The organism is Martinezella rhizogenes, from assembly GCF_007002745.1.
Classification (GTDB): Bacteria; Pseudomonadota; Alphaproteobacteria; order Rhizobiales; family Rhizobiaceae; genus Agrobacterium; species Agrobacterium cucumeris.
In genome coordinates, this window is record NZ_SGNY01000001.1 from 113436 (window position 1) to 170086 (window position 56651).

Annotated in this window: 57 protein-coding genes and 1 pseudogene (2 of these 58 cut by a window edge); 30 read left to right on the plus strand and 28 right to left on the minus strand. The window is 60.2% G+C overall.

Features of this window, described 5'->3' with window-relative positions:
- On the plus strand, positions 1-1036 hold the 3' portion of the coding sequence (locus EXN68_RS00555; protein WP_142839216.1) for a winged helix-turn-helix domain-containing protein. The gene continues 161 nt to the left of window position 1, outside the view; the window shows 1036 of its 1197 coding nt (coding positions 162-1197); its start codon lies beyond the left edge, outside the window; its stop codon occupies positions 1034-1036.
- A gap of 264 nt (positions 1037-1300) precedes the next feature.
- Here EXN68_RS00555 and ribB read toward each other — a convergent pair whose 3' ends face one another.
- The 3 genes from ribB to EXN68_RS27535 form a co-directional block, all read right to left on the minus strand.
- A complete protein-coding gene (gene ribB / locus EXN68_RS00560; protein ID WP_065115034.1) occupies positions 1301-2401 on the minus strand; it encodes a 3,4-dihydroxy-2-butanone-4-phosphate synthase in 1101 nt (366 codons plus the stop codon).
- Between the two features lie 91 nt (positions 2402-2492).
- Positions 2493-3587, minus strand: a complete 1095-nt coding sequence (aroC, locus tag EXN68_RS00565; RefSeq protein WP_142839217.1) for a chorismate synthase — start codon at positions 3585-3587, stop codon at positions 2493-2495.
- Between the two features lie 5 nt (positions 3588-3592).
- Positions 3593-3982: a hypothetical protein gene (locus tag EXN68_RS27535; RefSeq protein WP_193559486.1), complete on the minus strand. Its 390-nt coding sequence runs from the start codon at positions 3980-3982 to the stop codon at positions 3593-3595.
- A 40-nt stretch (positions 3983-4022) separates the two neighbouring features.
- Here EXN68_RS27535 and EXN68_RS00570 point away from each other — a divergent pair, with 40 nt between their 5' ends.
- Positions 4023-4283 carry a DUF1344 domain-containing protein gene (locus EXN68_RS00570; RefSeq protein WP_006309807.1) on the plus strand — a complete coding sequence of 87 codons (261 nt, stop codon included), beginning with the start codon at positions 4023-4025 and terminating at the stop codon, positions 4281-4283.
- 257 nt (positions 4284-4540) lie between these two features.
- On the opposite strand, the gene EXN68_RS00575 is transcribed toward EXN68_RS00570, so the two are convergent.
- The 4 genes from EXN68_RS00575 to EXN68_RS00590 all read right to left on the minus strand — a co-directional run bounded on the left by EXN68_RS00575 (position 4541) and on the right by EXN68_RS00590 (position 7890).
- Positions 4541-5134, minus strand: a complete 594-nt coding sequence (locus EXN68_RS00575; RefSeq protein WP_142839218.1) for a histidine phosphatase family protein — start codon at positions 5132-5134, stop codon at positions 4541-4543.
- 32 nt (positions 5135-5166) lie between these two features.
- Positions 5167-5985 (minus strand): enoyl-ACP reductase FabI, encoded by an 819-nt coding sequence (gene fabI, locus EXN68_RS00580; protein WP_142839219.1) that lies wholly within the window; start codon positions 5983-5985, stop codon positions 5167-5169.
- Positions 5986-6116: 131 nt separating this feature from the next.
- Complete coding sequence (locus EXN68_RS00585) at positions 6117-7232, minus strand: DnaJ C-terminal domain-containing protein (RefSeq protein WP_142839220.1); 1116 nt, start codon at positions 7230-7232, stop codon at positions 6117-6119.
- Between the two features lie 208 nt (positions 7233-7440).
- A complete protein-coding gene (locus EXN68_RS00590; protein ID WP_142839910.1) occupies positions 7441-7890 on the minus strand; it encodes an RT0821/Lpp0805 family surface protein in 450 nt (149 codons plus the stop codon).
- 56 nt (positions 7891-7946) lie between these two features.
- On the opposite strand from EXN68_RS00590, the gene pdxH reads away from it, so the two are divergent.
- Positions 7947-8567, plus strand: coding sequence for a pyridoxamine 5'-phosphate oxidase (gene pdxH / locus EXN68_RS00595; protein ID WP_142839221.1), 621 nt, complete (start codon positions 7947-7949; stop codon positions 8565-8567).
- A 30-nt stretch (positions 8568-8597) separates the two neighbouring features.
- Here the strand turns inward: pdxH and EXN68_RS00600 are convergent, their stop codons facing one another.
- Complete coding sequence (locus tag EXN68_RS00600) at positions 8598-9377, minus strand: sulfite exporter TauE/SafE family protein (RefSeq protein WP_161991142.1); 780 nt, start codon at positions 9375-9377, stop codon at positions 8598-8600.
- 151 nt (positions 9378-9528) lie between these two features.
- Between EXN68_RS00600 and EXN68_RS00605 the strand changes: the two genes are divergently transcribed.
- Complete coding sequence (locus EXN68_RS00605; protein ID WP_142839222.1) at positions 9529-9834, plus strand: pyrophosphohydrolase domain-containing protein; 306 nt, start codon at positions 9529-9531, stop codon at positions 9832-9834.
- On the opposite strand, the gene EXN68_RS00610 is transcribed toward EXN68_RS00605, so the two are convergent.
- The 5 genes from EXN68_RS00610 to EXN68_RS00630 form a co-directional block, all read right to left on the minus strand.
- Positions 9818-10267, minus strand: coding sequence for a hypothetical protein (locus EXN68_RS00610; protein ID WP_237681343.1), 450 nt, complete (start codon positions 10265-10267; stop codon positions 9818-9820). The two genes, EXN68_RS00605 and EXN68_RS00610, sit on opposite strands and share 17 nt — an antisense overlap.
- Before the next feature lie 128 nt (positions 10268-10395).
- On the minus strand, positions 10396-11070 hold the full coding sequence (locus EXN68_RS00615; protein WP_142839223.1) for an HAD family hydrolase: 675 nt from the start codon (positions 11068-11070) through the stop codon (positions 10396-10398).
- A 4-nt stretch (positions 11071-11074) separates the two neighbouring features.
- Positions 11075-11512: a bleomycin resistance protein gene (locus tag EXN68_RS00620; protein ID WP_110757604.1), complete on the minus strand. Its 438-nt coding sequence runs from the start codon at positions 11510-11512 to the stop codon at positions 11075-11077.
- 328 nt (positions 11513-11840) lie between these two features.
- Complete coding sequence (gene tldD / locus EXN68_RS00625) at positions 11841-13256, minus strand: metalloprotease TldD (RefSeq protein WP_142839224.1); 1416 nt, start codon at positions 13254-13256, stop codon at positions 11841-11843.
- Between the two features lie 83 nt (positions 13257-13339).
- Positions 13340-13864 (minus strand): invasion associated locus B family protein, encoded by a 525-nt coding sequence (locus EXN68_RS00630; protein ID WP_003494243.1) that lies wholly within the window; start codon positions 13862-13864, stop codon positions 13340-13342.
- 446 nt (positions 13865-14310) lie between these two features.
- Between EXN68_RS00630 and coxB the strand changes: the two genes are divergently transcribed.
- From coxB to EXN68_RS00690, 12 genes are all read left to right on the plus strand, one after another.
- A complete protein-coding gene (coxB, locus tag EXN68_RS00635; protein ID WP_305765180.1) occupies positions 14311-15174 on the plus strand; it encodes a cytochrome c oxidase subunit II in 864 nt (287 codons plus the stop codon).
- Positions 15175-15191: 17 nt separating this feature from the next.
- Positions 15192-16901, plus strand: coding sequence for a cytochrome c oxidase subunit I (gene ctaD, locus EXN68_RS00640; RefSeq protein WP_142839226.1), 1710 nt, complete (start codon positions 15192-15194; stop codon positions 16899-16901).
- Between the two features lie 388 nt (positions 16902-17289).
- Positions 17290-18243 (plus strand): heme o synthase, encoded by a 954-nt coding sequence (locus EXN68_RS00645; RefSeq protein WP_142839227.1) that lies wholly within the window; start codon positions 17290-17292, stop codon positions 18241-18243.
- Entirely contained in the window at positions 18243-18374 is a 132-nt protein-coding gene (locus EXN68_RS28045) for a hypothetical protein (protein ID WP_003521105.1), read from the plus strand. Before EXN68_RS00645 ends, EXN68_RS28045 begins: the two co-directional genes overlap by 1 nt.
- Before the next feature lie 28 nt (positions 18375-18402).
- Positions 18403-19020, plus strand: coding sequence for a cytochrome c oxidase assembly protein (locus EXN68_RS00655; protein ID WP_142839228.1), 618 nt, complete (start codon positions 18403-18405; stop codon positions 19018-19020).
- A 58-nt stretch (positions 19021-19078) separates the two neighbouring features.
- Positions 19079-19954, plus strand: coding sequence for a cytochrome c oxidase subunit 3 (locus tag EXN68_RS00660; RefSeq protein WP_142839229.1), 876 nt, complete (start codon positions 19079-19081; stop codon positions 19952-19954).
- 349 nt (positions 19955-20303) lie between these two features.
- Positions 20304-20690, plus strand: a complete 387-nt coding sequence (locus tag EXN68_RS00665; protein ID WP_052817424.1) for a DUF983 domain-containing protein — start codon at positions 20304-20306, stop codon at positions 20688-20690.
- A 10-nt stretch (positions 20691-20700) separates the two neighbouring features.
- Entirely contained in the window at positions 20701-21435 is a 735-nt protein-coding gene (locus EXN68_RS00670) for an SURF1 family protein (RefSeq protein ID WP_142839911.1), read from the plus strand.
- Positions 21436-21511: 76 nt separating this feature from the next.
- Positions 21512-22558: a 4-hydroxy-3-methylbut-2-enyl diphosphate reductase gene (gene ispH / locus EXN68_RS00675; protein WP_142839230.1), complete on the plus strand. Its 1047-nt coding sequence runs from the start codon at positions 21512-21514 to the stop codon at positions 22556-22558.
- A 94-nt stretch (positions 22559-22652) separates the two neighbouring features.
- Entirely contained in the window at positions 22653-23621 is a 969-nt protein-coding gene (locus EXN68_RS00680; RefSeq protein ID WP_142839231.1) for a homoserine kinase, read from the plus strand.
- Positions 23618-24058, plus strand: a complete 441-nt coding sequence (rnhA, locus tag EXN68_RS00685) for a ribonuclease HI (RefSeq protein ID WP_003494262.1) — start codon at positions 23618-23620, stop codon at positions 24056-24058. The genes EXN68_RS00680 and rnhA overlap by 4 nt, the downstream gene beginning before the upstream one ends.
- Before the next feature lie 142 nt (positions 24059-24200).
- Positions 24201-24509: a Dabb family protein gene (locus EXN68_RS00690; RefSeq protein ID WP_142839232.1), complete on the plus strand. Its 309-nt coding sequence runs from the start codon at positions 24201-24203 to the stop codon at positions 24507-24509.
- Positions 24510-24620: 111 nt separating this feature from the next.
- Here EXN68_RS00690 and EXN68_RS00695 read toward each other — a convergent pair whose 3' ends face one another.
- Positions 24621-25106, minus strand: coding sequence for a peroxiredoxin (locus EXN68_RS00695; protein WP_142839233.1), 486 nt, complete (start codon positions 25104-25106; stop codon positions 24621-24623).
- 122 nt (positions 25107-25228) lie between these two features.
- On the minus strand, positions 25229-26077 hold the full coding sequence (locus EXN68_RS00700) for a protein-disulfide reductase DsbD domain-containing protein (RefSeq protein WP_142839234.1): 849 nt from the start codon (positions 26075-26077) through the stop codon (positions 25229-25231).
- Positions 26078-26238: 161 nt separating this feature from the next.
- Here EXN68_RS00700 and EXN68_RS00705 point away from each other — a divergent pair, with 161 nt between their 5' ends.
- From EXN68_RS00705 to EXN68_RS00715, 3 genes are all read left to right on the plus strand, one after another.
- The gene (locus EXN68_RS00705) at positions 26239-26844 is read left to right on the plus strand and encodes a YqgE/AlgH family protein (RefSeq protein WP_142839235.1); all 606 of its coding nucleotides are present in this window, start codon (positions 26239-26241) and stop codon (positions 26842-26844) included.
- A gap of 138 nt (positions 26845-26982) precedes the next feature.
- Positions 26983-27174, plus strand: a complete 192-nt coding sequence (locus EXN68_RS00710) for a CsbD family protein (protein ID WP_142839236.1) — start codon at positions 26983-26985, stop codon at positions 27172-27174.
- Positions 27175-27344: 170 nt separating this feature from the next.
- Entirely contained in the window at positions 27345-28451 is a 1107-nt protein-coding gene (locus EXN68_RS00715) for a zinc-binding metallopeptidase family protein (RefSeq protein ID WP_142839237.1), read from the plus strand.
- Between the two features lie 200 nt (positions 28452-28651).
- Here EXN68_RS00715 and EXN68_RS00720 read toward each other — a convergent pair whose 3' ends face one another.
- Genes EXN68_RS00720 through thrC form a run of 4 tightly spaced genes read right to left on the minus strand, consistent with a single transcriptional unit; the run spans position 28652 to position 34914 of the window.
- Positions 28652-31567: a sensor domain-containing phosphodiesterase gene (locus EXN68_RS00720; RefSeq protein WP_142839238.1), complete on the minus strand. Its 2916-nt coding sequence runs from the start codon at positions 31565-31567 to the stop codon at positions 28652-28654.
- Positions 31564-32163, minus strand: a complete 600-nt coding sequence (locus tag EXN68_RS00725) for a GNAT family N-acetyltransferase (RefSeq protein WP_142839239.1) — start codon at positions 32161-32163, stop codon at positions 31564-31566. The genes EXN68_RS00720 and EXN68_RS00725 overlap by 4 nt, the downstream gene beginning before the upstream one ends.
- A gap of 33 nt (positions 32164-32196) precedes the next feature.
- Positions 32197-33495, minus strand: coding sequence for a M16 family metallopeptidase (locus tag EXN68_RS00730; protein ID WP_142839912.1), 1299 nt, complete (start codon positions 33493-33495; stop codon positions 32197-32199).
- Between the two features lie 21 nt (positions 33496-33516).
- Entirely contained in the window at positions 33517-34914 is a 1398-nt protein-coding gene (gene thrC / locus EXN68_RS00735; protein ID WP_142839240.1) for a threonine synthase, read from the minus strand.
- 294 nt (positions 34915-35208) lie between these two features.
- Here thrC and EXN68_RS00740 point away from each other — a divergent pair, with 294 nt between their 5' ends.
- Positions 35209-35748: a PilZ domain-containing protein gene (locus EXN68_RS00740; RefSeq protein WP_161991208.1), complete on the plus strand. Its 540-nt coding sequence runs from the start codon at positions 35209-35211 to the stop codon at positions 35746-35748.
- Positions 35749-35816: 68 nt separating this feature from the next.
- On the opposite strand, the gene EXN68_RS00745 is transcribed toward EXN68_RS00740, so the two are convergent.
- From EXN68_RS00745 to EXN68_RS00755, 3 genes are all read right to left on the minus strand, one after another.
- Entirely contained in the window at positions 35817-36131 is a 315-nt protein-coding gene (locus EXN68_RS00745; RefSeq protein ID WP_142839242.1) for a BrnA antitoxin family protein, read from the minus strand.
- Positions 36110-36388, minus strand: a complete 279-nt coding sequence (locus tag EXN68_RS00750) for a BrnT family toxin (RefSeq protein WP_142839243.1) — start codon at positions 36386-36388, stop codon at positions 36110-36112. Before EXN68_RS00750 ends, EXN68_RS00745 begins: the two co-directional genes overlap by 22 nt.
- Positions 36389-36459: 71 nt before the next feature.
- Positions 36460-37149, minus strand: coding sequence for an HAD family hydrolase (locus EXN68_RS00755; protein WP_142839244.1), 690 nt, complete (start codon positions 37147-37149; stop codon positions 36460-36462).
- Positions 37150-37382: 233 nt separating this feature from the next.
- Here EXN68_RS00755 and EXN68_RS00760 point away from each other — a divergent pair, with 233 nt between their 5' ends.
- Positions 37383-38063, plus strand: a complete 681-nt coding sequence (locus EXN68_RS00760; protein ID WP_142839245.1) for a GntR family transcriptional regulator — start codon at positions 37383-37385, stop codon at positions 38061-38063.
- Positions 38064-38073: 10 nt separating this feature from the next.
- Positions 38074-38586: pseudogene (locus tag EXN68_RS00765) on the plus strand (DUF1284 domain-containing protein).
- A gap of 65 nt (positions 38587-38651) precedes the next feature.
- On the opposite strand, the gene EXN68_RS00770 reads toward EXN68_RS00765, so the two are convergent.
- The gene (locus tag EXN68_RS00770; RefSeq protein WP_142839246.1) at positions 38652-39752 is read right to left on the minus strand and encodes a hypothetical protein; all 1101 of its coding nucleotides are present in this window, start codon (positions 39750-39752) and stop codon (positions 38652-38654) included.
- A gap of 234 nt (positions 39753-39986) precedes the next feature.
- On the opposite strand from EXN68_RS00770, the gene EXN68_RS00780 reads away from it, so the two are divergent.
- The 3 genes from EXN68_RS00780 (at position 39987) to EXN68_RS00790 (ending at position 44057) form a co-directional block, all read left to right on the plus strand.
- Positions 39987-41132 (plus strand): site-specific DNA-methyltransferase, encoded by a 1146-nt coding sequence (locus EXN68_RS00780; protein ID WP_142839247.1) that lies wholly within the window; start codon positions 39987-39989, stop codon positions 41130-41132.
- A 613-nt stretch (positions 41133-41745) separates the two neighbouring features.
- Positions 41746-42258: a hypothetical protein gene (locus EXN68_RS00785; RefSeq protein ID WP_142839248.1), complete on the plus strand. Its 513-nt coding sequence runs from the start codon at positions 41746-41748 to the stop codon at positions 42256-42258.
- 284 nt (positions 42259-42542) lie between these two features.
- On the plus strand, positions 42543-44057 hold the full coding sequence (locus EXN68_RS00790; protein WP_142839249.1) for a DegQ family serine endoprotease: 1515 nt from the start codon (positions 42543-42545) through the stop codon (positions 44055-44057).
- Positions 44058-44123: 66 nt separating this feature from the next.
- Here the strand turns inward: EXN68_RS00790 and EXN68_RS00795 are convergent, their stop codons facing one another.
- Both EXN68_RS00795 and mutY read right to left on the minus strand, forming a co-directional pair.
- Entirely contained in the window at positions 44124-44735 is a 612-nt protein-coding gene (locus EXN68_RS00795; protein ID WP_065115069.1) for an HAD family hydrolase, read from the minus strand.
- 80 nt (positions 44736-44815) lie between these two features.
- Positions 44816-45925 (minus strand): A/G-specific adenine glycosylase, encoded by a 1110-nt coding sequence (gene mutY / locus EXN68_RS00800; RefSeq protein ID WP_142839913.1) that lies wholly within the window; start codon positions 45923-45925, stop codon positions 44816-44818.
- Positions 45926-46051: 126 nt separating this feature from the next.
- Between mutY and EXN68_RS00805 the strand changes: the two genes are divergently transcribed.
- The 4 genes from EXN68_RS00805 (at position 46052) to EXN68_RS00820 (ending at position 51425) form a co-directional block, all read left to right on the plus strand.
- Positions 46052-46516: a hypothetical protein gene (locus tag EXN68_RS00805; protein ID WP_142839250.1), complete on the plus strand. Its 465-nt coding sequence runs from the start codon at positions 46052-46054 to the stop codon at positions 46514-46516.
- 26 nt (positions 46517-46542) lie between these two features.
- Complete coding sequence (locus tag EXN68_RS00810; RefSeq protein ID WP_142839251.1) at positions 46543-47064, plus strand: DUF721 domain-containing protein; 522 nt, start codon at positions 46543-46545, stop codon at positions 47062-47064.
- Between the two features lie 128 nt (positions 47065-47192).
- Positions 47193-47873 carry a DsbA family protein gene (locus tag EXN68_RS00815; protein WP_142839252.1) on the plus strand — a complete coding sequence of 227 codons (681 nt, stop codon included), beginning with the start codon at positions 47193-47195 and terminating at the stop codon, positions 47871-47873.
- 84 nt (positions 47874-47957) lie between these two features.
- A complete protein-coding gene (locus EXN68_RS00820) occupies positions 47958-51425 on the plus strand; it encodes a chromosome segregation SMC family protein (RefSeq protein ID WP_142839253.1) in 3468 nt (1155 codons plus the stop codon).
- 739 nt (positions 51426-52164) lie between these two features.
- On the opposite strand, the gene EXN68_RS00825 is transcribed toward EXN68_RS00820, so the two are convergent.
- A complete protein-coding gene (locus tag EXN68_RS00825) occupies positions 52165-53142 on the minus strand; it encodes a VOC family protein (protein ID WP_142839254.1) in 978 nt (325 codons plus the stop codon).
- Positions 53143-53370: 228 nt separating this feature from the next.
- On the opposite strand from EXN68_RS00825, the gene ppdK reads away from it, so the two are divergent.
- The gene (gene ppdK, locus EXN68_RS00830; protein WP_142839255.1) at positions 53371-56097 is read left to right on the plus strand and encodes a pyruvate, phosphate dikinase; all 2727 of its coding nucleotides are present in this window, start codon (positions 53371-53373) and stop codon (positions 56095-56097) included.
- Here ppdK and EXN68_RS00835 read toward each other — a convergent pair.
- Positions 56075-56347 carry a hypothetical protein gene (locus EXN68_RS00835; RefSeq protein WP_142839256.1) on the minus strand — a complete coding sequence of 91 codons (273 nt, stop codon included), beginning with the start codon at positions 56345-56347 and terminating at the stop codon, positions 56075-56077. The two genes, ppdK and EXN68_RS00835, sit on opposite strands and share 23 nt — an antisense overlap.
- Positions 56348-56499: 152 nt before the next feature.
- On the minus strand, positions 56500-56651 hold the end of the coding sequence (locus EXN68_RS00840) for a hypothetical protein (protein ID WP_142839257.1). Its footprint extends 256 nt past the window's final position; only the last 152 of its 408 coding nucleotides appear in the window; its start codon lies beyond the right edge, outside the window; it ends in the stop codon at positions 56500-56502.

Here is a 56651-nt window from a genome sequence, read left to right on the forward strand (position 1 = left end):
CCACCACCAGATTATCTTCTCCCGCAACCAGACCTACAGGCGTGATCATCTGACCACGCTTTTGGAAAAGGACCGGGCTTTGTTCGAGCACTGGACACATGACGCTTCCATCGTGCCGACGGAATTTTATCCCTATTGGAAGCACCGCTTCCGCCGCCGCGAGCCGATCATTCAGGAGCGCTGGCGCAAATGGCACGGCGAGGGTTTCGACGCCGCTTTCGGCGAAACGCTGGAGCGCATCGCGGCAACCGGCCCGGTTTTGGCGCGGGAACTGAAGGAAGAGGGGCACCAGTCCGGCGGCTGGTGGAACTGGCATCCGTCCAAGACCGCGCTTGAATATCTCTGGCACACCGGCAAGCTGGCGATTGCCGGCCGGGTGAACTTCCAGAAGGTCTATGACCTCGCCGAACGGGTCATTCCCGGCGAGCATCACGAAACCGAGGTGGAGCATGCGGAATTCGTCGACTGGGCCTGCCGGCAGGCGCTGAAACGGCTGGGTTTCGCCACCCATGGTGAAATCGCCGCCTTTTTCGATCTCGTTACCCCGCAGGAGGCGAGGGACTGGGTCAAAAGTCATCGCGATGAACTCTGCGAGGTCTCACTTCTTGCAAGTGACGGGGACACTGCCCGCCCGTCCTATGCCTTTGCCGATTTCACCGCCGACCTGACCGACGTGCCGGAACCCTCATCCCGCGTCCGCGTCCTCAGCCCTTTCGATCCGCTGTTGCGTGACCGCAACCGCACGGAGCGGCTGTTCGGTTTTTATTACCGCATCGAGGTCTTCGTGCCGGAGCCGAAACGGCAATATGGCTATTATGTCTTCCCGCTTCTGGAGGGCGACCGCGTGATCGGTCGCATCGACATGAAGGCGGATCGCAAGCGCGGTACGCTGGATGTTCGGCGCCTGTGGCTGGAACCGGGCGTGCGTGCCTCGGCGGGCCGGCTGGAGAAGCTCGACGCGGAGCTGGCGCGGCTCGCGAAATTTACGGGGGTGGAGAGCGTGAATTATCTGGAGGGCTGGCGGGAGGAGAACTGAGGTCGATCGCTCAAGGATATTTTTGAGACGGCATCGCCCCGCATGCGAATATCGCCCCTGATGAAGCACGGCGTCGCCACCCATTTCTTCTCCCCGCCGGGGAGAAGGTGGCCCGAAGGGTCGGATGAGGGGGCACTCTCTCCGAAATCCGGCAAGGGCGCCCCCTCATCCCGCTGCCGCGGACTTCTCCCCCTCGGGGAGAAGAAACAAGGGGCACCCACTCGCTTCACAATTGCCCTGGAAAACCAAAGGCAAACCCCAAAATCAGCAGATATCCGTCGCCGAAATCTGGATGCCGAAGCCTTCAAGCCCGACATAATGACGTTCGCGGGTGGTCAGCAGCTTGATGGAGCTGATGCCGAGATCCTTGAGAATCTGCGCGCCGAGACCGATTTCCAGCCATTCGTTTTCGCGCGAACGGGCCTGGGCATGCGCTTCGTCCGGGTCACGCGCCTTGCGGCGTCCGGCCACCTGGCCGACACCGACGGAGCCTTCGCGCAGATAGACGATGACACCGCGTCCTTCCTCGGCGATCTTCTGCATATAATGCCGCACCGGCTGGCGGTCCCCGAACACGTCGTCGGCGACGTTTTCGGGGTGCAGGCGAACGGGAATGTCAATGCCATCGCGGATATCGCCGAAAATCACCGCCATGTGCTGCATCGGATCCCAGGGCAGGGAATAGGTCTGCGCCTTGGCCGGCCCGAAGGGCGTCTCGATGGTGAAGGAGGATTCCATTTCCACCAGCGTTTCCTTGCGCTGGCGATAGGCGATGAGATCGGCGACCGAAACGTGTTTCATGCCGTGTTTGTCGGCAAAATCCAGAACCTGCGGGCCGCGCATCACGCTGCCATCATCATTCACCAGCTCGCTGATGACGCCGATAGGCGGCAGACCGGCCAGACGGCAGAGATCGACCGCTGCTTCGGTATGGCCGGAGCGCATCAAGACGCCGCCCTCACGGGAAATCAGCGGGAATATATGGCCCGGTCGGGTGAAATCGGATGCGCCGACATTGGGATTGGCGAGATTGCGCACCGTGAGGGTGCGGTCATCGGCGGAAATACCCGTCGTTGTGCCGTGCTTGAAATCGACGCTGACGGTGAAGGCCGTCGTATGGGCGCTGTCATTTTCCGCCACCATGGCGTTGAGGTTCAGCCGCTTGGCCTCCTCGCGTGGCATGGGCGCGCAGACGATGCCTGACGTGTGGCGCACGATCAGCGCCATTTTTTCCGGTGTGCAGTGAACCGCTGAAATGATCAGATCGCCTTCGTTCTCGCGGTCGTCATCGTCGGTCACAACGACGATTTCACCGGCTTCGAAAGCGCGGATGGCGTCGACAACGCGTTTCTGGTCATAGGCCATGGCGATATCCCCTCACTTCAGAGCAACGGTTCGTTGCTCTTTTTGTTTCTTTAGCGGATTGTCCGAAAACCGCTTCACACTTTTCGGTCCGCTAAAGCCGGCCGGTCTGGCCGCGGTCCCTCAGATAATGGTCGGCAACGGTGCAGGCCACCATCGCCTCACCAATCGGCACGGCGCGAATGCCGACGCAGGGGTCGTGGCGGCCCTTGGTGCGCACATCGACATTGTTGCCGTCGGTATCGATCGACAGGCGCTCCGTCAGAATGGAGGAGGTGGGCTTGATGGCGAAGCGGGCGATGACAGGCTCACCGGTCGCAATACCGCCCAGAATGCCGCCGGCATGGTTGGACAGGAAAATCGGCTTGCCGTCATTGCCCATGCGCATCTGGTCGGCATTTTCTTCACCGGAAAGCTCGGCCGAGGCGAAACCTTCGCCGATCTCCACGCCCTTGACGGCGTTGATCGACATCAGGCTGGAGGTGATATCCTGATCGAGCTTGGCATAAATGGGGGCGCCGATGCCGGCCGGAACGCCTTCCGCCACCACTTCGACGACCGCGCCAATCGAGGAGCCTGCCTTGCGAATGCTGTCCAGATACTCTTCCCAGACCGGCACCATCGCGGCGTCAGGGCAGAAGAACGGGTTCTGGTCGACCTGATCCCAATCCCAGTTATCGCGGTTGATCTTGTGTTTGCCGATCTGCACCAGCGCGCCGCGCACATTGAGGCTTGGCACCACCTTGCGGGCGATCGCACCGGCGGCGACACGCGCCGCCGTCTCGCGCGCGGAAGAACGCCCGCCGCCGCGATAGTCGCGAATGCCGTATTTCAGGTCATAGGTGAAATCCGCATGGCCCGGGCGGAACCGTTTGGCGATCTCGCCATAATCCTTCGAACGCTGGTCGGTGTTTTCGATCAGCATGGAAATCGGCGTGCCCGTCGTTATCATCGTCTCGCCGTCCTCATCCAGCATCACGCCGGAGAGAACCTTGACGATGTCGTCCTCGCGCCGCTGGGTGACGAAACGGCTCTGGCCGGGTTTGCGCTTGTCCATCCAGTGCTGCACCTCGGCAAGGGTAAAGCGCAGGCCGGGCGGGCAGCCATCCACCACGCAGCCAAGTGCCGGCCCATGGCTTTCTCCCCAGGTGGTAACGCGAAAAAGATGACCGAAGCTGTTATGCGACATAGTTCTCAAAACCGGAAAACAGGGCGCCTGCGGGTAGCGCCGTTTAAAACAAGCGGATTTGTCTTAGTGTAAATCCCGACAAGGCAAAAGCCTTTCTTTCGCTGCGGCAGGATAAGTGCCGAACACGACATCGACACGCGTCTTCCCCATCCCGGCAACAGGCGCCGGGATGGGAGTGGACGGCGATTCGGGCCGGCGAGCGCGGTTTTTCGAGATGACGGAAATGTAAATGCGCCGCCGTTTTCCACGTTTATCCGCAGTTTTCCAATATTGCCGCGAAATGCGGTGTAAAAATCACTAACGGCTTGAACACGATCCCAAATCCGTTCATCAATTGGGCCGAAAATGTCATGGTTGCGGGCAATTTCCGCCACATTCGAAAGGCAATTCTTCATGCATGTAAGGTTTTCACGCAAATCCACGAAAGCTAGATCGATGCGTATGATGATTGCCGCCCTTCTGGCCACCGCCAACCTGCTGATGCCGATCAACAGCTTCGCCCAGAGCGTTGACGTGGAAGGCACGATCAGCAAGATCGATGCGAACGGGCTGAGCATTACGCTCAACGACGGCAAGACCTACCGCGTGCCGGAAGAGTTCAACTTCGAAGGTTTGAAGGCGGGCGTGAAGGTCGTGGTTTTCTACACGGAAGTGGATGGGAAACGCGTGGTCGACGATCTTCAGGTCGTTGAGTAAGGCGGCTCGGGTTTACGCATCATCATCCTAAAACCGCCATTGTGAAATGAGCGTTTGCACCTTGTTTCTTCTCCCCGCCGGGGAGAAGTCCGCGGCAGCGGGATGAGGGGGCAAGCTCTCCGAAATCCGGCAACGTCACCCCCTCATCTGACCCTTCGGGCCATCTTCTCCCCGGCGGGGAGAAGAAATATGCGGCACCGTCCTGCGAATATACAAGCGTCTCAAAGACGCCGCCGAGGGCTATTCCCGGTGATCCCTCACGACACCCACTCCGCACTGTTCCCGTCGATCTCGACCTTCAAAATCCGGTCCTGCGGGATTTGCGTGCGTGACGCCTCATCCTTGTCCATGCCTGACACCAGCCGGAAGATCGAGCGGATGACGCCGCCGTGGCAGACGCAGACTGTCGGCCTGTCCACGGAGGAGAGCCATGCGCCGATGCGCCAGGAGAGGATTTCGTAGCTTTCGGCATCCTGGCCGGGGGGAATGAAATCCCACTTGTTGGCCTTGCGCGCCTTCACCCGGTCGGGAAACTCTTTTTTGAGTTCCGGCAGGGTCTGCCCCTCCCAGTCGCCGAAGGAAACTTCGATCAGGCGGTCGTCGGTGCGGTAGGCAAGGGGGTCGAGACCCATCGCGCCGCGCATCAGTTCCATGGTTTCGCGCGTGCGCCCAAGCGGGCTTGCCACATAGTCGAAATCCGTGGCCCGCTCGCCGAGCAAATGGGCGAGCAGCCTGCCATTGCCGACCGCCTGCTGGCGGCCGAAATCGTTGAGCGGAATGTCTTTCTGGCCCTGAAGCCGGCGTATCGCATTCCAGTCCGTTTGTCCGTGCCGGATCACATAGACGAGCAAGGCGATACCCCTGTTTCAAGCATTCCTGATGGTTAGTCCTTCACCACCGAAATGTCAGGCGCATCCACCGCCTTCATACCGATGGTGTGATAACCGGAATCGACATGGTGGATTTCACCGGTCACCGCGGTCGAAAGATCGGACAGCAGGTAAAGCGCCGATTTGCCGACTTCCTCGATGGAAACGGTGCGCTTCAGCGGCGCATTATATTCGTTCCACTTGAGAATATAACGGAAGTCGCCGATGCCGGAAGCGGCAAGCGTCTTGATCGGGCCGGCGGAAACGGCGTTGACGCGGATGCCGCGATTGCCGAGATCGACGGCGAGATAACGCACGCTGGCCTCAAGTGCGGCCTTGGCCACACCCATGACGTTGTAGTTCGGCATGACCTTCTCGGCACCGTAATAGGTGAGCGTAATGATCGAGCCGCCATCATTCATGATAGGCTCCGCACGCTTGGCGACAGCGGCCAGCGAAAACACGGAAATATCCATGGTGCGGTTGAAATTGTCGCGGCTTGTGTCGAGGTAACGACCCGTCAGCTCGTCCTTGTCGGAAAACGCAATGGCGTGCACGACGAAGTCGATCTTGCCCCAGTGCTTTTCCAGCGACGCAAAAACATCATCGATCGTCCCGAGGTCCGTCACGTCACAGTGGCCAGCCATGAAGGCGCCAAGTTCCTGTGCGAGCGGCTCGACACGCTTCTTCAGCGCGTCACCCTGCCATGTGAGTGCGAGTTCCGCACCTGCATCCGCGCAGGCCTTTGCAATGCCCCAAGCGATTGAACGATTATTGGCGACGCCCATGATGAGGCCGCGTTTGCCAGCCATGAGGCCGGATGCCTGAGCCATTTTATGCTCCCTGATACTTTCGATTGATCCTGCCTATGGCATAGGCTGCAATCCGGTTCAAGATTGCCAAAGATCATCAACTGTTAGGGAGCGTAACAAAGGGTGCGTTGTCCCGGCTATTCGCAAAACTTTCACAAATAGAGGCCTTCGCGCATGTGGCGCATGAGGTCGGTCACCTTTTCATCCGGCTTTTCGAGCAGAACAATGCGCAATTCGATGACGAGATCGCCATATTCACCCTTGCCATCGGCAAGGCCCTTGCCGGCAAGCCGCAGCACGCGGTCCGAGCCGGACCAGGCCGGAATGCTGAGATTTTCTTCGCCAAGCGGAGTGCGGACTTTCGTTTCGCAGCCCAGAACCGCATCACCAAGCGAGATCGGCAAAGTCGTGTGAATATCGAATCCGCGAATGGAAAAGGCGTCGTCGCGTGCGGCAAGCAACGTCACGGCAAGATCGCCGCGCGCCATGCCGGGAAGTTTCAGCCCCTGTCCCTTTAACCTCACCACATGGCCATCGGTCATGCCGGGTTCCAGCTGGAAGCGGGCTTCCCGCTCTTCGGCAAGCCCAATGGTAACCCATTTGCGCTCCAGAAGATCGGTAACCGAGATGGTGGCTTCGGCCGTAATATCAGGTGCCTTTTCCGCAACCGGCTGCGGCGTGCGGAACCGGCGCACGAGGGCGCTGAAGAGATTGCCGGCAAGCGAGGCGGGCGTGGATTTGTCGTCAGCAGCGGCCGGTTGTGCCGTTTCACCCGTCCCCGGAATATCGCTTTTTGTGCCGCTGGCTGCAGCCTTGGCCGCTTCCGCCGCCTGTTGCACCTTGGGGTCGTTTTGTGCATCGGCCCCGAAAATACGCTCGACGATATCCTCGGCCGTCTCAGGTTTTCCGTCGGTTTTCTGGCCGGTCTGCGCCCGGTTGCGGGCATCGGCGCGGGCCAGTTCCTCCATCAGCTTCTCAGCCGCCTTGGCGCGTTCGGCAGCCTCGCGCGCGGCCTCCCGCTGCTGCATGATGGTTTCGCCGCGCTTCTTCTTCTCGGCCGCCTGGCGGGCCTGATCGTAAAGATCGCGCTTCTTGGGGTCTTTTAAAAGGTCATAAGCTTGCCCGACTTCAGCGAATCGCGCCGAAGCATCGGGATCGTCGCGATTGGCGTCCGGATGGACGGTTTTCGCCTTCGTGCGCCAGGCAGCCTTGATTTCCTCATGGCGGGCGTCACGTTTCACGCCGAGGATCGAATATGGATCGCGCATGCGAAACACCAGTTACGTTGGCTCAGTCTGCCGCCGTTCATGGCGCAATCCTGAAACTAACCCCTCCGAAAAGGGATGCCGCGATCATTCACGTACACGCCCTCGGTTTAATCAACGTCGACTGTTGCAATAAGTTGCTAATCACTCCTTTACGCAGGAAGCGCGGCGCGGGGTGGCCGGGCTTATTCCATGCGCCAAGGTAAATAGATTATTTCTGCTCGAAGCGGGTCATCAACCACTCGCCGGTTTCCGAGAGGCAGGCCTGTCCGGAATAAGCGGCCACACCTTCGAAGGAGTGGCGCGTCGTCCTGAAATCGCGGCAGACGAAACCGCTGGATTTGTCTTCGTGAATGGCGGTCACGACGCCGGCGCTGCCGGTTGAGGCATTGGCCCAGGGCAGCGGCTGGTCGGCAAGTTTGGCAAGATCGGCCGATGTTACCGCGTTGCGGATGGTCGCATCATCGGTCTGCTGGCCATTATTTTGCTGGTTGGGAACGGAGGCCGTGGAGAGCGAGCGGTCGACCTTGTCGCCGCCGAACAGATCGAGGCTGACACAACCGCTCAGCACCACGAGCATGGACACGACGGCGGAAACTTCCGCGATCGACGAAAGGAGGCCCTTTGTTCGACTGTTCGACTTTGCTATGACGGTCACCATCTTTCGCCAGAAATCATCTCTGGGGTCCAAATCAGCTCGGGAGCATTTTAGTCAATATGTCGGAAACGGGGTTAACATCCAGTGACTTCACGGAAGAAAATGAACCTTTCACCCTTTTTGCCGAATGGCTGAAGGATGCGACGGCTTCCGAAATCAACGATCCGAACGCGGTAGCGCTCGCAACCGTCGATGAAAATGGCCTGCCGAATGTGCGCATGGTGCTGTTGAAAGACGTCGATGATCGCGGCTTCGTTTTCTATACGAACTTCGAAAGCCAGAAGGGCCGCGAGATCCTTGGCCAGAAAAAAGCGGCCATGTGTTTCCACTGGAAAAGCCTGAGACGGCAGGTGCGTCTGCGCGGCGAGGTGGAGATCGTCACGGATGCGGAGGCGGATGCCTATTACGCTTCCCGCCCGCGCGGCAGCCGCATCGGCGCCTGGGCGTCCAAGCAGTCGCGACCGCTGGAAGGCCGTTTCGCGCTGGAAAAGGCGGTGGCCGAATATACCGCCAAATATGCCATCGGCGATATTCCGCGCCCGGCCCACTGGTCCGGTTTTCGCATTCGCCCGGTCAGCATCGAATTCTGGCACGACCGCAAATTTCGCCTGCATGACCGCGTCGAATTCCGCCGCGAGACGCCGGATGCGCCGTGGTCGAAGGTTCGTATGTATCCTTGACGGCGGGGAGGACAGGCCGGTGCGGCCTGCCTATTTCAACAGCGAATCGAACAGCGGCAGGCCGATGACGGCGGAAATGGCGATCAGGCCGTAGCAGATGCGTCTGAATGCGGCCTCATCGGCAAATCCGTGCAGGCGCGCGCCGGCATAAAGACCTGCCCCGTAAAACGGCAGGGCCAGCAGGAAAAAAACGAAGACATCGGCGGTGAAAAGACCACCGAAAAAATAGCTTGCCGTGGAAATCACGGTCGAAACCGCGAAATAAAGAATGACATTGGCGCGCACGAAGGCGCCTTTGAGCGCCCCGCCAAGCCAATAGGCAACCACGGGCGGCCCACCCAGCTGCGCCGCACCCGAAAACAGCCCGGCCAGAAACCCGGTAAACAGTGTCAGAGGCGTCTTCGGCCGCCCGCTATACCGCCAGCCGGACAGCAGAAATAACAGAAGCACAACGACCACGGTGGAAATGATCCAGCGCAGGGTCAACGGATCGCCATGGGAAAGCAGCAGGGTTCCAAGCGGCACGCCAACAAGTGCGCCTGCCGCCATGGTGAAAACCTCACGCCGGTCCGCCATGCGAAACGCTGGCGGTATCATGCCAAGCGTCAACACGCCGTCCACCACTAGCAGAACCGCTGACGCGATGCGCGGTCCGACGATCGCGCTTGCCAGCGGAATGAAGATGAGTGCTGCGCCGAAGCCGGAAAAGCCGCGGGCGAGACCGGCGAGAAATGCCGCACCCGCAAACATGGCCAGCAGCGACGGGCTATGGGCGGTGATGAGGGACGAGAAAAAATCGAGATAAGGCATGGGTGACGGCACTGTTTCGAATGACTGTTCCTATCGCGACGGCGGGCATCTGTCGCGGAGATTTCCGTTCAGGGTCGCGAAACATCCTTTCGGATCGACGCGGCCGGAGAATCGTGGTTAGAGTTGTAGCGCACGAACAAAGGATGAACAAATGTTTGCTGACACGATGCGTCGGTTTGAAGAGGCCTCGCAAAAATATGCCGCTGAAAACGGAATATTCCGCGATCCGGACTGGTACATGCTGAAGCTTCAGGAAGAGGTTGGCGAGGTCACGCAGGCCTGGAACCGGCTGACGGGGCGGGGGCGCATCAAGGGCAGGAGCAAAGAGGAGATGAAGCGGGATCTGGCCGACGAAACCGCTGATCTCCTCGGCCATGTGCTGTTGCTGGCCCATTATAATGGTCTCGATATTGAAGGAGCGATCGAGCGCAAGTGGCGTTTCAGGCCGGGGGGCTGACGATCCGCTGAGAAGGCCCGATCGTTGCGGCATCGTGCCGTTGGTCTGGTGTCTTTATGACAGCGAGACGATAAAGAACAGGATCGCAAGAACGGTGGCTACCGGTGTCATGACCAGCCGTTCTGCGCGGCTCTTCGACATTGCGTTCAATCCAATGCTCACCGCAAGATAGCAGGCGATGATCCAGATGCCGGGTTCGATCCAGCTTGCCGGCCAGATCGCTGCGAAGCCTGCCTTTTGCAGCGGAAAAAGACGCCATAAGGCCATAGATCGCAAGAGAAGCGACACTTGCAATTCTTTGCCTGACCGGCAGCACACGGCTTGCGCCGCCCCAGGCAAAACGGCCGAAAGGCGCACCGGCGGCGAGGGTGATCTGAAACGCGGAGAGAGAGAGCAATACAAGCGTCGCGAGCGACACGGCGACAAGCAGCATGACCACTCCGGTTATGGATGCGCCGACGGAGGCGCCTGACCAATATCGGCGTTCCGGCCGTTACGACCGCCACTATAAGTCCAAATGGCGAAAGGCGTGTGACGCGCATTCACATCACGGCCCACTTTTCAAAGCCGTAAAAGCCGTGCGTCTTGCAGCATGTCTGCCACCGCATGGAGATCACCCATGACGGCAACGCATTTTTCCCGCATTTCCTCGGTCGGCGGCGCCACGTCCGGCACCATGATCGTCATCATGCCGGCCGAAGCGGCCGAGCGGACGCCGGAATAGGAATCCTCGAGCGCCAGGCAGCGGCCCGGCTCGAGGCCGAGGCGCTTTGCTGCAGTGAGATAGGGCATGGGTGCGGGTTTCGGTTCGGTATAATCGCCGCGCGCCACGATGGTGTCGAAGCGCCTGAGAAGATCGTAAGGGCCGAGATGGCGTGTAACCGATGTGTGCTGCGAAGATGTTGCGATGGCGCGGCGGATGTCCAGCCGGTCGAGAAGATCGAGGATTTCGGCGACGCCGGGTTTCAGCGCCACACCCTCCGCCATCATCACACCGAGATGCCGCAGCCACGCGTCGCGAAAAGCATCCATGGGAAAATCCGCGCCGTAATCGGCAAAGATGGTGCCGGTGATGACATCCCAGGGACTGCCACAGACCTTCTGATAGGTCTCGACCTGCATTCCATGGCCGCCTTCCTCCGAAGCCGCCAGAAATGAATCGCGATAAAGCACCTCGCTTTCAATCAGCAATCCGTCCATGTCGAAAACAACCGCATGCGGGCGAAAGGGCAACATGGGCTTAACCGAACCGGAAGGGGCGTTCGCCCAGGCTCTCGAACGGGCGGATCAGATAACCGTCCGGATCGGCAACGATGAATTGCCGATTGCCGACCTCGACCGTGCCGCGCCTGTACCACTTCTCTTCCGGCGCCAGAACGAGGTCGATCGAAGACCGCTCCAGTCGCGTCAGAATGGGTTGCAGGGAAGGAACGGCGAGCTGCAGATTCATGCCGCGACCCAGCGGAAATTCTAGCCCGGCATTATCAGCCACGAAGGTCCGGGTCGCACCGATCTGGTCGATCATCACCTGTGCTTCATCGAGGGCAAGATAGGCGAAGCCCTCTTCGGGACGCTCATAAACCACATGAAAACCGATCAGGTCGCAATAAAAGGCGCGGCTTTTCAGCCAGTCGGTGACGGCAAGTTCCGGGACGAGGGCATTGCGTATGATGGTCATGGTCTCCTTGTGCCACGCAGGCCCGGCGGTGGGAGGAGGGCCTGCCGTGAGGGTGATCTTATCGTCTTCTCGGTGAGGTGCCAGAGGAAACCTCATCATGGCAGCCATGTGCAAGGTTATGGGCTGGGATTGCTGCGGCAGGCTTAACATTTCGCGTGACCGCAACTATCTCTGCCGTCATGCCGGACTGGATAAGGCATCCGGCCAGCCCAAATCCTTGGGCGGACAACACGCTTCTCGCCGCACAGACGCGCGTCGGCTGGATACCGGCTCAGGGCCGGTATGGCGGCATTTGGGACAGACCGCAGTGATCCAAGCTCCGAATTCCTTACGCCTTCGTGCCGCCAACGGTGATCTGGTCCATGCGCAGATGCGGTTGGCCAACGCCGACCGGCACCCACTGCCCGGCCTTGCCGCAATTGCCGATGCCCGTATCGAGTTTGGAATCATTGCCGATCATCGAGACGCGCTTCATCGCATCAGGTCCGTTGCCGATCAGCATGGCGCCCTTCACCGGCGCGCCGATCTTGCCGTTCTCGATGAGGTAAGCCTCGGTGCAGCCGAACACGAATTTGCCTGATGTAATATCCACCTGTCCGCCACCGAAGGAAACGGCATAGATGCCCTTTTTGACCGAGGCGATGATTTCTTCCGGCGTTTTGTCGCCTGATAACATGTAGGTATTGGTCATGCGCGGCATCGGCACATGCGAATAACCCTGCCGGCGGCCGTTGCCGGTGGCTTTTGCGCCCATCAGCCGGGCGTTCTGGCGGTCCTGCATATAGCCCACCAGCCGGCCATTCTCGATCAGCACATTATAAGCGGATGGCGTGCCTTCGTCGTCGATGGTGAGCGAACCGCGACGGCTGTCGATGGTGCCGTCATCCACGACGGTGACGCCGGGGGCGGCCACCATCTCGCCCATCAGGCCGGCAAAGGCCGAGGTCTTCTTGCGGTTGAAATCGCCTTCCAGACCGTGACCGACGGCCTCATGCAGCATCACGCCCGGCCAGCCGGAGCCCAGCACCACATCCATGGTGCCGGCCGGTGCATCGATGGCGGTGAGGTTGACGAGCGCCTGGCGCAGCGCTTCATCCGCGCCACGCTGCCAGCTTTCCGTTGTAATGAAGTCGCCGAAGCCAACGCGACCGCCAATGCCATAGGAGCCGCTTTCCTGCCGGTCGCCTTCGCCGGCAACGACGGAAATATTAATGCGGGTCATCGGGCGGATATCGCTGACGCGATGCCCATCGGCGCGCAGAATATCCACCACCTGCCAGCTTGCGGAAATCGTCGCCGTCACCTGCCGGACGTTTTCGTCCTTATCACGCAGATAGGCATCGATATCGGTGAGGAGCTTCACCTTTTCCTCAAAGCTCGGGCTGCCGATCGGGTTTTCGTCGCCATAGAGCTTCTTGTTGGTGCGCTGGGGTGCGGCGGCATAGGAGCCGGAATAACCGCGGGTGACGGCGCCCACCGCATCCGAAGCGCGCTTCAGCGCGCTTTCGGAAAGCTCGCCGGCATGGGCGTAACCCACCGTCTCGCCGGCAACGGCGCGCAGGCCAAAACCCTGATCGGTGTTGAAGGAGCCGCCCTTGAGCCGGCCATTGTCGAAGGTCAGTGATTCGGCCTGGGCATGTTCGATGAACAGCTCGCCATCGTCAGCGCCGACGAGCGCCTCTCCGACGAGCTTGCGCAATTGCGTTTCATCGCAATCGAAGAGTTTTACAAGATCGTCGGTCATGGGAGGCTCCAGTCATTATCGTTCAATGACCGATTTAGGCACTGGAGCGGGCAGACGCAAGGCTGCCCGTTGACGACGAGACGTTACGGCAGTGCGTCGTAGCCTTCGGCAAAGCCGGTGAGCTCGATCGGAATGCCGACACGGTCCTGATCGACGGATTCACGCAGCGCAAAAACGGCGGCCTTGCCGGCGCGCAGAACCTTCAGCAGCTCGTCGTCAATATCCACTTCCACATAGCAGCCTTCGGAGAAGCAGCGGGTGAAATAGGCGCGGCCGATATTATTATTGTCGATATAGAGCTCCATGCCATCCTTCAGCAGAACGCCAAGCGGTGCGAGGATACGCAGGATGCGCGACTTGCGGTCGGCGGTCTTCAACACCACCACCGAAAGCCCCACTTCAGGGCGGTCGTCGGCAATGACGTTCTGCATCAGGGCGCATTGCTCTTCCGACGCGCCGGCCGGTTTGTCGCAGATGACAGACCATGCGCCATGCGTCGACTTCGGCGTGCCGGGCGGCTGCTGTTGCGCCAGCGCCGCAGCGGCGGGGGCGATGATGGCAAGACCGGCGGCGGCAAGAAAAGTGCGCGCGAGCGGGGAAAGACGCATGGATACCTCTGGGATTCGAATCAGTGCGGCTATTTTGACGCCATAATCCGGAAAAAAAAGCCTTGGAACCTCAATTCCAGCGGAGTTGGGCGGAAATAGGACCTTTCCGCTTTGTTCATGTGCGTAATTTCTCCGCCCGCCACCCCACCTCCGGCCTGGGCTGGCAGGCTGCAAAACCCTCTGAAAGAAGGGCCTGTGCCGCATTCTGACTGTTTGAAAGCGGTCGCAGCCTATCCATCGGGGTGCAGAGTGCGGGAAAGTCGACCGCCAATTGACCAATGGCAAAATTGGCTGACATCCGTGTCCCGACGCATATTGCGGCAGAGGACAAACTGTGGTTTGAAGTTAGTACCATTAGCATGGATTCTGCGTCTGTGATTGATCTAGATCAGACGCGTGAGGGAGAGGGTACCGTGAGGAATAGGATTTACGCAGCATTGGCGGGGATGACCTGTCTGCTCACGGCTGTCGGCGCCCACGCCGATCAGCCGGTGCATTGGCAAATGGGCATGCAGGAGGCCGCCACGCCGATCATGCACGAAATACGCTGGTTCGAACAATATACGCTTTGGTTCATTGTTCCGGTTACGCTTTTCGTTCTTGTGCTGCTCATCATCGTTGCCCTGAAGTTCCGCGCCGCGAAAAATCCGGTGGCTTCCAAGACCAGCCATAATACGGCGATCGAGGTTGTCTGGACGCTGGCGCCGGTGCTCATTCTCCTGTTCCTTGCTTTCCCTTCGTTCAATCTTCTGAACGCGCAGCTGACCCAGCCGGAAAACCCGGACCTGACGCTGAAGGCGACCGCCACGCAATGGCTGTGGAGCTATGAATATGCCGCCGCTGAGGGTGCAGAGCCGCTCTCCTTCGACAGCTATCTGCTGAAGGAGCAGGATCGCGCTGCTGCGGGCAAGGAGGACAAGGCCCGCTATCCGCGTCTTCTTGCGGTAGACAATGAAATGGTCGTTCCGGTCGGAAAGACCGTTCGCCTTCTGGTGACGGCGGCTCCGACCGACGTCATCCACGCCTTCGCCATGCCCGCTTTCGGTGTCAAGATCGATGCCGTTCCGGGTCGTCTCAACGAAACATGGTTCAAGCCGGAGAAGGAAGGCCTTTATTACGGCCAGTGTTCCGAGCTTTGCGGCAAGGACCACGCCTTCATGCCCATCGCCATTCGGGTGGTTTCCGAACAGCAGTACAATGCCTGGCACGCCGCCGCCGCTTCAGATCTGAACGGCGCGAACCGGGCGCTGATGGCCTCCGTCGACGGCGCTCCGCGCACGGTTGACGTTGCCGCCAACGAAACCAACTGACGACTGGAGTGACGACAATGGCTGGACCTTCCGCACACGACGATCATCACTCGCATGGTCAATCCGAACACGATGCGCATGCGCATGACGATCATTCTCATGATCATTCCCATAAGCCGGGCTTTTTCGCTCGCTGGTTCCTGTCCACCAACCACAAGGACATCGGCACGCTGTATCTGATCTTCGCCATCATGGCGGGCATCATCGGCGGCGGCCTTTCGGTTGTCATGCGCATGGAGCTGCAGGAGCCGGGCATCCAGATCTTCCACGGTCTGGCGTCCATGGTTTACGGCTTCGAGGGCGATGCTGCCATCGACGGCGGCAAGCACATGTTCAACGTGTTCACCACGGCGCATGCGCTCATCATGATCTTCTTCATGGTCATGCCGGCGATGATCGGCGGTTTTGCCAACTGGATGATCCCGATCATGATCGGCGCTCCTGACATGGCTTTCCCGCGCCTCAACAATATTTCCTTCTGGCTGATCGTTCCGGCCTTCATCCTGCTGCTCCTGTCGCTCTTCGTTGAAGGCCCGGCGGGTGCTTATGGTGTGGGCGGCGGCTGGACCATGTATCCGCCGCTATCGACCAGCGGCATGCCGGGACCGGCGGTGGATCTGGCGATCTTCTCGCTGCACGTTGCCGGCGCGTCTTCGATCCTTGGTGCCATCAACTTCATCACCACCATTCTCAACATGCGCGCCCCGGGCATGACGCTGCACAAGATGCCGCTGTTTGCCTGGTCGGTTCTCGTCACCGCATTCCTGCTGCTGCTTTCGTTGCCGGTTCTGGCAGGTGGCATCACCATGCTTCTGACCGACCGTAACTTCGGCACGGCATTCTTCTCGCCGGAAGGCGGCGGTGATCCGATCCTCTACCAGCACCTGTTCTGGTTCTTCGGCCACCCGGAAGTGTACATCCTGATCCTGCCCGGCTTCGGCATCATCAGCCACATCATTTCCACCTTCTCCAAGAAGCCGGTCTTCGGTTATCTCGGCATGGCCTATGCCATGGTCGCCATCGGCGCGGTCGGCTTCATCGTCTGGGCGCACCACATGTATACGGTCGGCCTGTCGCTCGAAGCGCAGCGTTATTTCGTATTCGCAACCATGGTCATCGCGGTGCCGACAGGTATCAAGATTTTCTCGTGGATCGCGACCATGTGGGGCGGTTCGTTGACCTTCTCGACCCCGATGATCTGGGCGATTGGCTTCATCTTCCTGTTCACGGTCGGTGGCGTCACCGGCGTGCAGCTCGCCAATGCCGGTCTCGACCGCTCGCTGCATGACACCTATTATGTCGTGGCCCACTTCCACTACGTTCTGTCGCTCGGCGCAGTCTTCGCGATCTTCGCCGGCTGGTATTACTGGTTCCCGAAGATCACCGGCTACATGTATAGCGAGTTCATCGGCAAGCTGCATTTCTGGGTCATGTTCGTTGGTGTGAACCTGATCTTCTTCCCGCAGCACTTCCTCGGTCTCGCCGGCATGCCGCGCCGCTACATCGATTATCCCGATGCCTATGCCGGCTGGAACCTGGTGTCGTCTTACGGCTCCTATATCTCGGCGGTTGCCGTGGGCATCTTCCTCTTCGGCGTCTGGGAAGCCTTCGCCAAGAAGCGGATCGCCGGCAACAATCCCTGGGGTGAGGGTGCAACGACACTCGAATGGCAGCTGTCTTCGCCGCCGCCTTACCACCAGTGGGAACAGCTTCCGCGCATTCGCTGAATGCCGGACCGGAAGGCGCGGGCGCTGCTCGCGCATTCCGGTTGCTGAAACAGGGGACGGCGTGGTTGCGTCCGTGCCGTTTCCAAAGGCGGGTTGGTCCATTACCGCGTGACATTTTGTCCAAGCGAAGCCTGACGTCCGACATGATACATGCCCGGATGTGATAAATGCCAAGTTTGGCCTTTATGAATGAGCAGGCGCAGACGAATGGCGGGGTGGGCGCGGCGACAGGCCGGGCGAATGGTATCGGTTTTGGCCGATGCCGCCCATGTCGAAACGTTCGGACCCAATGAATTGACGCATCGCGCATGCCGGAAATCACCTTCGTTTTCGGGCCGGTGCAAGGGATGTCGCGGCAAGTGGCATCTGAAGGAAAACAGGACAGGAAATGACCGTTATCGACAATCGCGACATGCTGGGTGTTGAAAGCTCCGAACTCTCGGAAGCCGGCGCGCGCGATTATTTCGAATTGCTGAAACCGCGCGTCATGTCGCTGGTCGTCTTCACGGCCTTTGCCGGCCTCGTGCTGGCGCCGGGCGAAATCAATCCGGTGCTTGGGCTGATCGCCATTCTCTGTATCGCGGTCGGCGCCGGCGCATCCGGCGCGCTGAACATGTGGTACGATGCCGATATCGACGCCGTGATGAGCCGCACCGCAAAGCGGCCGATCCCTTCGGGTCGCATCGCGCCGCGTGAGGCCCTGGCCTTCGGGTTGACGCTGTCGGCCTTTTCGGTGGTCATCCTCGGCCTTGCAGTCAACTGGTTCTCCGCCGGCCTGCTCGCCTTCACCATCTTCTTTTACGCCGTCGTTTATACGATGTGGCTGAAGCGCTCGACGCCGCAGAATATCGTCATAGGTGGTGCTGCCGGCGCTTTCCCGCCCATGCTCGGCTGGGCCTGCGTCACCGGCGGCGTTTCGCTTGATAGCGTCATCCTGTTCCTCATCATCTTTTTGTGGACGCCTGCGCATTTCTGGGCGCTGGCGCTGTTCAAGATGCGCGATTACGGCTCCGTCGGCATTCCGATGATGCCGAATGTGGCGGGCGAACGCTCCACCAAGAACCAGATGATCGTTTACGCCGTGCTGACGGCCGCCGCTGCCGTCGCACCGTATTTCACGGGTCTGGCGAGCGCCGGTTACGGTATTTTCGCCGCGGTGCTGAGCGCTATCTTCGTTTATTGTTCGCTCGATGTCCGGCGCATGCCCGAGGGTGACGAGAAGATGCTGCCGGCCAAGAAGATGTTTGCCTATTCGGTGCTTTACCTCTTCGCCATCTTTTCCGGCCTTCTGGCCGATCATTTCGCTCCGGCCCTGAAGGCCGTGATTTCGGGAGTTCTGTGATGGAAACGGTGGAACTGAGCGCGGCGCAGAAAAAGTCGAGACGCGGACGCAACATCGCGCTCGGCGTCCTGCTCGCCGGTCTGGTGGTGCTGTTCTACATCATCACCATCATCAAGATCGGCTCGCATTAAGGGCTGATTGAGGGGAGAGGAGGAGGACATGGCGAATATGGAAACGCAGACGGTGGGAACCGGCAGGCAAAGGGTGAGCAATCGCTCGATCCTGGTGCTTTGTCTCGTATTTTTCTGCGCCATGATCGGCATGGCCTATGCCGCCGTGCCGCTCTACACCCTGTTCTGCCGCGTCACCGGTTATAACGGCACGACCCAGCGCGTCGAGCAATATTCCGACGTCATCCTCGACAAGACCATCAACGTCACCTTCGACGCCAACACGTCGAACGGCCTCAACTGGGATTTCCAGCCGGTCGACAGGATGGTCAAGCCGAAGATCGGCGAAACGGTGCAGGTGACGTTCAAGGCGACCAACCGCTCGCCCGTGGCGACCACGGGAACGGCGGTCTTCAACGTCACGCCGATGGAGGCGGGCGCTTATTTCAACAAGGTGGAGTGTTTCTGCTTTACCGAAACGACGCTGCAGCCGGGCGAAACACTGGAAATGCCGGTGGTTTTCTTTGTCGATCCCGACATCGCCACGGCGCGCGAAACCAAGAGCATTCATACTTTGACGCTGTCCTATACGTTTTATCCGGCCAAAACCGAAAAACCGGTTGCGTCCTTGCCGGTAAAGACTGAATCTGGCGAAAGCAAATTGTGAGAGGAGATCTGGCCTTCTTGAGGCCGGATCAGGGAAGAGATACCAGGGGATTGTCGCAATGGCAGACACGCATCAGAAGAACCACGACTACCACATCATAGACCCAAGCCCCTGGCCGCTTCTGGCCTCGATCGGCGCTTTCATCCTGACCTTCGGCGGCGTCTGTTACATGCGTTACCTGTCGGGCGGCTCGTTCAAGCTGTTCGGCGCGGAACTCGCCAACCCCTGGCTTTTCTATATCGGTCTCGTCATCGTGCTTTACACCATGTATGCGTGGTGGGCGGATACGATCAAGGAAGCCAATGAGGGCAGCCATACCCGCGTCGTGTCGCTGCATCTGCGTTACGGCATGATCATGTTCATCGCTTCGGAAGTGATGTTCTTCGTGGCGTGGTTCTGGGCCTATTTTGATGCCAGCCTCTTCCCGCATGAGGCCATTCAGGCGTCCCGTCTTGAATATACCGGCGGTCAATGGCCGCCCAAGGGCATCGAAGTCATCGATCCCTGGCACCTGCCGCTCTACAACACCGTTATCCTGCTTCTGTCGGGCACCTGCGTCACCTGGGCGCACCATGCGCTGCTGCACAATGACCGCAAGGGCCTGATCAGCGGCCTCGCGCTCACCGTGGCGCTCGGCGTGTTGTTCTCCACCGTGCAGGTTTACGAATACATTCACGCCCCGTTCGATTTCAAGAACTCGATCTATGGCGCGACCTTCTTCATGGCTACCGGTTTCCACGGTTTCCACGTCTTCGTCGGCACGATCTTCCTTCTGGTCTGCCTGTTCCGCGCCATTGCTGGCGGTTTCACGCCCAAGCAGCACTTCGGCTTCGAAGCGGCTGCCTGGTACTGGCACTTCGTTGACGTCGTCTGGCTGTTCCTGTTCTTCGCCATCTACATCTGGGGTGGCTGGGGCGCGCCGGTCCACGGTTAAACGACGTCGGATCGTCTACCACGTTGCTTCTGAATCGAGCGGGTACCGCACATCTCTTCTCCCCGCCGGGGAGAAGTCCGCGGCAACGGGATGAGGGGGCTACGGTGAAGATAGGCCGATAGCTGGCCCCTTATCCGACCCTTCGGACCACCTTCTCCCCGGCGGGGAGAAGAAAGTCGCGGCGCCGGCTCGCAACAAACAAGTGCCCGGGTTCTGAGGCAAGCTTCCAGGAGATAGGACGTCATCCTCGGGCTTGTCTCGAGGATCCATAGCCCGCTGAAATCGTGGGTCCTCGGCTCAAGCCCGAGGCGGACGGGCGAGGGGTCAGGCAACTTCGCGGGAGGTCATCATGTCAGAACCATCAAACGGCAATTTTGCGCCTGTTGATCCCATCAAGGTGGGCTTGAAAGGCTGCTGCCCGCGTTGTGGTAACGGCCGGCTGTTCGACGGTTTCCTGACGCCGAAACCGGCCTGCAGCGCCTGCGGACTGGATTATGGTTTCGCTGACGCGGGTGATGGTCCGGCGGTCTTCGTCATGTTGATCGTCGGTTTTCTGGTTGTCGGGCTGGCGCTGTGGTTCGACCAGCGTTTTGCGCCACCCGTCTGGGTGCATGTCATGCTCTGGTTGCCGTTTACGGTGATTGTTTCGCTCGTGCTGCTGCGCAAGCTCAAGGGCATCATGATTGCGCTGCAATACCGCAACAATGCAAGCGAAGGCAGGCTTGATCGTGAATGAGGTTTCCCACATGAAGGCGGCGGACAGACGGGTCTGGTTCGCCGCGCCGCTGGTGCTGCTGGCGCTTGCCATCCTTCTCGGGCTCGGCACCTGGCAGGTGAAACGGCTTTACTGGAAAGAAGCGCTTATGGCCGATATCGAGGAGCGGCTGAGCGCGAGCCCGGTTCCGCTTGCCGATATCGAGGCAATGGCGAAAAGCGGCGGCGATATCGAATATCGCAAGGTCAGGCTCTCAGGCACGTTCGATCACGGCGGCGAGCGCCATTTCTTCGCCACCCACCAGGGCCGAACCGGTTATTACATCTATACGCCGCTGACGCTTGCCGATGGCCGCATCCTTTTCGTCAATCGCGGCTTTGTGCCCTTCGAGATGAAGGAACAGGCCAAACGGGCCGAAGGACAGGTAACCGGCGAGGTGGTAATAACAGGGCTGGCACGCGCGCCCCTGGTCGCAAAACCCTCCTCGCTGCTGCCGGATAACGATATCGCCAAGAACATCTTCTACTGGAAGGATCTGGCGGTGATGGCCTCGAGCGTCGATATTCCCTCCAACCGGCTGGTCAACCTCTTCGTGGATGCCGACAATGCGCAAAATCCCGGCGGTTGGCCGCAGGGTGGCGTGACGCTGATAGATTTGCCCAACAATCACCTGCAATATGCGATAACGTGGTATGGCTTGGCGCTGGCCCTTGTCATCGTCGTTGGTTTTGCCTATTTCCGGAACCATAAGGCGCGCGACGAATAATGTGCGCCCCGCCCGGCAAGGGGCAGGCTATCGGGCAAGGCATGGAGCACGCCAAGAAGCAGGCCAAGGAGCACGAATGAACATCGCCGTTTCCAAACCCCCTTTGACAATAAGGCTGTGCGGACCGCGCGGCTTTTGCGCGGGCGTGGACAGGGCGATCCAGATCGTCGTGCTGGCGCTGAAGGCCTATGGTGCGCCGGTCTATGTCCGCCACGAAATCGTGCATAATCGCTATGTGGTGGAAGGGCTGGAAGCCAAGGGCGCGGTTTTCGTCGAGGAACTGCATGAAATCCCTGCCGAACATCGCGAACAGCCGGTGGTTTTTTCCGCCCATGGTGTGCCGAAATCCGTGCCTGAGGATGCGCAGGCGCGTAACCTGTTTTATCTCGATGCCACATGCCCGCTGGTCTCCAAGGTTCACAAGCAGGCCATGCGCCACCAGCGCCTTGGCCGCCATGTGGTGCTGATTGGCCATGCCGGTCACCCGGAGGTCATCGGCACCATGGGCCAGCTGCCAGAAGGAACCGTCTCGCTGGTCGAAACCGTGGAAGACGCTGGCACATATGAACCGGTGGACCGTGAAAATCTCGGTTTCGTCACCCAGACGACGCTGTCGGTCGATGATACCGCCGGCGTCATTGCCCGTCTGCAGGAACGTTTCCCCGCCATTCAGGCGCCTGCCGCCGACAGCATCTGTTACGCAACCACCAACCGTCAGGATGCGGTGAAACAGGCAGCACCCGGCTGCGACCTGTTCATCGTTGTCGGCGCACCCAATTCCTCCAACTCCAAGCGGCTGGTGGAAGTGGCGCTGCGGGCCGGGGCAAAGCACTCCGTGCTGGTGCAGCGGGCGGCGGAAATCGACTGGAACGCGATCGGCGATATCCGCACCGTTGGTCTTTCGGCTGGCGCATCCGCGCCTGAAGTTATCGTCGATGAAATCATCGAGGCCTTCAAGGCACGGTTCGACACCACGCTCGATCTTGCCGTGACGGTTGAGGAAACGGAACATTTCCTCGTCAACCGCGAGCTGCGCAGCATCGAGCTGACGACGGATGACATGGCGTTCGTCAACGGCAATGCCAGCAATGCGCTGCCGCCGAAGACCGCCGCCGGGGCCTAGAACAGGGTGATGGCGAGGTGAGCGCTTCTCGCCTTGCATCCGTCATTCCCACCCCCCGGGATTCTCATTCCATCCTTCATCAAGAGATTTTAAATTGGCAGTTTATACTGATATCACCGAAGATGATCTGAGGAATTTCCTCACGCAGTACGACACCGGCAGCCTCACTTCTTATAAAGGCATTGCCGAAGGCGTCGAAAACTCCAATTTCCTGCTGCACACCACCAAGGAACCGCTGATCCTGACGCTTTATGAGAAGCGGGTGGAAAAAAACGATCTGCCATTCTTCCTCGGCCTCATGCAGCATCTGGCGGCCAAGGGCCTGTCCTGCCCCTTGCCCCTGCCGCGCAGGGATGGCGAATTGCTGGGTGAATTGTCGGGCCGGCCGGCGGCGCTGATTTCTTTCCTTGAAGGCATGTGGCTGCGAAAGCCGGAGGCCAAACATTGCCGGGAAGTCGGCAAGGCATTGGCCGCCATGCATCTGGCGGGTGAGGGGTTCGAAATCACGCGCCCCAACGCACTGTCCGTTGAAGGCTGGAAGGTGCTGTGGGACAAGTCGGAAGACCGCGCCGATGAGGTGGAGAAGGGTTTGAGGGACGAGATTCGTCCCGAGCTCGATTATCTCGCCGCCCATTGGCCGAAGGACCTGCCGGCCGGCGTCATCCATGCGGATCTGTTTCAGGACAATGTGTTTTTCCTTGGCGACGAACTCTCCGGCCTGATTGACTTCTATTTCGCCTGCAACGACCTGCTCGCCTATGACGTGTCGATCTGCCTCAATGCCTGGTGCTTCGAAAAGGATGGCGCCTATAACGTCACCAAGGGCAAGGCGCTGTTGGAAGGTTACCAGTCCGTGCGGCCGTTGAGCGAGGCGGAACTGGAAGCGCTGCCGCTGCTGGCGCGCGGTTCGGCGTTGCGCTTCTTCCTGACGCGGCTTTACGACTGGCTGACGACGCCGGAAGGCGCGCTGGTGGTGAAGAAAGACCCGCTGGAATATCTGCGCAAGCTGCGGTTCCACCGCTCGATCGCCAATGTCGCCGAATATGGGCTGGCCGGCGAATGAAACATGTCGATATTTTCACCGATGGCGCCTGCTCCGGTAACCCCGGTCCGGGTGGCTGGGGCGCCGTGCTGCGTTATGGCGAGGTGGAGAAGGAACTGTCCGGCGGCGAGGCCGAGACCACCAATAACCGCATGGAACTGCTGGCGGCGATTTCGGCACTCAACGCGCTGAAAAGCCCCTGCGAGGTCGACCTTTATACCGACAGCGCCTATGTCAAAGACGGTATTACCAAGTGGATTTTCGGCTGGAAAAAGAAGGGCTGGAAGACTGCCGATAACAAGCCGGTCAAAAATGTCGAGCTATGGCAGGCGCTTGAGGCGGCACAGGAGCGTCACAAGGTTACCCTGCACTGGGTGAAGGGCCATGCCGGCCACCCGGAAAACGAGCGCGCCGACGAATTGGCGCGCAAGGGCATGGAGCCCTTCAAACGCCGGTAACGCAGGCCTGCTTTATTGCCGCTTGGCTCGGTCAGGGGCGATTTGACCCGGGCCGCATTTATCGGGGTTGTGAAAACCGAAACCCGACTTATCTTGTCGTCAAGGGCGCCTGCGTTGCGTCCAGCGGAGGAGAGGAATCCGGATGATCCTGCATTGTGTATTTCTACGCTTCAAGGCTGCGACGGCATCCTCTGAAAAACACGCGATATTCGAGGCGATTGCAGCCCTGAAGGACGTGATACCCGGCATCATCGATGTGAAATACGGCCAGAATGTCTCGCCTGAAGGCCTGAACGGCGGTTTTGTCGACGGTTTCATCGTGACGCTGGAAAGCCCCGAGGCCCGCGACGACTATCTCGCCCATCCGCAGCATGTGGAAGTGGGCGAGCGCTTGGTGTCGCTCACCGATGGCGGTCTGGCCGGTCTTCTGGTGTTTGATATGAATGTTTGAGAGGGCGGCGGGGCCGCTCTTCAATGTCTGGTCGCTCCACTTGCGACGTCATCCTCGGGCTTGACCCGAGGATGACGCCTTATCTAGGGCCAAGAGGCCACCTTCTTAACGTCAAAGCTGCTCGATCATCGCCGCAGCAGCGGAAACCGTCGCCTGACCGGGATTTTCTTCCACGTTGAGCGACTTCACCACGCCGTCTTCAACCAGCATCGAATAACGCTTGGAGCGCACGCCGAGCCCGCCGCCGGAAAGGTCGGCATCGAGGCCGAGCGCCTTGGTGAAGGCCGCGTCCCAGTCGGCGAGGAAGTGAATCTTGCCCTGGCCGCCGGAGGATTGTGCCCATGCGCCCATGACGTGCCAGTCATTGACGGCGATCACGGCAATGTCATCCACGCCCTTGGCGAGAATGGCGTCGCGGTTTTCGAGGTAACCCGGCAGGTGGTTCAGCGAGCAGGTGGGGGTGAAAGCGCCGGGTACGGCGAAAAGAACGACCTTCTTGCCGCTGAAAAGCGCGTCCGTGGTGGTTTCCACCGGGCCGTCGGCCGTCTTTTCCTTGAAGGTTGCGGAAGGCAGTTTTTCGCCGATCTTGATGGTCATGTCCATGCTCCTGTGGTCGTTCGGTTGGCGCGACTATAGAGCACGGAAATGAAATCTGTCATGCGGTTTTCGAGGTAATTTCCAGAGTTGAGCCACCGGTTCGGGGACAACACAAGAAGCGCTCAGGGCTTTGGAAAATTCAGCATCGTCTCCATCGCCCGATCGCCGGATTTGACCAGAATGGGCCAGCTGTTGCCGGGCACCTGATAGGTTTTCGGCAGGCCCTTGATGTTCATGTAAAAGGACAGCTTGCGCTTGTCGCGCACCATGTTCTGCGGCTCGTAATAGGCAAAGCCAGAGGGGCCGGCGATGAAGATTTCCGTCTCCTTCGGCGCGTTTTCCGGCAATTGCAGCTGCACGCCGAGCATGGTCTTGTCGGGCGTGATGTGGAAATCGATGACCTTGAAATCGTCGGAGGCGGCTTCGGGCAGCGTTTCGCGGGCTTCCTCCAGCAGACGCCGTTCCTCGCCGTCGTCGTCACCCGCATTGCCGCGGTCGATCGAGAATGTCGCCTCGAAGGGAATGCAGATATTCTGGCACACGCCGATAAAGGCGGTGAGGTCGATTTTTCCGCTGGCCGCCGGGTCGGTAGCTTTCAGCTGAAAGGGCAGGCTGACGGCATGGTCGTAGCCGATATCGGTAATGTCGCCATTTTCGATGAGCTTGGGAACGGGATAGGCCATGGTGGTGAGCGTAACACCGCTTGCCGGATCAAGCGTGATTTGCGGCGGTATGCCGGCTTCGCCCGGCTCGCGCCAATAGGTTATCCAGCCGTCCTTCGGCTCGATCTGCAAAACGCCGCGCACCACGCCGTCCGCATCCATGGCAAGGCTTGCCACGCGCATCTGGCCGCCTTCGCTCCTGGCCCAATCGGTAATTTCGGCCCGGGCGGCTTGCGCGCCGCCGAGGAGAGCGGCAAACAGGGCCGCGAAACGAAGATGTGAAAATCGGAAGAATGTCCTGGCGCTCATGCTTCCCGTCTAACCCAACATTGCCCGGCCGACCAGTTACGAATTCGTGGGGTTCATCATTTTCGGTTGATTGATGGCACGCTATGCCGCATCCTGTCCCTTGTCGAAGTGCGAACGCCGTTTTCCGTTCAATCACGGAATTCGGTCTGCTGGAGGCGCCGGTGAGCTTTTCAACCCTGATGGACAAACGCGAACGTGGCTTTCTCGACGGTCAGTTCCTCATGGCGATGCCGGGGCTGGACGACGGTAATTTTGCCCGTGCGGTGATCTATATCTGTGCCCATTCGGATGCCGGCGCCATGGGCTTCATCATCAACCGGCCGCAGCAGATCACGTTTACGGACATTCTGCTGCATCTGAAACTGGTGGACAGCAACGACGCCATCATGCTGCCCAACCGCACCCGCGAATTTCCAATCCAGTGCGGCGGCCCGGTCGAATCCGGCCGCGGTTTCGTGCTGCATTCCGATGATTATTTGAGCGAATCCAGTATTCCGGTCAGCGACGATATTTCGCTAACGGCGACGCTGGATATCGTCCGCGCCATATCCAACGGTCGCGGCCCGCAAAAGGCAACCATGCTGCTCGGTTACGCCGGCTGGGGACCCGGCCAGCTGGAAAACGAGATCGCCAATAATGGCTGGCTGAACTGCCCGGCGGCGGAAGAACTGATTTTCGATCGCGGGCTGGACAATAAATATGAGCGGGCGCTGGCCCTGATGGGCGTTGATGCCCGCATGCTCTCCACCGATGCCGGCCACGCCTAAACCAGGAACGCCGGAATTTGGCGAGCGTATATTTTCTGCCGCCCACTTATCATTATAGGTGGGAACCAAATCCTGCCCCCTCACGTTACTCACCCGGAAAGCCGGACAGACAGTACGGCTCAACTAGGGAGCAGTAAGATGGGTAGCACATCAGACAAGATTTCCGGTACGGCAAACGAAGTTGCTGGCAAGGTCAAGAAGAACGTCGGCGAAGCCACCGGCAATAACGAGCTGCGCGCCAAGGGTGCCGCCCAGGAAACCAAGGGCAAGGTACAGAAGAGCGTCGGCAAGGCCAAGGATGCCGTCAAGGGCGCCGTTGACCGGATGTAATACCGCCTGACGATCTTCCGCCTCTCAAACGATGCGGCGCTTGGAGCGCATGTGTTACCGCACATGCGCTCTTGTCGTATGGGATGCCGGAACGACGGGTTTGTTACGCCGTTCATGCCGACATCGTATGTTTTCCTTCGTTCAACTGATCCATCGCAAGGGTTTCATCAATGAGACTTTTCTCCTGCGCATCCTGCGGCCAGCCGGTCCATTTCGACAATCGTTTCTGCGTTTCCTGCGGCTATCGCCTTGCCTTCGTGCCGGAGCGCCTTTCCATGGAAGCGCTGGCGCCGGCCGGCGAACCGAACTGGCAGATCGTCGCGGAGCCGCAGAAACAGGTGCGTTTCTGCGCCAATGAAGTGAATGACATCTGCAACTGGTCGGTGCCGGCGGAAAGTGACAGCGCTTTCTGCCCGGCCTGCAGCCATAATCGTCTGGTGCCCGACATTGCGACGGAGCAGGGGATCGAACAGTGGCGCCGAATCAGCCAGGCGCAGAGGCACCTGTTTTATTCGATCCTGCGGCTCGGCCTGCCACATCCCAACCGTGATGTTGATCCGGCCGGCGGACTTGTCTTCGACTTTCTGGTCGATGAGGTGGCGCCCGATGGTTCGGTTATTCCAGCGATGACCGGGCATGATGAAGGCCTGATCGCAATCCGCGCTGCGGAAGCCGACGATGTGACGCGCGAGCAGGTGCGTGCCAACATGAATGAGCCGTATCGCACCCTGCTAGGCCATTTCCGCCACGAGGTCGGGCATTTCATCTGGAACAAGCTGGTGCGTGATGCGAACCGACTGGAGGCCTGCCGCGCAGTGTTTGGCGATGATCGCGAGGATTATGGCGCGGCGCTGCAACGCAATTACGATGGGGGACCGCGTCCCGACTGGCAGGAAAGCTTCATAAGCTCTTACGCCTCAGTCCACCCCTGGGAAGATTTCGCCGAATGTTTCGCCCATTACCTGCATATCGTCGATACGCTCGAGACCGCCCGCGCCTTCGGCGTCGCAATTGATCCTGATGGACATGAGGAAATGGCGGCCGAGGTGACGTTTGATCCTTACAACGCCCGCAGCGCCGCACAGCTGGTCAAGGCGTGGATCCCCCTCAGTGTCGCCATCAATTCCATCCAGCGCAGCATGGGGGAGGCCGACCTCTACCCCTTCGTGCTGACACCGCCGGTGGTGGCGAAAATGGAGTTCATTCACGACCTGCTGCATGGGAAGGTGGCGGCGGATGAAGCGCCGATGGCAGGGCAGAATTCGGCAGTGCAGTGAATGCCTGGAGGCGGAGAGTCCTGGAAGCATCGTTTCCTTCTCCTGTCATTCCGGCCTTGAGCCGGTATCCAGCCAGCCCAAGTCCTTGGGCTGAAAAGAGTCCTTCCCGCCGGGCAGACGCCCGTTGGCTGGATTCCGGCTCAAGGCCGGAATGACGGAGGTGGTGGGGCATCAGCCTTCATCACCTCAGGTCGGCCCCCTTACGAAGCCCGCTTCGTCGGCTGGAACCGTTCCCGCAGCAGCTTCAGCGCCGCATCGCCCGAGACCGGGGTGCCGAACAGGAAACTCTGGCCGAAATGGCAGTTCATGCGGGAAAGCTCGGCCGCATCTTCAGGCGTTTCGATGCCTTCCGCAACCACCTGCATGTCGAGCGCCCGCGCCATGGCGATGACGGAGCGCAGGAGCACATTGCGTTTGTCGCTGGTATTGGCAACCAGCGCCTTGTCGAGCTTGATCGTGTCGAAGGGGAAACGGGTCAGATAGGCGAGTGACGAATAGCCCGTGCCGAAATCGTCCATGGCGAGGCTCAGGCCGGTTTCCTTCAGCTTGGAAAGCACAAGCCGCGCCTGTTCCGGGTTTTCCATGACGACGGATTCCGTCAGTTCCAGCTTCAGCTGCTGCGGATTGCAGCGCGTGCGGGTCAGCATGCCGCGCACGTCGTTATACAATTCGTTGTTCAGCAATTGCGCGCTGGAAATATTGACGGAGATGAAGATCGGCATCTTCTCGATGGCATGTTGCCAGTCCATCAGGTCGGTTGCCGCCCGTTCCAGCGCGAACATGCCGAGCGGCTCGATCAGGCCGGAGGCTTCCGCGATGGGGATGAATTCGCTTGGCGGAATATTGCCGCGCTTGGGGTGTTCCCAGCGCATCAGGGCTTCAAAACCGGCCAGCTCACCGTCATCAAGTTTGACGATCGGCTGATAGGCAAGCGACAGCTCCTTGCGCTCGATGGCGCGGCGAAGGTCGCTTTCCATCTGCAACCGGTCGGTGCCTGATGTGCGGAAGGCGGGGCGGAACGGCTCGACGCGGTTGCCGCCGGCGCGCTTGGCGCGGTACATGGCCAGCTCCGCATCGCTGAGCAGACCGGCCGCACTTTCCTGCTGGTCGATCCACGAGACGAGGCCGATGGAGGCGGTGAGGATGATTTCGCGGTTGGCGAAATTGATCGGCACCATGATCGCCTTGTTCACCGCATCGGCAAAATCGGCGACCCGCTGCGGATCGCGCTCCGAGGTCAGGATAAGGCCGAATTCATCACCACCAAGACGCGCCAGCGTATCCTGCGGTTTCAGCAGCCGGCGCAGACGCCGCGTCAGCGCGATGAGAATATTGTCGCCGGCGGCGATGCCCAGCGTATCGTTGACCAGCTTGTAACGGTCGATATCGATCGCCATCACCGTCGGGCGTACGCCCTCGCTATCGGGCGAGAGATTGAGGATCGATTGCAGGCGGTCAAGGAAGACCTGCCGGTTCGGAAGCCCGGTCAGATTGTCGTTCATCGCATCCTGCAACAGCCGCTCGACCGAATTTTTCTGCTCGGTAATATCGGTGATGGTGCCGACGCAGCGGATGATTTCGCCGTTGGAGCCGAGAACCGGGCGGGCGCGGATTTGCAGCCAGTGGAAATGTCCGTCTTCGGCGCGAATGCGGAATTCGTGGTTGAGGCGGCCCTTGCGATGGTCGAGCAGCACGTCGAGTGTCGCCTTGAACCGGTCGCGATCATCAGGATGCAGGCGTGGCAGCCAGTTGCGCGCCGCACCATGCATGGTGCCGGGTTCGAGCCCCAGCCGGTTGGAAATGTCGGGCGTGGTGACGATACGGTCACGCGTCACATCCCAGTCCCAGACGGTATCGCCGCTGCCTGTAAGGGCCAGCGACTGGCGTTCGAGGTCGGAGAACAGACCCTGCTGATAGGCGCTGCCGGCAAAGGCGTGCTGGATGACGGTAAAGCCGATCAGAAGAACGATCAGCACCAGCCCGCCGCCGAGCGCCGGCTGCACGATGTCGTTGTCCAGTTGCCCGGTCACCGTCAGCCAGCTACCGAACAGCCAGACGAGGATCAGCGCCCAGGAGGGAACCAGCAAGATGGCCCGGTCATATTTGTTGAAACCGAGATAGATGATGAGCGCGATGCCGGCGGTCGCCGTCAGGGCGAAGGATACGCGGGCAATGCCTGATGCGACCGAGGGATCGTAAATGGCAACGCCGAACAGCAGCGCCAGACCCACCACCCAGGCAAAGGTCGCATAACCCAGATGCGCATGCCATCGGTTGAGATTGAGATAGGTGAAGAGGAAGACCACGAAGCTGGAGGCGAGCGCCACTTCCGCGCCCGCCCTCCATATTCGCTGATCGCTTGAGGTGACCGTGATGAGCTTTTCGAGAAATCCGAAATCGACGCAGATATAGGCCAGAACCGCCCAGGCGAGTGCGGCGGAGGCCGGCAGGACCGAAGTGCCCTTGACCACGAAAAGGATGGTCAAAAGCACGGCCAGCAGGCCGGCAATGCCAAGCACGATGCCGCGATAGAGCGTAAAGGCGTTGATCGTGTCCTTGTAGGCTTCCGGTTCCCAAAGGTAAAGCTGCGGCAGCTGCGGCGTGGAAAGCTCGGCAACGAAGGTGATGACGGAGCCGGGGTTGAGTGTGATGCGGAACACGTCGGCGTCAGGGCTCGGCTGCCGGTCAAGCGCAAAGCCCTCACTCGGCGTGATCGCCATGATGCGCTGCGAGCCGAGATCGGGCCAGAACAGCTTGGAATTCACGAGGCGGAAATGCGGGGCGACGATGACGCGCTCCAGCTGCTCTTCTGACACGTTGGCGAGCGCGAAAACCGCCCAGTCGCCCTGGTGGTCGGTGGAACTGGCGCGCACCTCGATACGGCGGCGGATGCCGTCGGGGCCGGGCGCGGTCGAGACCTGAAAGGCTTCGCCCTGATTGGCATAGATATCGGTGGTGGCAGTCAGATCAAGCGCCGTGTCGTCACGGGAAATTTTCACCGGCTCGAAGGCGTAGGAATAGGAGGAGAAAAGCAGAAACAGCAGGAAAAACGGCACGGCCAGCGCGATTGCCGCCAGACGTTTCGTGAGGCATGGCTCATGGTGAATGTAGGTCATGTATCGTACTTCGTTCCGCCGGAGCTTTGCTTGTCGGCAAGAAGGGAAAACATCATATGATCCCGCCATTGGCCATTGATTTTCAGATATTCCCGCAAGAGGCCTTCCCGCTGGAAACCGGCATTTTCGAGAAGCCGGATGCTTTTGAAGTTTTCCGGAATACAGGCTGCCTCGATACGGTGCAACTGAAGTCCGTTGAAGATGTATGGTATTACCAATTTTAATGCGGCAGACATATGGCCTCGTGCCGCGTGCCGTTCGCCCGTCCAATAGCCAATCATGCAGCTCTGCGCGGCACCCCGGCGGATATAACCAATGGTGATGCCGCCGACGAGCAGGGTCTCTTTTTCGAACAGCAAGAACGAGACGGCGGTGCCGGAGGAAAACTCCTGTCCGTTGCGCACCACGCGCATCCGAAACGAGCCTTCGGTCAGTTCATCAGGGCGCCAGGTGGGTTCCCAGGGCTGAAGAAACTGCCGGCTTTCGGAGCGCAGCACATGCCATTGCTTGAAATCGCTGTAGCGCGGCAGTCTGAGAAGATGGTCGGCGCTGCGCAGTTCAGGCGTGTCGTTATGTCGGGAAAGAAAACGCAGCATTCACCATCCCTGTGCGGAAGAAACCGCCATGTCTCAGCCGTTCGCCTTTATCCTTGCAGGCTGCTGCGCAGAAAGCGCGGCAGTGATGTCTGAAAGAGGCGGCAGATGTTCAAGCGGGCCAATTGCGGACAATGTTGGAACTGTATCGAAAAACAGCCGTCCCGCAAGATCGGTCAGGCGTTCACGCGTGATGTCGCCGAGGCGCTCCATCATCTCCTCATTGGGAATGGGCCGGCCGTAAAGCATCATCTGCCGGGCCATCTGGCCGGCACGGGCGGCCGGGCTTTCCTGACCCATCAGCAATTGCGCGCGGATCTGCGCCCGGGCGCGGTCGATTTCTTCCTGATGGATGGTCTGCGACGATTTGCGCAGCTCATCGAGTATGACGGGCACCAGTTCCGGCAGGTCGTTGGCGCCGGTCGCCGCATGCACGCCGAAGATGCCGGTATCGGAAAAGCCCCAATGGAAGGCATAGACCGAATAGCAGAGGCCGCGATATTCGCGCACTTCCTGGAACAGGCGGGAGGACATGCCGCCGCCGAGAATATTGGCAAGGATCTGCGAGCAATAAAAATCGCGGGCGTGATAGGCCTTGCCCTCGAAGCCCAGCAGCACCTGCGCGTCCATGAGATCGCGGGTTTCGCGGATTTCGCCACCGGTATAGATCGCTTTTTCCATGACCGGCGTGGCAATGGGCATCTGCGGCAGCGAGGCGAAACGCTCTTCCACCTGCTTGACGAAGCTTTCGTGATCGACAGCACCGGCCGCGACGACGAAGATGCGATCCGTCGTGTAATTGCGGGCGAGATAATGCCTGATCTGGCCTGTCGTGAAGGATTGTACGGTATCAGGCGTGCCGAGGATCGGCCGGCCGATTGTCTGGTCGCGATAGGCGACACCGGAGAAATTGTCGAAGATCACGTCATCGGGCGTATCGGTCGCAGCGCCGATCTCCTGGAGGATGACGTTTTTCTCCCGCTCCAGTTCCTCTTCGTCGAAGAGCGATTCCGTCAGGATGTCGGCAAGGATATCGACGGCGAGCGGAACATGGTCCTTGAGGACGCGGGCGTAGTAGGAGGTGGTTTCCGTCGATGTCGCGGCGTTGACTTCGCCGCCGACATTTTCGATCTCTTCGGCGATCTGCCGGGCGGTGCGCCGCGCCGTGCCCTTGAACGCCATATGCTCGAGTAGATGGGCGATGCCGTGTTCGGCAGTCGTCTCGTTGCGGGACCCGGATTTGATCCACACCCCAAGAGCAACGCTTTCGAGATGCGGCATTCTTTCCGTCACAACGGTCAACCCGGACGAAAGCCGGGTCACATTAACTCTCATACTCAACGTCTTTCCGCGTCTCTATTTGCCGGCGCGTGCATGTTGGCCGATGAAGGTTTCCACGGCTTTCAGCTCTGCGTCCAGAATGTCGAAACGCTCCTCCCGGTTCATAATGTCAGCTAGCCATACTGGAAGCGCCGGGTCGATTGCGCAAGCGGATTTTACAGCGGCCGGGAATTTAGCCGGGTGGGCGGTAGACAGAACCACCATCGGGCTTCCCGCTTTTTCGTGCTTTTCCGCCACGAAAACACCGGTCGCCGTATGCGGGTCGATCAGGTATCCGGTTTTCTCAAGCGTCTCGCGAATAGTCGCCGCCACCTGCTTTTCGGTGGCGCGGCCGGCGCGGAAATCCTTCTTGATGAATTTCAGTGCCTTCGGCGGAATTTCAAACGCGCCGGACTGCTTCAGACCGTCCATAGATGCCTTCACCGCCGCGGAATCGCGGTCATAGGCTTCAAACAGCAGGCGTTCGAAGTTGGACGAAATCTGGATGTCCATCGAAGGCGAGGTGGTGGGCTTGACGCCGCGCATCTCGTAACGGCCGGTCTTCAGGGTGCGCGCCAGAATGTCGTTGTCATTGGTGGCGATGACCAGCTTGTCGATCGGCAGGCCCATCTTCTTGGCGACGTAACCCGCAAAGATATCGCCGAAATTGCCGGTCGGAACGGTGAAGGACACCTTCCGGTCAGGGCCGCCGAGCGACAGCGACGCGGTGAAGTAATAAACCACCTGCGCCATGATGCGCGCCCAGTTGATGGAGTTGACGCCGGAAAGCTTCACGCCGTCGCGGAACTTCACGTCGTTGAACATTTCTTTGACCAGCGTCTGGCAATCGTCGAAATTGCCGTTGATCGCCAGCGCATGCACGTTGGAAGCGGTGGAGGTCGTCATCTGGCGCTGTTGCACCGGGGAAACCTTGCCGTTCGGGAAAAGGATGAAGATGTCAGTGCGCTCGCGCCCGGCAAAGGCGTCGATCGCAGCGCCACCGGTGTCGCCGGACGTGGCGCCGACGATGGTGGCGCGTTCGCCGCGCTCAGTCAGCGTATAGTCCATCAGGCGGGCGAGAAGCTGCATCGCCACGTCCTTGAAGGCGAGCGTGGTGCCGTGGAAAAGCTCCAGCACGAAAGTGTTCGGGCCGGTCTGCGTCAGCGGCACGACGGCCGGATGGCGGAACGTCGAATAGGCGTCGTCGATCATCGCCCTGAACTTGTCGGCCGGAATTTCGCCGCCGGTGAAGCGATAGAGAACCTCGAATGCGACGTCCTGATAGGATTTGCCGCGCAGGTTGCGGATTTCCTTCTTCGTCATGGAAGGCCACTCACGCGGCACGTAAAGCCCGCCGTCACGGCCAAGGCCCGCCAGAAGCGCGTCGCAGAAACCAAGCGAAGGGGCGGCACCCCGGGTCGATACATATTTCACGAGATAGTCCCTTGTCCTTAACCGGCCTTGTCCTTAACCGGTATGTCCGTCGCCGATCTTCGGCATCTTTTCCAGCAGCGTCTCACGGAAATGAGGCGATTGGCGAGGTAATGAAGGGCTTTTTTGAAAATTCAAGCAAAACCGAACATGCCAATCGATTTTTTCCGGCGTCGCTGCTATAGACCATCGCCAACCTGCGTGAAAGGTCAATAAACAGCGTCTCCGGTTCGGTTCCGGGACAATGGAGAGGGAATTAGAAGAGTGTCAGGGAATTTCTTGCGTTTGTCCGCCGCGATGTCGCTTCTGGCCGTCGTTGCAGGGTGCAATTCCTCCAATCCAGCGGACTCGCTTGCCGTCAACCCTCCGGCGGCGCAGGCCAATGCCGTTGCCCCCGTGGTGCAGGCCAACTGCCCGACGGTCACGGTTCTCGACGCCAGCGCCGTCCACCGCGTTTATGCCGGCGGCGCCAAGGATGATCCGCAGAAGCTTGCCTATCAGGTCTCGCTGTCAGATACGACGCGCTCCTGCACCGCAAACGAAACGACGCTGACCGTGAACGTGCTGGCCCAGGGCCGTCTCGTTCCCGGCCCGATGGCCAAGCCCGGCCGCGTGACGGTTCCGATCCGCGTGACGGTGAAGGACGGTGACGGCGAAATCTACGGCGAAACGACCAATTTCGCCATCGATGTCCCAGCAGGCGCCGCCGGCACGCAGTTCATCTTCAACAATGACCACGTTGCCATTCCCAATGGACCGGGCGGCGCACCGAAGTCGGTCAACGTCTATATCGGCTTCGGCGGCGAGAGCGCCAAGGCAAAGACCAGGCGCCGGTGATTTGAAGGGCTAGATGAAAAAAACCGGAGGCTGCTTTTGCAGGCTCCGGCCTTGAACGGAATATGGGGTTAAATTCCAGCAGCCTTTCGTAGCGCGTCATTGATGCGGCTCTGCCACCCTCTGCCGCCCTCGCGGAAACTCTCCAGCACGTCCTCATCGAGACGTAAAGTCACCTGTTTTTTTGGCTTATCAAGCGCAGGGCGACCACGTGACTTTCGGTACTCGTCGACGGCCTCGAAGAAGGCGGGGGGAAGAACGTCGCGCGCGGGGCGCATATTAGAAAGTTCCTCTTCCGTCATTTCCGGGAAGTCGACCGCGTTCCAGTCCGCTTCGGTATAGCCGAGTCCGGGTTTGAATTCTTTCAGTTTTGCAGCTTTGGCCATGGCAGCATCCTTCTTTCCTGGGAACTCGCCCAACGGAAGCTGATGATGGATATCGCTTCTGTTCCGACAGTCGCAAAAATAACAGCCACAGTCCCGTTCCGGAAATGTCCTATCGCCTTGAAGCGCGAACTTCCCGATCCGGCCTGGCTTTTCTCGATGATGGCGTTCTCCCAGTCAAAGCCATCGATATCTGCAAAGTCGAAGCCGTGCTTCTCGATATTGGCGAGCCTCTTGGGCTCGTCCCATATGACTTTCATGAATTAATGTAGCTACATTTATTAAAAGATCAATGTAGCTATTCAGATCATGAAAGAAGCGCTTTCACAACTCAGAAAGCGCCTTCCCACTCCGCCATTGCCGCAATCACGGCGGGCAGGTCCTGCATGCGCGAAATCACCGTTTCCGCGCCGGCATCGGTCAGCCGGTCGGCGTGGCTCGGATAGGTGTGGGATGCGCCAGTAAAGCCGATGACGCGCATGCCTGCGGCCCTCGCGCCATGGATGCCGTGTACGGAATCCTCGATGACGACCGCGCGATCGGGCGAGACGCCGAACTGGGTGGCACCATGCAGGAAGATGTCGGGCTTCGGCTTCACGCGGTCGGCGCCGAGGTCCTTGGCAGAATAGATATGCGGCGCGAAATAGGGCTTCAGGCCGACTTTCGTCAGCATCATGTCGAGGCGGTGGCTGGAAGAGTTCGAGCAGATGCAGCGCGGTGTCGTCAGGCGCGACAGCGCGAATTTAACACCCTCGATGATCTTCACGTCGCGTTCCAGCCGCATGTCGAGCAGCTTTTCCGACTTGTCGAGCAGCGACGCGGAGAGCGGAATGCTGGCTTCGCTTTCCACCTGCAGAAGAATGTTCTTCCAGGTCATGCCGGCAAAGCGCTCGCCCATTTCTTCGACGGAGATCGGATAACCGGCCTCGGTCAGAAGGCGGGATTCCACCTGCGCCGCGATGATTTCGGAATCGACCAGAACGCCGTCGCAGTCGAAAATAATGAGGTCGAAGCCGCTCATGGGCGCTCCCTGTATCGAATGTGCCTGGAAAAAGTGATGCCGGGCTTTTAGACCATGTCCGCGCCAAGCTCAACCGGCTCACCCGCAAGGGTCGGTCCCGCCGGGCTCATAGCTTGCCAGTGCCGGACACGGGGAACGCATAAGCGGCTGAGGGATCTAGAATATTCGCCATTGCTTTTTCCCGCCTGTAAAAACCGCTACACAGTCGCGCGGCATATGCGTTATGGGATATTATGCCCAAGCCAGTAAAAACCGCACCTGAAGACACCATTGCCGCACGCATCAGCCGGACGCTCGCCGACCGCATCGTCCGCGGTGAACTGTCGCCGGGTGAACGGCTGCGGCAGGATCACATCGCCGCCGAATTCGGCGCGTCGCATGTGCCGGTGCGCGAGGCGTTTCGCCGGTTGGAAGCGCAGGGGCTGGCCGCCAGCATTCCGCGCCGGGGTGTCCGGGTGGCGGATTTCGGCCTTGAGGATGTGCGCGAAGTGGCGGAAATGCGCGCCGCCCTTGAGGTTCTGGCGCTGCGCCACGCCATTCCCAACATGACGTCAGCCATTCTCGATCAGGCCGAGGCGGCGACGCTGGAAGGTGACAGCGCCGTTGACGTGCAGCACTGGGAAGAGGCCAATCGCCGCTTCCATCGCCTCATCACCGCGCCCTGCAACATGCCGCGCCTGATGGAGGCGATCGACGGCCTGCATGCCGCAAGCGCCCGTTTCCTGTTTTCCGCCTGGCGGGCCGGCTGGGAGCGCCGCACCGATACTGACCACCGCGCAATCATCGACGCGCTGCGCGGCGGCAGGGCAGAGGAGGCGGTACGCATTCTCGACGGACATGTGCAATGGATCGGCCGCAAGGCCATCCGCACCTCGTCCGGCTCGGTACGCGACGCCTTCGCGATTGTCGGATAGGCGGCGGCGCTTGACTGTCCGGCTCCGCCCCCACCATCTTCTGTGTATGCTGACCTATGTCGGCAAGGGCTATACTTCCGGCTTCGTCGAAAATTACGACCGTGTCGCCGCCCGGCTGAATACAGGCGAAGAGGATATCGAGCTGGTGGATGGACCGGACGATATCTGCACCGGCCTGCTCTGCTAAAGCCATGCGCACTGTTTTAACGAAGGCGTGGTGCAGCGGGACGAGACGGCGCGGGGTTCAGTGTCGACGCTCTTGAACGAGACGCTTGCCCCCGGAAAACGGCTGCGGGCAACGCCGGACTTTCTTGCAAGAATGCGTCTCGCCTTCGCCGCCGGAGACATCCGGCAGGCCTGTCGTGGTTGCCAGTGGATAAGGCTTTGCGACCGTATCGCAGCATCAGGCTTTGCGGGCGTGAAAATCGGCGAGCCGTTGCAGATGGTGCCGAAAGATGCGGCGCGTTTTTCGAAGCATCCGATGCTCAGTCCCAAATATGGGTTGGATGGCCGGAAATTGTGATGCCTTCTCTTTCCTCATTCCTGTGACAGGCACAGGAATGAGGTGGGTGCGGGGAGGTGAGATGGCTACTCCGGCACATTCGTCTCGGTCCGCTCTGCCGCCTTCACCGTTGCCTTGATCTCCTTCGGGTCGCGCCCGGACTTCTTGTCGTAACTTACCTTAACCGAATAATCGCCGGGATGCAGCGTTTCCTGATGCTGTGTGCCGTAGCGACCGGAAATTTCCTTCTGCGTGCCCTGCAGATCCTTGGTTGTCTCGACGATATCGATCCGCTCCGCACCGGGGGCGGTGATGGCAAGAACACCGGCATCGAGATCAAGGGTGATTTCCGAGCGTTTTCCGGCGGTCACCGTGAAAGGTTGCTCCACTGTCACCTTGCCCAGACGGGCCCGCATGACGAAATCGCCTGCCGGCATTTCCATCATCTTGCCCGTGCCGTAAATGCCGTTGATGGTCTGGCGCGTGCCATCAAGGGTTTCCTTGGCTGACATCGCCTCGAAACGAATGTCGTCGGTTTCAACCGCTTTGCCGCCCTGGGCATAAACCGCCTTGGCAATCACCACGCCGCTCGGGATGACAAGGTCGTGGCTGATCGTTTCGCCCGCCTTGACGGCAAGTGTTTCCTGCACCCGCGCCGGACCGATGCTGCCGGTGAGAACAATCTCGCCCGCCGGCACGAAAACGGCATTCTGGCCGTAGACGCTGTCCTTGAAATCGCCCTTGGTGATTTCGGTTTTCGCCTGAGTTTCCACATCGCCATCCGGGCTGCGTTTCGGCACGACAGTCAGTTCCGCCGCATCGAAATTCACCTTCGGCCTTGCGACGCTGCCATCCTTCACCTCGAAGGCAATTTCGCGGGTCACATTGCCCAGCGCCGCAACACCGACATATTTGCCGGCCGGCAGTTTTGCCTCGAAGGTGGCGTCATAGGAGCCGCCGGCATTCTCATCGGTTCGTGCTCCAGCCCGGTCGGTCTTGTAGAAATCCCAACGCACCTTGTTGCTGTTGCCAAGCGAGGGGCCGCCATTAAACAGCACCGCATCCGTCGCCACGTTAAATTGCGCCGAGGGCGCCTGCGCCCGCAATGGCGACGGCAGCGCCGCAACGGCAAGCGCAGCGCATGCGACATTTACGGAAAAAGAAGCCATTTTCATCATCGACCCCATTGCGGATCACCCCTTGCCATTGCCGTCTTCCTGCCGCGTCGAACTGCGCGACAGACCAACCCGTTGCGCACAACGTTTTTGTGCCGCTTCGGGTTCCCCGCCCGTCGCCGCAAATCCCACATCGCGGCCGCTACAGCCATTTATTTTGCGTTTTCCGTGACTTGTTCAGGCTTTGATAACCATCTTCGGTAACCATAAGCATCAGTAGAGAGTAAGCGTATGGAGCGAGTACCAATGGCAGCAGTTTTTCCGCTGGCCGATTTTCGGCGTGCCGGTTTTGATCGTGCGGGCGAGAGTGACGCCTGGAAAGACAGCATCATCAAAGGTGATTGTGTCGCTGCCTTGGATGCCCTCCCGAGCCAGTCGGTGGATGCGATTTTCGCCGACCCGCCCTATAATCTCCAGCTTGGCGGCACGCTTCACCGGCCCGATCAGTCGCTGGTTGATGCCGTCGATGACGAATGGGACCAGTTCGCCTCCTTCGATGCCTATGATGCCTTCACCCGCGCCTGGCTGCTCGCCTGCCGCCGCGTGCTGAAACCGAACGGCACCATCTGGGTCATCGGCTCCTACCACAATATCTTCCGCGTCGGCGCCATGCTCCAGAACCTCGATTTCTGGATCCTCAACGATATCGTCTGGCGCAAGACCAACCCCATGCCCAATTTCAAGGGCCGTCGTTTCCAGAACGCCCATGAGACCATGATCTGGGCAAGCCGTGATCCGAAAGCCAAAAGCTACACCTTCAACTACGATGCACTGAAGGCCTCCAACGATGATGTGCAGATGCGCTCCGACTGGCTGTTCCCGATCTGCAGCGGCCATGAGCGACTGAAGGGCGAGGACGGCAAGAAGGTCCATCCCACCCAGAAACCGGAAGCCCTGCTGGCGCGCATCATCATGGCGTCCACCAAGCCGGGTGACATCGTGCTCGACCCGTTCTTCGGCTCCGGCACCACGGGTGCTGTCGCAAAACGTCTCGGCCGCCACTTTGTCGGCATCGAGCGCGAGCAGGATTATATCGACGCTGCATCCGCCCGCATTGCCGCCGTCGAGCCGCTCGGCAAGGCGGAACTGACCGTCATGACCGGCAAGAAGGCTGAACCGCGCGTTGCCTTCAACACGCTGGTCGAAAGCGGCCTCGTCCGCCCCGGCCAGGTTCTGACGGATGCAAGACGCCGTTATAGCGCCATTATTCGTGCGGATGGTACCCTGGCATCCGGCGGGACCGCCGGCTCCATTCATCGCCTCGGCGCGAAGGTGCAGGGTCTCGACGCATGCAACGGATGGACGTTCTGGCATTTCGAGGACGGCGACGAACTGAAGCCGATCGATGATCTCAGAACCATCATTCGCAGTGAAATGGCAAAGGCCGAATAGTCGAAAGCCCAAAAGGCTGAAGACGGACGATCCACCGCCCGCCCTTGTCAGAATACGTCTCTGTCCGGTTTAGTACCTTCAGTCCCGGATGGAGAACGACCAACGCCCGGCACCCTGGTGTCGGGCGTTGGTATTTTCGAATATAAAACTTTAGCCAGACAAGTTTCGCGCAAGAGACGGCCCATACTGTCTGGGTCAAAGCAGTGGTTGTGGAAATCCGGTTCGGACAGATCACGAAAACACTGCTGTCCCATGCCGCTTGCGGCAGGACTGGCGCAGGCTGGAGACCGCCATTTCCGCCTGCGCCAATTTTCTTTTTGGGGTTCCCCAGGCTTTCCGGCGCCCCCAGATAACGGCTCTACGTCCAAAAAAATCATGAGAACAGGGCAATAAAGCACGCCCTTGATTCCGTTTAGTCAGGATGTGCTCTGGTGGCCAAGTCTTAACAATAGATGTCCGGCGCGTTACGGAAGATTAACGTGACGCTACACATGGCGGGGAGTACATATTCTTCCAGGCTGAGTGTCGCCGGCGACCAAAAACGATCGCGACGCGACGATGCGAGACAGCCGGATTCGCGGGCCATTGCCTGTGATGAACAAGGAGGCGTGCCATGCGCTCGCTTTTAAAAACAGTCACAATAGCATCCTTCATTCTGGCAGTTGCCTCGGGCGGCGCGTTCGCGGCCGAGCACGGTGGTCACGGTGGCGGTCATGGTGGGGAGCACAGTGACGGGGCCCACGGTTTCCATGACAGCGACCGGGGCGGCGGTTTCCATGGTGACCGTGATCGGGGTTTCTTCAAGTCCGACAACTATGTCGACTGGGGTGACCTTGCCACCGGCTATTATAATGCCCCTCCGATGAGCTACAGCTATCAGGGACCACATCATCTGGCCCGCGTTCTGAATGAAGTGCGCGTCGCCGATCACCGGATCGATCTCGAACGTCAGCAGGGCAAGCTGACGGCCAGCTCTTTCAGCAAGTTGGAAAAAGAGGCCGCGGGTATCCGCACGCAGGCCTTGAAAACAGCCGACATGCATCGCGGCGGCATTCCTTTCAAGACATTCGCCGCGCTTCAAGGTGAAGTCCGGCAGCTTGATCGGAATATCGTGCGCATGAGCTGACCGGGACGTTTCGATCCTCGTTTCCGAGGATCGGGCTTCCCCTCGGAAAGCAAAGCATCGGGAGGGTGCGCCGGTGAGACCCGCCCTCCTAACTCCAGGGCCCGGTAGGGAAAACCTGCCGATTTTCTAGAGACATGTAACACAAGGCACCGTGCGTCCCCATCGGGATGCACGAGGATTTGGCATTGCCCATCTTATGCGCAGCCGGGATCTGGTTGCCGAAAGGGCATCGTATAGCGACGGCGCGGTTTCGGCTGCGCATGTCCTCACAAAGGAGAAACGTCATGTCCGGCATTCTACGCAGATATCGCATTGCAGCTTTGCTTGGCGCAGCCTTTGTCGCCGCACCGCTTGTGCTGCCCGTCTTTCTGCATAACACACCCGCTTTTGCCCAGGCCGGATTGTCGGCCGTTCCCGGCCCGGTGGCGTCGGGCGGTTCCTTCGCCGGGATCGTTGCCGCCGACAAGCCGGCGGTGGTGACCGTCACCACCGAAATGAAAACGCAGGAACAGGCGACCGATGATACCACGCCGTTCGACCAGCAGTTTCGGCAGTTCTTCGGCGAGCAGGGCATTCCCCTGCCGCAACAGCAGCCGCAGCAGCGCCAATCCCAGACCGCGGAAGCACTGGGTTCCGGCTTCATCATCTCGCCGGACGGCTATATCGTCACCAATAATCACGTCATCGACAATGCCACTTCCATCAAGGTGACACTGGATGACGGCACGGAGCTTCCCGCCACGCTTGTCGGCGCCGATCCGAAATCGGATCTGGCCGTCCTCAAGATCACCGCTTCCAAGCCTCTGGCAGTGATTTCCTGGGGAGATTCCGACAGGCTGAAGGCCGGCGATCAGATATTGGCGATCGGCAATCCGTTCGGCATAGGTACCACGGTCACGGCCGGTATCGTCTCGGCCCGCGGGCGTGACCTGCACAGCGGACCCTATGACGATTTTATCCAGATCGACGCGCCGATCAATCACGGCAATTCCGGTGGTCCGCTGGTCGATGTCGAAGGCAAGGTCGTTGGCATCAACACGGCGATCTATTCGCCGAATGGCGGCAGCGTCGGTGTCGGTTTCGCCATCCCCTCCGATCAGGCGCAGAATGTCGTCGTCCGCCTCATGAAGGATGGGTCGATCCACCACGGCTTCATTGGCGTTCAGATACAGCCGGTGACCTCTGACGTGGCCAACGCCATCGGCCTTGCCACGCCGGAAGGCGCGCTGGTCGCCAAGGTGGAAGCGAGCACACCCGCAGGCCGCGCCGGCATCAGGACCGGCGACGTGATTACCGCGCTCGGCGGACAGACGATCAAGTCCCCGCGCGATCTGTCGCGCATGGTCGCAGATCTGTCGCCGGGCCAGAAGGAACACGTCACGGTCTGGCGTCAGGGCGAGACCCGCGACCTGCTTCTCACCGTGGGTGGCAATGATGGCCAGAGCGCACAGGCATCCCCTGACAATGGCCAGCAGAAGGGCGATGCCTCATCGCAAGCCCTGCCAATGATCGGTATCGGACTGGCGGATATCACCCCGGCGATCCGTGAAGCCCTCAATCTCCCGCAGAATGAAAAGGGCACGATCGTCGAAAGCGTGACACCCTCCAAACCCGCCGCCGAGGCCGGTTTGCAGGCAGGCGACGTGATCGTTTCGGTCAATCAGACGGCGGTGAAATCGGCGGGTGATGCCAAGGCGGCCATTGCGCAGGCGGGCAAGGCTGGTCGCAAATCCGTTCTGCTGCTCATCCAGCGCGGCGATTCGCAGACCTATGTCGCCGTGCCCTTCGCACAGGGCTGAACCCCGGTTTTCCGGTAAAATCGCAAGGAACGGGCAACTCCATCGGAGCTGCCCGTTCTGTCATTTTCAGACATCCACCCCATAATCCCGCAGATCCTGCCGCAGCTTTTCCGCGCCGGTGAAGTGCACCGCCTGCCAGCCGGCCTGCTTTGCGCCCTCCACATTCGCCAGCGTATCGTCGATGAAGATGCTGGCCGCGGGGTTGAGGCCGAATTCCTTTGCGTGCAGATCGTAGATCGCCACGTCAGGCTTCAGGAGCTTCACATCGCCGGAGACCGTCACGCCGCGCGGCAGGGTAAGGAAGGGGAACATCTTCTGCGCTTCACGAAAGGTGTCGGAAGCGAAGTTGGTCAGCATCGTCACGTCGTGGCCGCTGTCGATCAGGGCAACCATGATCGCGACGCTCTCGTCATAGGAATGCGAGACCATTTCGTGCCAGAACTTGCGGAAGGCGCGAATATGCTCTTCCCGCTCGGGAAATTGCTCCAGCAACAGCGCTTCGGCGTCCTCCCAGCGGCGACCGCGATCCTGTTCGAGGTTCCAGTCATGGGTGCAGACATTCTCGAAGAACCATTTGCGCTCGTCGGCATCGGGAATGAGGCGGCTATAGGGAATATGCGGATCGTAATGGATCAGCACCTTGCCGATGTCGAATACGATATGCTCAATCTTGGTCATCGAAACTTCCTGCTTTCATCGAACATAAGCGCGTCTTTCAAACGCTCTAAATCTTTGAGTTGCATCGTCCCTGTCGAAAATCAATTTCGATTTTCGGGCCGATACGCGGATGGAATAGCTTGGATGATGACTTTTTTCATCACCGTTGGCAGCGCCTGCGCGTCAAGATTTGTAACCGGCTCCCACCATCCGTCATCCGGGCCGGTTTTGAGGCTATCCGGCACCTGCGCGCGATAGACGGTTAGCCGCAGTTCGAAATGGGTGAAGACATGCACGATGACGCCCGCCGCCTGCCAGCCGGCGGCAAAGGGCGCGTGGCTCGCCTCCGTGCCGCCATCCACACGGGCAGTCCACGCCGTTGTCGGTACCTCGGTCATGCCGCCGAGAAGCCCGCTTTCGATGCGCCGCCGCAGCAGGATTTCGCCGCTCGGATTCACCGCCACGAAGGCGGCGCCGAGCCGCACGGGTTTGGCCTTCTTCGCCGCCTTCACCGGAAAACGCTCCGGCTCGTCACGCGCAAGCGCCAGACAGGCGCCATTGAACGGACAGAGTGCGCAGGCCGGCCGCTTCGGCGTGCAGATCGTCGCGCCGAGATCCATCATCGCCTGAGCAAAGTCGCCGGGTCGGTCGGCTGGCGTGAGCGCGGCCACCTTCGCTTTCATGGCCGGTTTGGAACCGGGCAGGGGAGCATCTATGACGAAGAGCCGGGAAATGACGCGCTCCACATTGCCGTCCATCACTGCCGCCTGCCGGTTAAACGCGATCGCCGCCACGGCGGCGGCGGTATAATCGCCGATGCCGGGCAGCTCTTTCAGGCCTGCCTCGCTGTCCGGAAAAATGCCGCCATGGTCACGCGCCACGGCTTCCGCGCATTTCTTGAGGTTGCGGGCGCGGGCATAATAACCAAGCCCTGCCCATGCCGCCATGACGTCTTCGACCGGTGCCGCCGCCAGATCGCTGACGGTCGGCCAGGCGGCGAGAAACTTCAGGAAATAAGGCTTTACCGCCTGCACCGTCGTCTGCTGCAGCATCACCTCCGACAGCCATACGTGATAGGGATCGGCGCGTTTTCCCTGTGCCGCCATGGCCGGAGACGTGCGCCACGGCAGCTCGCGATGGTGCCGGTCGTACCATGCCAGAAGTTGTTCCGCCGTCGGATGTGATATTTGTTGTCGCGCATATGTGTTCATCGCCGCTGAACATAGAGACGGCGCGGCAATCTGCAACAGCAGCCTGTCGTGGCGAGGCGGAAAACCGCATCCGGCGGTGAACGCCATCACATCGAGACCCACCATCTGTTTCAGGAGGACCAACCCATGCCGAACGCGCTGCTGGAAAACATACCTCAACCGCTCCTTCATATTGTCGGAGCTCTTCTCGCATTGTGCCTGATCATCAGCCTGCTGAACCGCATCGGTCGGCTGTGCTTTGGCACGCAGAACGGGGTCGCCCTGGTAACGGCGCGGGTAATCCGGCACATTCGTGAGCTGGAAATGACGCGGGAAAAACCGTCACGCCGCTTTCGGATTTTTGAATCGGGTTTCTGGGCGATTTTTTGCCATGGCCTGTGGATATATCTGTTCGTCGTTCTGGCCTGCATGTTGGTGATTGCTTTTATCTCGGATAAGCCGGGCATCCTTCATCTGAAGATTTTGGCTGCGGGCTATTTCCTCTTTGGATGTTGGGTGGCGGGAATGATACGCTTGGGCGCCCGCCGGGACTGGCGACGATTCCGTGCGCTGTTGCGCGGCGAAGAAGGTGACGACGGCGCGATCGCTTGAGGTCGTTTGCCTCTGTCGAGGAGAGCATGAAGAAACCTGCAGATTCGTTCCGCAAGGGCGTCGTACAGATCGCCGAAGTCGCCAACGGCATTATGGATCCCGTGCTGTCGAAGCGGGCGGGCATCAACACGGCGTTGCTCGGCTCCTGGGACGAGATCGCCGGCGATGACTTTGCCGATTGCACCCGGCCGGAAAAAATCACTTGGCCGCGCCGCGACGAGGGGCCGGATCGCGGCGGTTACCAGCCCGGCGTGCTGACCATCGCCTGCGAAGGGGCGCGCGCCTTGTTCCTCACCCATGCACAGGGCGAACTCATCGCCCGCATCAACGGTTTTTTCGGCTTTCCGGCGGTGCGCCAGATCCGGATCGTGCAGAAGCCGGTTTCGCAAACCATTGCCCGCAAAAGAAAACCGCCGCCGCTGCGTGGCGATGCGGCAAAACGTCTCGATGACATGATGCAAGGCATCGAGAGCGAGGCGCTGCGCAAGGCGGTGGAGCGGCTTGGCACGGCGGTGTTGCAGAAAAAGCCGCCGCGCAGGACGATTTGATGAAAGGCGCTGTCCTTGACTGGTCACAATTCTTTGACAAGAAGAGTTCAAAACCCCGCTTGTGATGAACAGGCCGTCGCTATATCGGAATCAACAGACAATAGAGTCTATTACCAACAGGTGCTTTCATGCATTTTCCCGAACTGACCATTTCCCGTCGCGGCCTTCTCGGCGGTGTTGCCCTTGCTGCCGTTGCTGCGGCCCTGCCGTTTGCCTTCACGCCCGGTATTGCCGAGGCGCAGGAATTGCCTGAATCCACCGGCGATGTGGATATGGCTGCGGTGATGAAACCCGGCCCGCTGCCGGAAGCAGCGCTCGGTGATGCCAACGCACCCGTCAAGATCGTCGAATACATGTCGATGACCTGCCCGCACTGCGCCAACTTCCACAACAAGACCTTCGAAGAGATCAAGAAAAAATACATCGATACCGGCAAGGTCTATTTCGTGCTGCGCGAATTCCCGTTCGATCCGCGCGCTGCTGCCGCCTTCATGCTGGCGCGCTGCGCCCCTGAAGGCCAGTATTTCCCCTTCGTTTCCATGCTGTTCAAGCAGCAGCAGAGCTGGGCTGTAGCCCAGGATGCGCGTGCCGCCCTGCTGCAATTGTCGAAAATGGCCGGTTTCTCACAGGAGTCTTTCGAGGCCTGCTTGACGAACCAGAAACTTCTGGATGATGTGAACGCAACCATGCAACGCGGTGCGACGGAATTCGGCATCAACTCCACGCCGACTTTCATCATCAACGGCAAGAAATACGCGGGAGACATGTCGGTTGAAAACATGTCGGCTGTCATCGACAAGCTGCTCTGATCGCCGAACCCTGAAAGAAACGGGCGGCGGGTACTTCCGTTCGCCCGTTTTTTATTGCCTGTCGTCCGACCGGAGCATGACGGCATGAAGTTCAACAAGCTGCGCGTTGTCGGTTTCAAATCCTTCGTTGAACCTTCCGAATTCATCATCGAGCCGGGGCTCACCGGTGTCGTCGGCCCGAATGGCTGCGGCAAGTCCAATCTGGTGGAAGCGCTTCGCTGGGTGATGGGCGAAAACTCCTACAAGAACATGCGCGCCTCCGGCATGGATGACGTGATCTTCTCCGGTTCCGGCAATCGCCCGGCGCGCAACACCGCCGAAGTCGGCCTCTATCTCGACAATTCCGACCGCACCGCGCCCGCCGCCTTCAATGATGCCGATGAAATTCAGGTGACGCGGCGCATCGAGCGCGAAAACGGCTCGGTCTACCGCATCAACGGCAAGGAAGCCCGCGCCAAGGATGTGCAGCTGCTGTTTGCCGACGCCTCCACCGGCGCGCGCTCGCCCTCCATGGTGGGGCAGGGGCGTATCGGCGAACTCATCAATGCCAAGCCGCAGGCCCGCCGCCAGCTGCTGGAAGAGGCGGCCGGCATTTCCGGCCTGCATTCCCGCCGCCATGAGGCCGAGCTTCGCCTGCGCGCCGCCGAGACCAATCTGGAGCGGCTGGAAGATGTGACCGCCCAGCTGGAAAGCCAGATCGAAAGCCTCAAACGCCAGGCGCGCCAAGCCAACCGTTTCAAGATGCTGTCCGCCGATATCCGCGCCCGCGAGGCGACCCTTCTGCACATCCGCTGGGTGGAGGCGAAGGAAGCCGAAGGCGAGGCGGAAAGCGCGCTTAATCAGGCGACCAACATCGTCGCCGAAAAGGCGCAAGGGCAGATGGAAGCGGCCAAGCAGCAGGGCATTGCCAGCCTGAAACTGCCGGAACTGCGCGAGGACGAGGCCCGCGTTGCCGCCGCCCTGCAACGCCTGCAGATTGCCCGCACCCAGCTGGATGACGAGGCGAACCGCCTGCTGCGCCGCCGCGACGAGCTGGCGCGCCGTCTGTCGCAGCTTGGCGAGGACATCGTCCGCGAGGAACGGCTTGTCTCCGACAATGCCCAGATACTCGCGCGGCTGGATGAGGAAGAGGCCGAACTCCTCGAAATCCTGTCCGATTCCGGCCGCCATGCCGACGAAATGCGCGAAGCCTTCGAAGCCGCCGCCGTCAAGCTGGCGGAAAGCGAAGCCATTTTCACGGCCATCACCGCCGAGCGCGCCGAGGCGGCTGCCGGCCGTCAGCAGCTGGAGCGGGCGATCCGCGATCTTTCAGACCGCAAGCTAAGGCTCGAACGGCAATCGCAGGAAGCAACGGCCGAGATCGAGGCCATCGACGAAAAACTCTCCGGCCTTCCCGACCCCGCAGAACGGCGTGAAGCGGTCGAGGCGGCTGAGATCGCCGTCGAGGATGCATTGATCGTGGCGGAGGAGGCCGAGGCCGCCGTTGCCGAGGCACGTTCGGCCGAAGCGCTGGCGCGCGGGCCGCTGGAAACGGCGAAGAATCGGCTGAACGCGCTGGATACCGAAGCGCGCACCATCACCAAAATCCTCGCCTCCAGTGCCGCTGCCAATGGCAGCTTCACGCCGGTGGCGGAAGAAATGACGGTGGAACGCGGTTATGAGGCCGCCCTTGGCGCGGCGCTTGGCGATGACCTCGAAAGCCCGCTCGATGCCGCAGCACCTGCCTATTGGGGCGGCAATGGCGACGGTGCTGGCGATCCCGCCCTGCCGCAGGGTGCAAAACCGCTTCTGGATTATGCGCAGGCACCCGATGCGCTTAGACGTGCCCTTGCACAGATCGGCGTCGTTGCAGACGTATCGGAAGCCCGGCGCCTGTTGCCTTCACTCAAGGCCGGCCAGCGGCTGGTAACGCGCGAAGGCGCCCTGTTCCGCTGGGATGGCCACATCGCCAGCGCCGATGCACCGGGTGCTGCAGCACTTCGCCTGTCGCAGAAGAACCGCCTTGCCGAAATTGAGACCGAACTGGATGAGGCCCGCTCCATTCTGGATGAGGCCGAAGACCAGCTTGCCGCGAAAACCGAGGCCATCAGAAGCAGCGAATTGCAGCTTTCGGATGTGCGCGACCGGAGCCGGCTCGCGACCCGTCAGCTTGCCGAGGCACGCGAGGCGCTGACATCAGCCGAACGGGCCTCGGGCGATCTGCTGCGCCGCCGGGATATCGTTTCCGAAGCTCTGAACCAGATCGGCGCGCAGATCGACGAGATCGCCGTTCAGGAAGAAAACGCCCGCATCGAAATGGAAGACGCGCCGGATCTTTCCGTGCTCGATCTGCGGCTGCGCGAAAGTCAGCTCGAAGTCGCGACCGACCGCGGCCTTCTGGCGGAAGCCCGCGCGCGCCATGAGGGCGTGAGCCGCGAGGCGGAAAGCCGCCAGCGCAGAATACAGGCAATCGCGCAGGAGCGTTTCACCTGGCAATCGCGAGCGGCAAGTGCGGCCGATCACATCGCCACGCTGCGCGCGCGTGAGGAAGAGGCGCGCGAGGAAATCGCCGAGCTTGATATTGCGCCGGAGGAGTTCGACGAGAAACGCCGCAACCTCCTCAATGAATTGCAGAAGACCGAGGACGCCCGCCGCGAGGCCGCCGACCGGTTGGCCGAGGCGGAAAACCTGCAGCGTGCCGCAGACCGTGTGGCCGCAACGGCGCTTTCCGAACTGGCTGAGGCCCGCGAAAAACGTGGACGTGCCGAAGAACGTCTGGTTTCTGCTCGCGAAAAGCGGCAGGAGACTGAACACCGCATCCGCGAAACACTGAATACCGAGCCGCATATGGCCCTGCGCCTGACTGGCCTTGGCCCGGACCAGCCGAAGCCCGATATTCGCGATGTCGAGCGTGATCTCGACCGGCTGAAGATCGAACGCGAAAGGCTTGGCGCGGTCAATCTGCGTGCCGAGGAAGAGCAGGCCGAGCTTACCGCCAAGCTCGAGGCGCTCATCAAGGAGCGCGACGATATCATCGATGCCGTGCGCAAGCTGCGGGCCGGCATCCAGAACCTCAACCGCGAGGGCCGTGAGCGGCTGATCGCCGCCTTCGACGTGGTCAATTCGCAGTTCCAGCGACTGTTTACTCATCTGTTCGGCGGTGGCACGGCCGAATTGCAGCTGATCGAATCCGACGATCCACTGGAGGCGGGGCTGGAAATTCTCGCCCGTCCGCCGGGCAAAAAACCACAGACCATGACATTGCTTTCCGGCGGCGAGCAGGCGCTGACAGCCATGGCGCTGATCTTTGCCGTCTTCCTCACCAATCCCGCGCCGATCTGCGTGCTGGACGAGGTGGATGCCCCGCTCGACGACCACAATGTCGAGCGCTACTGCAACCTGATGGACGAGATGGTGGCCTCTACGGAGACCCGCTTCGTCATCATCACCCACAATCCCATCACCATGGCGCGCATGAACCGCCTCTTCGGTGTCACCATGGCCGAACAGGGTGTATCGCAGCTTGTGTCGGTGGACTTGCAGACTGCCGAACAGCTGCGCGAAGCCGTCTGAGGCGGCTTGTCCGGGAGCAGCCCCGACTTTTGCTCAATGTGAATTTATCTGGCCGTATCACCCATTCGGGTGAGCGACATCACGCGGCATTTTGCTATGTTTTTCGGAACAACCAAGGGCTCTCACCAGACCCCACCATCCGGTTTCCTGTACCGGATGGAATGCCTTGCGAGGCCACTGCCGTGGCCTCGCAAGGCTTTCTTTTCCGGGTTCAGAGGGCGATGTGGCTGCATGGCTGGTAATCGTTTCCGGGGCGCAAACCTCCTCCGTCATTCAGACCTTGCGCCGAAATCCAGCCAGCCCAGGTCCTTGGGCTGAAAAGAGTCCTTCCCGACGCGCAGACCCGCGTCGGCTGGATTCCTGCGCAAGGCTACTGCCGTCCCGTTTAAATTTATGGATACCTTATATGGCTTGGAAGCTAGCGGTGAACGTTGCGCATTTTCTCGACGTCATCCTTGGGCTTGTCCCAAGGATCCAAACACGTCAAAAAAATCAATCCGTTGCAGATCCTCGGGACAGGCCCGAGGATGACGTCGGAGTGTTTGGCGAGGTTTGCCATTTATAGGACGACGGCCATACGTCATTCCTGTCCCAATGCTCGAAATTTAAACCGGACAGTAGCGTTTCAAGGCCGGAATGTCGCAAGGAGATGATGCTGCGAAGCCCTCTAAACGCTTAACCCGCCGTAACCTTCAATCGCGCAGTGTGCTCCGCGCATGATACGGAGACCCACGACCACTCACCCCGGCACCAGCCGCAGTCGCGTGCCCCATGGGTCGATTGCCTCCACCACATTGTTCTCCATCTCCACCAGCACATAAGCGGCGGCCCGCAGCCGGGTCTTCTGCGCCTCAAGATCGTCGGGATTTCGGACGGTGAGGGAAAACCAGTCGAGGCCGGTTTCGGTGGCGTTGCGTTCCTTCGCCCCCCGGCTGTTCCACGTATTCACCGCCAGATGATGATGATACCCGCCGGAAGAGAGAAACGAGGCATCGGAGCGCGCATCCTGCGTCGGTTGCAGGCCGACGGCCTGCTCATAAAAGCCACGGGCGGCGGCGATTTCTCCGACCCGCAGGTGAATATGGCCGATGCGCATTCCGGCCGGGGCAACCTCGTAATGATCGGTTTTGGTGTCGGTCAGCGCCACGAGATTATCGACATCCAGCGGTTCGGTGCCCATTTTCACCACCCGGCCGCTCCAGACCCATGCGTCTTTCGGGCGATCGCTGTAAACCTCGATACCGTTGCCTTCGGGATCGTTGAGATAGACCGCTTCGCTGACATTATGATCGGCAAAACCCGATAGTGGCACCTGCCGGAGCGCCGCATGCACCAGCCAGCGGGCGAGATCCTCGCGGGTGGGCATCAGATAGGCGATGTGGAACAGGCCGGCGGAAGTGGGGCTTTCGAAATCTGCCGCCGGTTTGTGGACGAGATCGAGCAGCGGCACGCTTCCGACGCCGAGCGTCACGCCTCTCGCCGAGCGTCCCACCTCCTTCATGCCAAGCACCGAGCGGTAATAATCGATCATCGGATCAAGGTCGCGCACCCGAAGTGCGGCCTGGCCAATATGCATGGGTGTCGTCAAGGCAAAGGGCAGGGCGGTGGCGGCATTTGCGGCGGGCGGGCCGCCCTCGGCCTTTAGCGCACCGGCCAGCGCCGTGGCGGCGCAAGAAATTCCGGCAAATTTCAACGTGTGGCGGCGAGTAAATTGCATGAATAATCTCTTTGTCGGCGATGATAATGGCTTAGGGAACACTCCGTTTCTGCGCACTACACGAATGCGTCAGTCCTGCTGTTATTTTGTGTTTGCGGCAATTCTGGCGCGCAATTTGCCGCAATTATGCTGCACTGCGATGTAAACTGCACGTTGCGGCGTTCCCAACATGCTGGCAATGCTGTAGATGATAGAAAAATGACAACGCTTCTGGGTGGAGAGCGTGGAATGAAAAAATGGGTTTATACCTTCGGCAATGGTGCTGCCGAAGGCAGGGCAGGTGACGTTGCAATATTGGGCGGCAAGGGTGCGAACCTTGCCGAAATGGCAAGTCTCGGCCTACCCGTTCCCCCCGGCCTCACCATCATTACAGATGCCTGCGCCCTTTATCACAAGAACGGCCGCGATCTTCCCGAGGAATTGAAGCTGCAGGTCATGGCCGGCCTGCACGGCATGGAAGCCGTGACCGGCAAGACCTTCGGCGGCAGCCAGTCGCCGCTGCTTCTTTCCGTCCGCTCCGGCGCGCGCGCCTCCATGCCGGGCATGATGGATACCGTCCTTAATCTCGGCCTCAACGACCGCACGGTCGAGGCGCTGGGCCACGATGCCGGCGACGCCCGTTTTGCCTGGGACAGCTACCGCCGCTTCATCCAGATGTATGCCGATGTTGTCATGGGCCTCGATCATGAACTGTTCGAGGAAATTCTCGAGGATGAAAAAGGCCGGCTCGGCCACGAATACGATACCGACATGTCGGCGGTCGAATGGCAGCACGTCGTTTCGCTTTACAAGAAGCTGATCGAGGACGAGCTGGGCGAAGCCTTCCCGCAGGACTGTCACGTGCAGCTCTGGGGCGCCATCGGTGCTGTTTTCGCCAGCTGGACCAACCACCGCGCCGTGACCTACCGGCATCTGCACAATATTCCGGGTGACTGGGGTACGGCGGTCAACGTTCAGGCCATGGTCTTCGGCAATCTCGGTTCGTCTTCGGCAACCGGCGTCGCCTTCACCCGCAATCCTTCCACCGGCGAAGCGGAGCTTTACGGGGAATTCCTCGTCAATGCTCAGGGGGAAGACGTGGTAGCGGGCATCCGCACGCCGCAGTCGATCACCGAGGCTGCGCGGCTGGCATCGGGTTCCGACAAGCCCTCCATGGAAAAGCTGATGCCGGAGGCGTTCAGTGAGTTCCTGGCCATCTGCAAGCGGCTGGAAAACCATTATCGCGACATGCAGGATCTGGAATTCACCATCGAGCGCGGCAAGCTCTGGATGCTGCAGACCCGTTCCGGCAAACGCACCACCCGCGCCGCCATGAAGATTGCCGTCGATATGGTGGAAGCAGGCACGATTTCGCAGGAGGAGGCGGTCTGCCGCATCGAGCCCTCATCGCTCGACCAGCTGTTGCACCCGACGATTGATCCGGGCATTTCCCGCCCCGTCATCGGTTCCGGCCTGCCGGCCTCTCCGGGAGCTGCTACGGGTGAGATCGTCTTCACCTCGGAAGAGGCGGTTGCAGCGGAAGCCGAAGGCCGCCGGGTTATTCTGGTGCGCATCGAAACCAGCCCGGAAGATATTCACGGCATGCACGCCGCCGAAGGCATTCTGACGACGCGTGGTGGCATGACCAGCCACGCCGCCGTGGTGGCGCGCGGCATGGGTATCCCCTGCGTCACCGGTGCCGGCTCCATGCGTGTCGACATGCGCAACAAGGTGCTGATCGGCGTCGGCTGTATGCTCAAGCGCGGCGATATCATCACCATCGATGGCTCTTCCGGCCGGGTGCTGAAGGGCGAAGTGCCGATGACGCAGCCGGAACTGTCTGGCGATTTCGGCAAGCTGATGATCTGGGCCGACAATCTGCGCCGCATGACGGTGCGGACCAATGCCGACACCCCGGCCGACGCCCGCGCCGCCCGTGCCTTCGGTGCCGAAGGTATTGGCCTCTGCCGCACCGAACACATGTTCTTTGAGGGCGACCGTATCCATGTGATGCGCGAAATGATCCTCGCCGAAAGCGAAAGGGGCAGGCGGGCAGCGCTTGACGAGCTTCTGCCGATGCAGCGTTCGGATTTCACCGAACTGTTCCAGATCATGCATGGCCTGCCGGTGACGATCCGCCTGCTCGATCCGCCGCTGCACGAATTCCTGCCGAAGACCGATGGCGAAATCGTCGAGGTGGCGGCCGCCATGGGCATGCCGCAGACCGTGTTCCGCCAGCGGCTGGATGCGCTGCATGAATTTAACCCCATGCTCGGCCATCGCGGCTGCCGTCTCGCCATTTCTTACCCCGAGATCGCCGAAATGCAGGCCCGCGCCATTTTCGAAGCCGCCGTTGAGGCAGCGCGCATCACCGGCGCGCCCGTTGTGCCTGAGATCATGGTGCCGCTGGTCGGCCTGCGCTCTGAGCTGGATTATGTCACCGAGGTCATCGATCGTGTCGCCGCCGCGGTGGCGCAGGAAACCGGCATGGAGATCGAATATCTGACCGGCACCATGATCGAACTGCCGCGCGCTGCACTGCGCGCCCATGTCATCGCCGAAGCCGCGGAATTTTTCTCCTTCGGCACCAACGATTTGACGCAGACGACCTTCGGCATTTCCCGCGATGACGCGGCGCGCTTCATCAACACCTATCAGCGCAAGGGCATCATCGAGCGCGACCCGTTCATCTCGCTCGATTTTGATGGTGTGGGGGAGTTGATCCGCATCGCCGCCGAACGCGGCCGCCAGACACGACCGGAACTGAAGCTCGGCATTTGCGGCGAACATGGCGGCGATCCGGCCTCGATCCATTTCTGCGAGGATGCGGATCTCGATTACGTGTCCTGTTCGCCCTTCCGCGTGCCGATTGCCCGCCTTGCCGCCGCGCAGGCAACGCTTGCTGCGCGGGCGAAGGAGGGGCAGGTGGCAAGCAATGTCGCCTTCATTCCGGTCAGGGGTTCTGTCGGACGATGATCTGACGCTCGACGACAACCGGCCTGTAGAACATGTCGCGGTTCATCTGCGCCTGCCATGCACGGTTATCGGCGCGGCGATCCATTTCCAGATCGAGAAGGCAACCCGCCATCGGGTCGGTGCCGGGGCGGAAACCATAACCCCGGCAAGTCGCCTCGTCCCGCGCCCGCCGCTCTTCCGGCGTCAGCGTCTGGCAGGCGGTCAGCGCCAGCATGGCGGCAAGCGAACCGAGGACGATGGAAACACGCATCTTGTTTCTCCCTTGAACATGACAGCCGTACGGCACTTTTATTGCCGCGATTGATACGCCTGTTTTCATATGGGGAAAAGCCGCATTGGTGCGGAAAGTTGCATCAATTGACCGCCAGACAATGGCTGCGCCCGGCCCAGCGGGACGGACCTCTATCCAGTTTCAGAACCGGACAAAAAAGAGGGAGGGAAAAAGCCCTGCAGAATGAGCCAGTCACTCAATAACAGCGTGAGGATGGCGGCGAGAAAGATGCCACCCATGAAGGCGATGAGGCCGAGCGTGGCGCGTGTCCACCGGCGGGTCT

Coding starts and splice junctions, on each gene's coding strand:
- EXN68_RS00745 (WP_142839242.1), bottom strand. CDS start 36,131: ATGGCCAAAGCTGCAAAACTGAAAGAATTCAAACCCGGACTCGGCTAT.
- coxB (WP_305765180.1), top strand. CDS start 14,311: ATGACCTGTCTGCTCACGGCTGTCGGCGCCCACGCCGATCAGCCGGTG.
- ribB (WP_065115034.1), bottom strand. CDS start 2,401: ATGGCCTATGACCAGAAACGCGTTGTCGACGCCATCCGCGCTTTCGAA.
- ispH (WP_142839230.1), top strand. CDS start 21,512: ATGAACATCGCCGTTTCCAAACCCCCTTTGACAATAAGGCTGTGCGGA.
- EXN68_RS27535 (WP_193559486.1), bottom strand. CDS start 3,982: ATGAAGAATTGCCTTTCGAATGTGGCGGAAATTGCCCGCAACCATGAC.
- EXN68_RS00620 (WP_110757604.1), bottom strand. CDS start 11,512: ATGACCATCATACGCAATGCCCTCGTCCCGGAACTTGCCGTCACCGAC.
- EXN68_RS00585 (WP_142839220.1), bottom strand. CDS start 7,232: ATGCGCGATCCATATTCGATCCTCGGCGTGAAACGTGACGCCCGCCAT.
- EXN68_RS00710 (WP_142839236.1), top strand. CDS start 26,983: ATGGGTAGCACATCAGACAAGATTTCCGGTACGGCAAACGAAGTTGCT.
- fabI (WP_142839219.1), bottom strand. CDS start 5,985: ATGGCTCAGGCATCCGGCCTCATGGCTGGCAAACGCGGCCTCATCATG.
- EXN68_RS00690 (WP_142839232.1), top strand. CDS start 24,201: ATGATCCTGCATTGTGTATTTCTACGCTTCAAGGCTGCGACGGCATCC.
- EXN68_RS00605 (WP_142839222.1), top strand. CDS start 9,529: ATGTTTGCTGACACGATGCGTCGGTTTGAAGAGGCCTCGCAAAAATAT.
- EXN68_RS00815 (WP_142839252.1), top strand. CDS start 47,193: ATGCATTTTCCCGAACTGACCATTTCCCGTCGCGGCCTTCTCGGCGGT.
- EXN68_RS00570 (WP_006309807.1), top strand. CDS start 4,023: ATGCGTATGATGATTGCCGCCCTTCTGGCCACCGCCAACCTGCTGATG.
- tldD (WP_142839224.1), bottom strand. CDS start 13,256: ATGACCGACGATCTTGTAAAACTCTTCGATTGCGATGAAACGCAATTG.
- EXN68_RS00835 (WP_142839256.1), bottom strand. CDS start 56,347: ATGCGTGTTTCCATCGTCCTCGGTTCGCTTGCCGCCATGCTGGCGCTG.
- EXN68_RS00615 (WP_142839223.1), bottom strand. CDS start 11,070: ATGTTGCCCTTTCGCCCGCATGCGGTTGTTTTCGACATGGACGGATTG.
- EXN68_RS00655 (WP_142839228.1), top strand. CDS start 18,403: ATGGCGAATATGGAAACGCAGACGGTGGGAACCGGCAGGCAAAGGGTG.
- EXN68_RS00805 (WP_142839250.1), top strand. CDS start 46,052: ATGCCGAACGCGCTGCTGGAAAACATACCTCAACCGCTCCTTCATATT.
- EXN68_RS00645 (WP_142839227.1), top strand. CDS start 17,290: ATGACCGTTATCGACAATCGCGACATGCTGGGTGTTGAAAGCTCCGAA.
- EXN68_RS00725 (WP_142839239.1), bottom strand. CDS start 32,163: ATGCTGCGTTTTCTTTCCCGACATAACGACACGCCTGAACTGCGCAGC.
- EXN68_RS00790 (WP_142839249.1), top strand. CDS start 42,543: ATGTCCGGCATTCTACGCAGATATCGCATTGCAGCTTTGCTTGGCGCA.
- EXN68_RS00590 (WP_142839910.1), bottom strand. CDS start 7,890: ATGGTGACCGTCATAGCAAAGTCGAACAGTCGAACAAAGGGCCTCCTT.
- EXN68_RS00695 (WP_142839233.1), bottom strand. CDS start 25,106: ATGACCATCAAGATCGGCGAAAAACTGCCTTCCGCAACCTTCAAGGAA.
- EXN68_RS00665 (WP_052817424.1), top strand. CDS start 20,304: ATGTCAGAACCATCAAACGGCAATTTTGCGCCTGTTGATCCCATCAAG.
- mutY (WP_142839913.1), bottom strand. CDS start 45,925: ATGAACACATATGCGCGACAACAAATATCACATCCGACGGCGGAACAA.
- EXN68_RS00770 (WP_142839246.1), bottom strand. CDS start 39,752: ATGGGGTCGATGATGAAAATGGCTTCTTTTTCCGTAAATGTCGCATGC.
- EXN68_RS00750 (WP_142839243.1), bottom strand. CDS start 36,388: ATGAAAGTCATATGGGACGAGCCCAAGAGGCTCGCCAATATCGAGAAG.
- EXN68_RS00760 (WP_142839245.1), top strand. CDS start 37,383: ATGCCCAAGCCAGTAAAAACCGCACCTGAAGACACCATTGCCGCACGC.
- pdxH (WP_142839221.1), top strand. CDS start 7,947: ATGTCGGAAACGGGGTTAACATCCAGTGACTTCACGGAAGAAAATGAA.
- EXN68_RS00610 (WP_237681343.1), bottom strand. CDS start 10,267: ATGCTGCTTGTCGCCGTGTCGCTCGCGACGCTTGTATTGCTCTCTCTC.
- EXN68_RS00820 (WP_142839253.1), top strand. CDS start 47,958: ATGAAGTTCAACAAGCTGCGCGTTGTCGGTTTCAAATCCTTCGTTGAA.
- EXN68_RS00715 (WP_142839237.1), top strand. CDS start 27,345: ATGAGACTTTTCTCCTGCGCATCCTGCGGCCAGCCGGTCCATTTCGAC.
- EXN68_RS00730 (WP_142839912.1), bottom strand. CDS start 33,495: ATGAGAGTTAATGTGACCCGGCTTTCGTCCGGGTTGACCGTTGTGACG.
- EXN68_RS00785 (WP_142839248.1), top strand. CDS start 41,746: ATGCGCTCGCTTTTAAAAACAGTCACAATAGCATCCTTCATTCTGGCA.
- EXN68_RS00780 (WP_142839247.1), top strand. CDS start 39,987: ATGGCAGCAGTTTTTCCGCTGGCCGATTTTCGGCGTGCCGGTTTTGAT.
- EXN68_RS00700 (WP_142839234.1), bottom strand. CDS start 26,077: ATGAGCGCCAGGACATTCTTCCGATTTTCACATCTTCGTTTCGCGGCC.
- ppdK (WP_142839255.1), top strand. CDS start 53,371: ATGAAAAAATGGGTTTATACCTTCGGCAATGGTGCTGCCGAAGGCAGG.
- EXN68_RS00740 (WP_161991208.1), top strand. CDS start 35,209: ATGTCGCTTCTGGCCGTCGTTGCAGGGTGCAATTCCTCCAATCCAGCG.
- aroC (WP_142839217.1), bottom strand. CDS start 3,587: ATGTCGCATAACAGCTTCGGTCATCTTTTTCGCGTTACCACCTGGGGA.
- EXN68_RS00630 (WP_003494243.1), bottom strand. CDS start 13,864: ATGCGTCTTTCCCCGCTCGCGCGCACTTTTCTTGCCGCCGCCGGTCTT.
- EXN68_RS00660 (WP_142839229.1), top strand. CDS start 19,079: ATGGCAGACACGCATCAGAAGAACCACGACTACCACATCATAGACCCA.
- EXN68_RS00720 (WP_142839238.1), bottom strand. CDS start 31,567: ATGACCTACATTCACCATGAGCCATGCCTCACGAAACGTCTGGCGGCA.
- EXN68_RS00795 (WP_065115069.1), bottom strand. CDS start 44,735: ATGACCAAGATTGAGCATATCGTATTCGACATCGGCAAGGTGCTGATC.
- ctaD (WP_142839226.1), top strand. CDS start 15,192: ATGGCTGGACCTTCCGCACACGACGATCATCACTCGCATGGTCAATCC.
- EXN68_RS00810 (WP_142839251.1), top strand. CDS start 46,543: ATGAAGAAACCTGCAGATTCGTTCCGCAAGGGCGTCGTACAGATCGCC.
- EXN68_RS00600 (WP_161991142.1), bottom strand. CDS start 9,377: ATGCCTTATCTCGATTTTTTCTCGTCCCTCATCACCGCCCATAGCCCG.
- EXN68_RS00670 (WP_142839911.1), top strand. CDS start 20,701: ATGAAGGCGGCGGACAGACGGGTCTGGTTCGCCGCGCCGCTGGTGCTG.
- EXN68_RS00825 (WP_142839254.1), bottom strand. CDS start 53,142: ATGCAATTTACTCGCCGCCACACGTTGAAATTTGCCGGAATTTCTTGC.
- EXN68_RS00755 (WP_142839244.1), bottom strand. CDS start 37,149: ATGAGCGGCTTCGACCTCATTATTTTCGACTGCGACGGCGTTCTGGTC.
- EXN68_RS28045 (WP_003521105.1), top strand. CDS start 18,243: ATGGAAACGGTGGAACTGAGCGCGGCGCAGAAAAAGTCGAGACGCGGA.
- rnhA (WP_003494262.1), top strand. CDS start 23,618: ATGAAACATGTCGATATTTTCACCGATGGCGCCTGCTCCGGTAACCCC.